Annotated in this window: 59 protein-coding genes and 3 pseudogenes (1 of these 62 only partly in view); 17 read left to right on the top strand and 45 right to left on the bottom strand. The window is 64.5% G+C overall.

Features of this window, described 5'->3' with window-relative positions; genetic code table 11:
* Window positions 1-241 precede the first annotated feature (241 nt).
* Window positions 242-1117, top strand: a complete 876-nt coding sequence (locus FJ956_RS17590; protein WP_140684516.1) for a fumarylacetoacetate hydrolase family protein — start codon at window positions 242-244, stop codon at window positions 1115-1117.
* Window positions 1114-1917 carry a 2-oxo-hept-4-ene-1,7-dioate hydratase gene (hpaH, locus tag FJ956_RS17595; protein ID WP_181170394.1) on the top strand — a complete coding sequence of 268 codons (804 nt, stop codon included), beginning with the start codon at window positions 1114-1116 and terminating at the stop codon, window positions 1915-1917. Before FJ956_RS17590 ends, hpaH begins: the two co-directional genes overlap by 4 nt.
* Before the next feature lie 219 nt (window positions 1918-2136).
* Here hpaH and FJ956_RS17600 read toward each other — a convergent pair whose 3' ends face one another.
* The 8 genes from FJ956_RS17600 to FJ956_RS17635 all read right to left on the bottom strand — a co-directional run bounded on the left by FJ956_RS17600 (window position 2137) and on the right by FJ956_RS17635 (window position 10082).
* Window positions 2137-3156, bottom strand: a complete 1020-nt coding sequence (locus tag FJ956_RS17600) for an isopenicillin N synthase family oxygenase (protein WP_140684514.1) — start codon at window positions 3154-3156, stop codon at window positions 2137-2139.
* A gap of 171 nt (window positions 3157-3327) precedes the next feature.
* Window positions 3328-3984 carry a methionine ABC transporter permease gene (locus FJ956_RS17605; protein ID WP_140684512.1) on the bottom strand — a complete coding sequence of 219 codons (657 nt, stop codon included), beginning with the start codon at window positions 3982-3984 and terminating at the stop codon, window positions 3328-3330.
* The gene (locus FJ956_RS17610) at window positions 3965-5053 is read right to left on the bottom strand and encodes a methionine ABC transporter ATP-binding protein (RefSeq protein WP_140684510.1); all 1089 of its coding nucleotides are present in this window, start codon (window positions 5051-5053) and stop codon (window positions 3965-3967) included. Before FJ956_RS17610 ends, FJ956_RS17605 begins: the two co-directional genes overlap by 20 nt.
* 80 nt (window positions 5054-5133) lie before the next feature.
* The gene (locus tag FJ956_RS17615; protein ID WP_140684508.1) at window positions 5134-5985 is read right to left on the bottom strand and encodes a MetQ/NlpA family lipoprotein; all 852 of its coding nucleotides are present in this window, start codon (window positions 5983-5985) and stop codon (window positions 5134-5136) included.
* 210 nt (window positions 5986-6195) lie between these two features.
* Complete coding sequence (locus tag FJ956_RS17620; RefSeq protein ID WP_140684506.1) at window positions 6196-6993, bottom strand: amino acid racemase; 798 nt, start codon at window positions 6991-6993, stop codon at window positions 6196-6198.
* Window positions 6990-8354, bottom strand: a complete 1365-nt coding sequence (locus tag FJ956_RS17625) for a cation:dicarboxylase symporter family transporter (protein ID WP_140684504.1) — start codon at window positions 8352-8354, stop codon at window positions 6990-6992. The genes FJ956_RS17620 and FJ956_RS17625 overlap by 4 nt, the downstream gene beginning before the upstream one ends.
* Window positions 8355-8356: 2 nt before the next feature.
* On the bottom strand, window positions 8357-9193 hold the full coding sequence (locus FJ956_RS17630; RefSeq protein WP_181170393.1) for a transporter substrate-binding domain-containing protein: 837 nt from the start codon (window positions 9191-9193) through the stop codon (window positions 8357-8359).
* A 199-nt stretch (window positions 9194-9392) separates the two neighbouring features.
* Window positions 9393-10082, bottom strand: coding sequence for an SDR family NAD(P)-dependent oxidoreductase (locus FJ956_RS17635; protein WP_140684502.1), 690 nt, complete (start codon window positions 10080-10082; stop codon window positions 9393-9395).
* A gap of 188 nt (window positions 10083-10270) precedes the next feature.
* Between FJ956_RS17635 and FJ956_RS17640 the strand changes: the two genes are divergently transcribed.
* Window positions 10271-11386: an anhydro-N-acetylmuramic acid kinase gene (locus tag FJ956_RS17640; protein WP_140684500.1), complete on the top strand. Its 1116-nt coding sequence runs from the start codon at window positions 10271-10273 to the stop codon at window positions 11384-11386.
* Here the strand turns inward: FJ956_RS17640 and FJ956_RS17645 are convergent, their stop codons facing one another.
* Window positions 11387-11812, bottom strand: coding sequence for a GNAT family N-acetyltransferase (locus FJ956_RS17645; RefSeq protein ID WP_140684498.1), 426 nt, complete (start codon window positions 11810-11812; stop codon window positions 11387-11389).
* A gap of 96 nt (window positions 11813-11908) precedes the next feature.
* The gene (locus tag FJ956_RS17650; protein ID WP_140684496.1) at window positions 11909-13093 is read right to left on the bottom strand and encodes an MFS transporter; all 1185 of its coding nucleotides are present in this window, start codon (window positions 13091-13093) and stop codon (window positions 11909-11911) included.
* A 48-nt stretch (window positions 13094-13141) separates the two neighbouring features.
* Between FJ956_RS17650 and FJ956_RS17655 the strand changes: the two genes are divergently transcribed.
* On the top strand, window positions 13142-13681 hold the full coding sequence (locus FJ956_RS17655) for an Lrp/AsnC family transcriptional regulator (protein ID WP_140684494.1): 540 nt from the start codon (window positions 13142-13144) through the stop codon (window positions 13679-13681).
* Here FJ956_RS17655 and FJ956_RS17660 read toward each other — a convergent pair.
* The gene (locus FJ956_RS17660; protein WP_140684492.1) at window positions 13678-14181 is read right to left on the bottom strand and encodes a hypothetical protein; all 504 of its coding nucleotides are present in this window, start codon (window positions 14179-14181) and stop codon (window positions 13678-13680) included. The two genes, FJ956_RS17655 and FJ956_RS17660, sit on opposite strands and share 4 nt — an antisense overlap.
* A gap of 87 nt (window positions 14182-14268) precedes the next feature.
* Window positions 14269-15096 (bottom strand): class I SAM-dependent methyltransferase, encoded by an 828-nt coding sequence (locus FJ956_RS17665; protein ID WP_140684490.1) that lies wholly within the window; start codon window positions 15094-15096, stop codon window positions 14269-14271.
* A gap of 84 nt (window positions 15097-15180) precedes the next feature.
* On the opposite strand from FJ956_RS17665, the gene FJ956_RS17670 reads away from it, so the two are divergent.
* Complete coding sequence (locus tag FJ956_RS17670) at window positions 15181-16095, top strand: LysR family transcriptional regulator (RefSeq protein ID WP_140684488.1); 915 nt, start codon at window positions 15181-15183, stop codon at window positions 16093-16095.
* A 43-nt stretch (window positions 16096-16138) separates the two neighbouring features.
* On the opposite strand, the gene FJ956_RS17675 is transcribed toward FJ956_RS17670, so the two are convergent.
* A complete protein-coding gene (locus FJ956_RS17675; protein WP_140684486.1) occupies window positions 16139-17287 on the bottom strand; it encodes a DJ-1/PfpI family protein in 1149 nt (382 codons plus the stop codon).
* Between the two features lie 87 nt (window positions 17288-17374).
* Between FJ956_RS17675 and FJ956_RS17680 the strand changes: the two are divergent.
* Window positions 17375-18236, top strand: a pseudogene (locus FJ956_RS17680) (GlxA family transcriptional regulator).
* Between the two features lie 12 nt (window positions 18237-18248).
* Here the strand turns inward: FJ956_RS17680 and FJ956_RS17685 are convergent.
* Together FJ956_RS17685 and FJ956_RS17690 are read right to left on the bottom strand one after the other, a co-directional pair.
* The gene (locus tag FJ956_RS17685; RefSeq protein ID WP_140684484.1) at window positions 18249-18584 is read right to left on the bottom strand and encodes a hypothetical protein; all 336 of its coding nucleotides are present in this window, start codon (window positions 18582-18584) and stop codon (window positions 18249-18251) included.
* A gap of 55 nt (window positions 18585-18639) precedes the next feature.
* A complete protein-coding gene (locus tag FJ956_RS17690) occupies window positions 18640-19476 on the bottom strand; it encodes a helix-turn-helix transcriptional regulator (protein ID WP_140684482.1) in 837 nt (278 codons plus the stop codon).
* A gap of 98 nt (window positions 19477-19574) precedes the next feature.
* Between FJ956_RS17690 and FJ956_RS17695 the strand changes: the two genes are divergently transcribed.
* Complete coding sequence (locus FJ956_RS17695; RefSeq protein ID WP_140684480.1) at window positions 19575-20477, top strand: SDR family oxidoreductase; 903 nt, start codon at window positions 19575-19577, stop codon at window positions 20475-20477.
* Between the two features lie 257 nt (window positions 20478-20734).
* Here the strand turns inward: FJ956_RS17695 and FJ956_RS17700 are convergent, their stop codons facing one another.
* From FJ956_RS17700 to FJ956_RS17735, 8 genes are all read right to left on the bottom strand, one after another.
* Window positions 20735-21460: a GntR family transcriptional regulator gene (locus FJ956_RS17700; protein ID WP_140684478.1), complete on the bottom strand. Its 726-nt coding sequence runs from the start codon at window positions 21458-21460 to the stop codon at window positions 20735-20737.
* A gap of 116 nt (window positions 21461-21576) precedes the next feature.
* On the bottom strand, window positions 21577-22308 hold the full coding sequence (locus FJ956_RS17705; RefSeq protein WP_140684476.1) for an aspartate/glutamate racemase family protein: 732 nt from the start codon (window positions 22306-22308) through the stop codon (window positions 21577-21579).
* A gap of 11 nt (window positions 22309-22319) precedes the next feature.
* Window positions 22320-23042 (bottom strand): ABC transporter ATP-binding protein, encoded by a 723-nt coding sequence (locus FJ956_RS17710; RefSeq protein ID WP_140684474.1) that lies wholly within the window; start codon window positions 23040-23042, stop codon window positions 22320-22322.
* Window positions 23039-23818 (bottom strand): ABC transporter ATP-binding protein, encoded by a 780-nt coding sequence (locus tag FJ956_RS17715; RefSeq protein WP_140684472.1) that lies wholly within the window; start codon window positions 23816-23818, stop codon window positions 23039-23041. Before FJ956_RS17715 ends, FJ956_RS17710 begins: the two co-directional genes overlap by 4 nt.
* 3 nt (window positions 23819-23821) lie before the next feature.
* Window positions 23822-24802 carry a branched-chain amino acid ABC transporter permease gene (locus FJ956_RS17720; protein ID WP_140684470.1) on the bottom strand — a complete coding sequence of 327 codons (981 nt, stop codon included), beginning with the start codon at window positions 24800-24802 and terminating at the stop codon, window positions 23822-23824.
* A gap of 7 nt (window positions 24803-24809) precedes the next feature.
* Window positions 24810-25676 carry a branched-chain amino acid ABC transporter permease gene (locus FJ956_RS17725; RefSeq protein WP_140684468.1) on the bottom strand — a complete coding sequence of 289 codons (867 nt, stop codon included), beginning with the start codon at window positions 25674-25676 and terminating at the stop codon, window positions 24810-24812.
* A gap of 82 nt (window positions 25677-25758) precedes the next feature.
* Window positions 25759-26961, bottom strand: coding sequence for an ABC transporter substrate-binding protein (locus FJ956_RS17730; RefSeq protein WP_140684466.1), 1203 nt, complete (start codon window positions 26959-26961; stop codon window positions 25759-25761).
* 168 nt (window positions 26962-27129) lie between these two features.
* The gene (locus tag FJ956_RS17735) at window positions 27130-27399 is read right to left on the bottom strand and encodes a hypothetical protein (RefSeq protein WP_226891947.1); all 270 of its coding nucleotides are present in this window, start codon (window positions 27397-27399) and stop codon (window positions 27130-27132) included.
* Here FJ956_RS17735 and FJ956_RS30525 point away from each other — a divergent pair.
* Window positions 27398-27559: a hypothetical protein gene (locus FJ956_RS30525; RefSeq protein ID WP_181170392.1), complete on the top strand. Its 162-nt coding sequence runs from the start codon at window positions 27398-27400 to the stop codon at window positions 27557-27559. The two genes, FJ956_RS17735 and FJ956_RS30525, sit on opposite strands and share 2 nt — an antisense overlap.
* Window positions 27560-27859: 300 nt before the next feature.
* Here the strand turns inward: FJ956_RS30525 and FJ956_RS17740 are convergent, their stop codons facing one another.
* Together FJ956_RS17740 and FJ956_RS17745 are read right to left on the bottom strand one after the other, a co-directional pair.
* On the bottom strand, window positions 27860-28714 hold the full coding sequence (locus FJ956_RS17740; protein WP_140679344.1) for a sigma-70 family RNA polymerase sigma factor: 855 nt from the start codon (window positions 28712-28714) through the stop codon (window positions 27860-27862).
* A gap of 2 nt (window positions 28715-28716) precedes the next feature.
* Window positions 28717-29217, bottom strand: coding sequence for a carboxymuconolactone decarboxylase family protein (locus FJ956_RS17745; protein WP_140679188.1), 501 nt, complete (start codon window positions 29215-29217; stop codon window positions 28717-28719).
* Window positions 29218-29468: 251 nt separating this feature from the next.
* Between FJ956_RS17745 and hutH the strand changes: the two genes are divergently transcribed.
* A complete protein-coding gene (hutH, locus tag FJ956_RS17750; RefSeq protein WP_140679190.1) occupies window positions 29469-30965 on the top strand; it encodes a histidine ammonia-lyase in 1497 nt (498 codons plus the stop codon).
* 150 nt (window positions 30966-31115) lie between these two features.
* Here the strand turns inward: hutH and FJ956_RS17755 are convergent, their stop codons facing one another.
* The gene (locus FJ956_RS17755) at window positions 31116-32012 is read right to left on the bottom strand and encodes a LysR family transcriptional regulator (RefSeq protein ID WP_140679193.1); all 897 of its coding nucleotides are present in this window, start codon (window positions 32010-32012) and stop codon (window positions 31116-31118) included.
* Window positions 32013-32238: 226 nt separating this feature from the next.
* On the opposite strand from FJ956_RS17755, the gene FJ956_RS17760 reads away from it, so the two are divergent.
* From FJ956_RS17760 to FJ956_RS17780, 5 genes are all read left to right on the top strand, one after another.
* Entirely contained in the window at window positions 32239-32973 is a 735-nt protein-coding gene (locus tag FJ956_RS17760) for an SDR family oxidoreductase (protein ID WP_140679195.1), read from the top strand.
* A 64-nt stretch (window positions 32974-33037) separates the two neighbouring features.
* Window positions 33038-33805: an SDR family oxidoreductase gene (locus tag FJ956_RS17765; protein WP_140679197.1), complete on the top strand. Its 768-nt coding sequence runs from the start codon at window positions 33038-33040 to the stop codon at window positions 33803-33805.
* Window positions 33806-33831: 26 nt separating this feature from the next.
* The gene (locus FJ956_RS17770; protein ID WP_281405621.1) at window positions 33832-34434 is read left to right on the top strand and encodes an NADPH-dependent F420 reductase; all 603 of its coding nucleotides are present in this window, start codon (window positions 33832-33834) and stop codon (window positions 34432-34434) included.
* A gap of 3 nt (window positions 34435-34437) precedes the next feature.
* On the top strand, window positions 34438-34935 hold the full coding sequence (locus FJ956_RS17775) for an SRPBCC domain-containing protein (RefSeq protein WP_140679201.1): 498 nt from the start codon (window positions 34438-34440) through the stop codon (window positions 34933-34935).
* A gap of 99 nt (window positions 34936-35034) precedes the next feature.
* Window positions 35035-35847 carry an SDR family oxidoreductase gene (locus FJ956_RS17780; protein WP_140679203.1) on the top strand — a complete coding sequence of 271 codons (813 nt, stop codon included), beginning with the start codon at window positions 35035-35037 and terminating at the stop codon, window positions 35845-35847.
* A 172-nt stretch (window positions 35848-36019) separates the two neighbouring features.
* On the opposite strand, the pseudogene FJ956_RS31115 reads toward FJ956_RS17780, so the two are convergent.
* From FJ956_RS31115 to FJ956_RS17840, 12 genes and pseudogenes are all read right to left on the bottom strand, one after another.
* Window positions 36020-36397: pseudogene (locus FJ956_RS31115) on the bottom strand (thiamine pyrophosphate-binding protein).
* Between the two features lie 181 nt (window positions 36398-36578).
* Window positions 36579-37415: an endonuclease/exonuclease/phosphatase family protein gene (locus FJ956_RS17795; RefSeq protein WP_140679210.1), complete on the bottom strand. Its 837-nt coding sequence runs from the start codon at window positions 37413-37415 to the stop codon at window positions 36579-36581.
* A gap of 98 nt (window positions 37416-37513) precedes the next feature.
* Window positions 37514-37930, bottom strand: a pseudogene (locus tag FJ956_RS30870) (VOC family protein); the annotation flags it as partial.
* Window positions 37931-37967: 37 nt separating this feature from the next.
* Complete coding sequence (locus FJ956_RS17805) at window positions 37968-38864, bottom strand: alpha/beta hydrolase (protein WP_246672110.1); 897 nt, start codon at window positions 38862-38864, stop codon at window positions 37968-37970.
* A 24-nt stretch (window positions 38865-38888) separates the two neighbouring features.
* Window positions 38889-39764, bottom strand: coding sequence for a glucose 1-dehydrogenase (locus FJ956_RS17810; RefSeq protein WP_140679216.1), 876 nt, complete (start codon window positions 39762-39764; stop codon window positions 38889-38891).
* Window positions 39765-39782: 18 nt separating this feature from the next.
* A complete protein-coding gene (locus tag FJ956_RS17815) occupies window positions 39783-40805 on the bottom strand; it encodes an NADP-dependent oxidoreductase (protein ID WP_140781978.1) in 1023 nt (340 codons plus the stop codon).
* Between the two features lie 324 nt (window positions 40806-41129).
* Complete coding sequence (locus tag FJ956_RS30530; protein WP_181170247.1) at window positions 41130-41300, bottom strand: hypothetical protein; 171 nt, start codon at window positions 41298-41300, stop codon at window positions 41130-41132.
* A 105-nt stretch (window positions 41301-41405) separates the two neighbouring features.
* The gene (locus tag FJ956_RS17820) at window positions 41406-41870 is read right to left on the bottom strand and encodes a DUF302 domain-containing protein (RefSeq protein WP_140679221.1); all 465 of its coding nucleotides are present in this window, start codon (window positions 41868-41870) and stop codon (window positions 41406-41408) included.
* A 2-nt stretch (window positions 41871-41872) separates the two neighbouring features.
* On the bottom strand, window positions 41873-42229 hold the full coding sequence (locus FJ956_RS17825; RefSeq protein ID WP_140679346.1) for a carboxymuconolactone decarboxylase family protein: 357 nt from the start codon (window positions 42227-42229) through the stop codon (window positions 41873-41875).
* A 92-nt stretch (window positions 42230-42321) separates the two neighbouring features.
* On the bottom strand, window positions 42322-43227 hold the full coding sequence (locus FJ956_RS17830) for a LysR family transcriptional regulator (RefSeq protein ID WP_181170248.1): 906 nt from the start codon (window positions 43225-43227) through the stop codon (window positions 42322-42324).
* A gap of 198 nt (window positions 43228-43425) precedes the next feature.
* Window positions 43426-45003 (bottom strand): glutamine-hydrolyzing GMP synthase, encoded by a 1578-nt coding sequence (gene guaA, locus FJ956_RS17835; RefSeq protein WP_140679225.1) that lies wholly within the window; start codon window positions 45001-45003, stop codon window positions 43426-43428.
* 58 nt (window positions 45004-45061) lie between these two features.
* Window positions 45062-45544, bottom strand: a complete 483-nt coding sequence (locus tag FJ956_RS17840) for a MarR family winged helix-turn-helix transcriptional regulator (protein WP_140679227.1) — start codon at window positions 45542-45544, stop codon at window positions 45062-45064.
* 87 nt (window positions 45545-45631) lie between these two features.
* Here FJ956_RS17840 and FJ956_RS17845 point away from each other — a divergent pair, with 87 nt between their 5' ends.
* Entirely contained in the window at window positions 45632-45949 is a 318-nt protein-coding gene (locus FJ956_RS17845) for a hypothetical protein (RefSeq protein ID WP_140679228.1), read from the top strand.
* Between the two features lie 12 nt (window positions 45950-45961).
* Here FJ956_RS17845 and FJ956_RS17850 read toward each other — a convergent pair whose 3' ends face one another.
* From FJ956_RS17850 to FJ956_RS17860, 3 genes are all read right to left on the bottom strand, one after another.
* Window positions 45962-46600, bottom strand: a complete 639-nt coding sequence (locus tag FJ956_RS17850) for a 5'-methylthioadenosine/S-adenosylhomocysteine nucleosidase (RefSeq protein ID WP_140679229.1) — start codon at window positions 46598-46600, stop codon at window positions 45962-45964.
* A 139-nt stretch (window positions 46601-46739) separates the two neighbouring features.
* Window positions 46740-47201 (bottom strand): PaaI family thioesterase, encoded by a 462-nt coding sequence (locus tag FJ956_RS17855; RefSeq protein ID WP_140635058.1) that lies wholly within the window; start codon window positions 47199-47201, stop codon window positions 46740-46742.
* A 93-nt stretch (window positions 47202-47294) separates the two neighbouring features.
* Window positions 47295-48587 carry an RsmB/NOP family class I SAM-dependent RNA methyltransferase gene (locus FJ956_RS17860; RefSeq protein WP_140679230.1) on the bottom strand — a complete coding sequence of 431 codons (1293 nt, stop codon included), beginning with the start codon at window positions 48585-48587 and terminating at the stop codon, window positions 47295-47297.
* Between the two features lie 330 nt (window positions 48588-48917).
* Here FJ956_RS17860 and FJ956_RS17865 point away from each other — a divergent pair, with 330 nt between their 5' ends.
* Window positions 48918-49595: an MIP family channel protein gene (locus tag FJ956_RS17865; protein WP_140679231.1), complete on the top strand. Its 678-nt coding sequence runs from the start codon at window positions 48918-48920 to the stop codon at window positions 49593-49595.
* 67 nt (window positions 49596-49662) lie between these two features.
* Here FJ956_RS17865 and katG read toward each other — a convergent pair whose 3' ends face one another.
* Window positions 49663-51876 (bottom strand): catalase/peroxidase HPI, encoded by a 2214-nt coding sequence (katG, locus tag FJ956_RS17870; protein ID WP_140679232.1) that lies wholly within the window; start codon window positions 51874-51876, stop codon window positions 49663-49665.
* 172 nt (window positions 51877-52048) lie between these two features.
* On the opposite strand from katG, the gene FJ956_RS17875 reads away from it, so the two are divergent.
* Entirely contained in the window at window positions 52049-52957 is a 909-nt protein-coding gene (locus tag FJ956_RS17875; RefSeq protein WP_140679233.1) for a hydrogen peroxide-inducible genes activator, read from the top strand.
* A 64-nt stretch (window positions 52958-53021) separates the two neighbouring features.
* Here the strand turns inward: FJ956_RS17875 and FJ956_RS17880 are convergent, their stop codons facing one another.
* The 3 genes from FJ956_RS17880 to FJ956_RS17890 form a co-directional block, all read right to left on the bottom strand.
* Window positions 53022-54125 (bottom strand): calcium:proton antiporter, encoded by a 1104-nt coding sequence (locus FJ956_RS17880; protein ID WP_140679234.1) that lies wholly within the window; start codon window positions 54123-54125, stop codon window positions 53022-53024.
* 94 nt (window positions 54126-54219) lie between these two features.
* Window positions 54220-54843: a poly-gamma-glutamate hydrolase family protein gene (locus tag FJ956_RS17885; RefSeq protein WP_140679235.1), complete on the bottom strand. Its 624-nt coding sequence runs from the start codon at window positions 54841-54843 to the stop codon at window positions 54220-54222.
* 10 nt (window positions 54844-54853) lie between these two features.
* Window positions 54854-54993, bottom strand: the 3' end of a protein-coding gene (locus FJ956_RS17890; RefSeq protein ID WP_140679236.1) for an AMP-binding protein. It continues 1627 nt past the right edge of the window; 140 of the gene's 1767 nt are visible here — the last part of the coding sequence; the start codon falls outside the window, past its right edge; it ends in the stop codon at window positions 54854-54856.

Raw genomic sequence — 54993 nt, forward strand, 5'->3', positions numbered from 1 at the left:
GCTAGCATGGGAAACTGTTCGCGATGTCTTCGCACACCTGTTCGCGATGTCCCCAGTCCATACAGGGGGGAGATTGGGTGTCATCTCTGCCTTCGCCAATTTTCAACGCTGCAAGAAAGGCGCCAGCGGCGCGGCTGGCTGATCTCCCCCCGTGTGGGGGAGATGTCCGGCAGGACAGAGGGGGGCGCCGTAGAACTCGACGCTTCCGGCTAGCCATCAGCGACGACCACGGAGCATCAGCATGAGCATCGCGCGCCTCGCCACCTTCACCGCCGGCGGCAAGACACGCTACGGCGCGATTGCCGATAAGGGCGTCGTCGACCTCTCGGCGCGTCATCCCGAATGGCCGACGCTGCGCGAGGTGATCGAGGCCGGCGCGCTCGGCAAACTCGCCGAAGAGGCCGAGGGTCTAGCAGCCGATTTCAGCGTCAAGGACATCGCGTACGAAATCCCGGTCCCCTCGCCTGAAAAGATCATCTGCGTCGGCGTCAACTATCCGGACCGCAACGAGGAGTACAAGGACGGGCAGGCCGCGCCTTCGAGCCCGTCGCTGTTCATTCGCTTCCCGCGCTCCTTCGTCGGCCATGGCGCGCCACTGGTGCGGCCGCCGGAATCACCGCAGCTCGATTATGAGGGCGAGGTCGTCATCGTCATCGGCAAGGGCGGGCGACGGATCGCCGAGGCCGATGCGCTCGGCCATATCGCGGCGCTGTCGCTGTGCAACGAAGGCACGATCCGCGACTGGGTGCGTCACGCCAAGTTCAACGTCACCCAAGGCAAGAATTTCGACCGGACCGGCTCGATCGGCCCCTGGCTGGTGCCGTTTGCCGATGAGGCGCAGATCGCCGACATTTCGCTGACCACCCGCGTCAACGGCGAGCTGCGCCAGCAGGACCGCACCGGGCGCATGATCTTTTCGTTCGCCAAGATCATCAACTACATCTCGACCTTCACCACGCTGGTGCCGGGCGATGTCATCGTCACCGGCACGCCAACGGGCGCCGGCGCCCGCTTCGACCCACCGGTCTGGCTGAAGCCGGGCGATGTGGTCGAGGTCGAGGCTGACGGCATCGGCCTGCTTCGCAACGGCGTCGTCGACGAAGGAGCCGGCCGATGATGACGGGAATGGAAGTCGAGGACGCCGCACAGCGGCTGTTCGAAGCCGAGCGCGAGCGCCGGCAGATCAGGCTGCTCAGCCTCGATTTTCCTCAGGCGACGATGGACGACGCCTATCGCGTGCAGGCGGCGCTGATGAAGCGGAAGGCCGCATCGGGACTGACCATCAAGGGCTGGAAGATCGGCCTGACCTCGAAGGCGATGCAGTCGGCGCTCAGCATCGACATTCCCGATTCCGGGATCCTGTTCGACGACATGTTCTTCGAGGACGGCGGCATAGTGCCGGCCGATCGTTTCATCCAGCCTCGCATCGAGGCCGAGATCGCCTTCGTCATGAAGGCGCCTTTGGCCGGTCCGGACATTTCCGTCGACGATGTGCTCGACGCCACCGATCACATCACGCCTGCGCTTGAAATCCTCGACACCCGCATCGAGCGGGTGAACAAGGAGACCGGCAAGATCAGGACCTTCTTCGACACGATCTCGGACAATGCGGCCAATGCCGGCATCGTCGTCGGCGGCCGCAAGGCCGGTCCGCGCGAGGCGGATCTGCGCTGGATCGGCGCCATCGTGTCGCGCAACGGCGAGGTGGAGGAGACGGGGCTCGGCGCCGGCGTGCTCGATCATCCGGCCAAGGGCATCGTCTGGCTCGCCAACCGGCTGCATCAATACGGCATGCGCATCGAAGCCGGTCAGGTCGTGCTGTCGGGCTCCTTCATCCGACCGGTCGAATGCCGGCATGGCGACGAGATCGTCTCGGATTTCGGGCCATACGGAACCATCCGCATAGGCTTCGCCTGATCGGCCTATTCCCAGCACGGATAAGAAAAAGGCCGGGCGCGAAAGCGGCCCGGCCAAGTATGAAGGTCATAACCTTCAGAGGGGAACACCGCCCGGCGCAATGGGAGGAAAACACCGAGCGATGGTGCTTATTTGGGGCCTGAACGGTGTATTTTCCACGAACGGAATTCCAAAAAAGATCGAAATTGCGAAAAAATCTCGCTCGACTGCGCGAAATCTTCAGCCAGCGGCCGATGCTTTTTCCAACAGATCGGCATAGTGACGCCGCGCCACGTCGGGGTGCGACCTCAGCCGGCTTTTCAGCACATTGGTCCCGACGTTGCGGAAGAGCGGATTGTCAGGGTCGCTGGCCGGGCCGCGCGCTTCGGCCGCCAATTCCTCGGGCAGATCGAGCAGCGGGATCGTCGCGTCGAGCCGGGCGCTGAAGAAGAACGGAACCGAAATGCGCTCGACGCCGGCCGGCGGCGTGACGACGCGATGCACGGTAGCCCTGAGATAGCCGTTCGAGGCGAGCTCGAGCAGCTCGCCGATGTTGACGACGAGCGTCTGCGGGATCGGGTCGACAACGACCCAGCTGCCGTCATATTCGACCTGCAGGCCCTTGTTCTCGTCCTGCAGCAGGAGGGTCAGGAAACCGCCATCCTTGTGCGCGCCGACGCCCTGGTCGTCGCCGGTGGCGTCGCGGCCGGGATAGCGCACGATCTTCATGCGATGGTTCGGTTCGCCGCGATAGATCGGATCGAAAACGTCCTCCGGCTGATCGAGCGACGCCGCGAAAGCCTTGAGCAGCCGGATCGCCACGTCGGTCGCCTTTGCCTGCCAGGCAAGCAGCGCCGGCTTGAGATCGGGAAATGCGGCCGGCCACTGGTTCGGACCCTGCAGCCGCGTCCAGGCCGGCACTCCCGGACCCTGCGCAATGGTCGTACGCTCGACGCCAATGTCGAGCTGCTCGCGCCAGTCGGCCTTGCCTCTGGTCAGCTCACCGCCGGCGCGCGTATAGCCACGGAACTGCGGCGACTTCACCATCTCGATGCCGAGCTTGTCGGCCTCCGGCAGCGCGAAGAAGCGGCGGGCGGCGCCCAGCACCGCATCGATCTCCGGCTGGGTGATGCCGTGGCCACTGAGATAGAAGAAGCCGACGTCGCGGGCGGCTGTGCGCAAGTCAAACAGAAAAGTTCGAAGCTCCGACGGACCCTGCTCCAAGCGATCGAGATCGAGCACCGGAATTATTCTGGGCATGGACAGGCTCCTCTTGGCGGTAACTCTTTGTTTTAGCTCCCCACCTGCACGATGACATGCACGCCATTGCGGGTGAAGAAACACACCGACCAATCTCACTGCAAACGGCGCAAGCCGGCGCTCAATTCCTGGCTTTTGCGGCAAATTGCGTTCGCATCCCGGTGCCCGCCCCTACTCGCGGCGGTCCAGCCGCGCGACCAGCCGGTCGCCGATCCACTGGATGCCGCAGACCAGCACGATGAGCACGACGACCACGGCGACCATGACGCTGGTCTCGAAACGCTGGTAGCCGTAGCGGATGGCGAGATCGCCGAGCCCGCCGGCGCCGATGGCGCCGGCCATGGCCGAGGCGCCGACCAGCGTCACCAGCGTGACCGTGAATCCGGCGACGATGCCTGGCAGCGCTTCCGGCACCAGCACCTCGCGGACGATCGTCCAGCGGTTGCCACCCATGGCGCGCGCCGCCTCGATCAGGCCGTGATCGACCTCGCGCAGCGAAACCTCGGCGATGCGGGCGTAGTAGGGCGTCGCCGCGATCGACAGCGGCACGATGGCCGCCCAGGTGCCGATCGAGGTGCCGACGATCAGGCGCGTCACGGGGATCAATGCCACCAGCAGGATGATAAAAGGAACCGAGCGGAAGCCGTTGATGATCGCGCCGAGACTACGGTTGACCCAAAGGCTCTCGGCGATGCCGCCGTGATCGGAGGCCACCAAGGCAAGGCCGAGCGGCAGGCCGAAGACCAGCGAGATGAGACCGGATGCACCGGTCATCAGCACCGTCTCCCAGATCGAGCGGAGCAGGAGTTCAAACAGGACCGGCGACATGGCCAAGCACCTCCACCCGCGCGCCGCGGTCTCTCAGGAACGTCGTTACTTGCGCGAGATGCGCGCCGACGCCGAGGACGGCGATGAACAGCGTGCCGACGGGCTGCCCCTGGACATGCTCGATACCGCCATGCACGAGGCGGAACGGACCAGGCACCGTCACGGCGAGGTCCGAAAGCAAGGCTCCGCGCGCGGCCTCGCCGGCCACATCGACCTTGAGGATCGTTTCCACGCCTTCACCTGCGACGAGCCGGCTTGCAATCCCGGGCGGCAATTGCGGCCGGATGCCGCCGAGCAGGCTGCGGGTGATCTCGGATTTCGGATCGGCGAAGACCTGCCATACGGCGCCTTCCTCGACGATCCGGCCGGCGTCGATCACCGCGACGCGATCGGCGATCGAACGGATCACCTCCATCTCATGCGTGATGAGCAGAATGGTGAGGCCGAGTCTCGAATTGATGTCTTTCAGCAAAGCGAGGATCGAGCGCGTCGTCTCCGGGTCGAGCGCCGACGTTGCCTCGTCGGACAAAAGCAGCGCCGGTCGCGCGGCCAAAGCCCTGGCGATGCCGACGCGCTGTTTCTGGCCGCCCGACAGCGAGGCCGGATAGGCCTTGGCCTTCTCCGACAGGCCGACAAGCTGCAGCAATTCCGCCGCGCGCGCCATGCGGTCGGCGCGCGGCCGCCCTTCGATCTTGAGCGGCAGCGCGACATTCTCCTCGACGGTCTTGGCCGACAGAAGATTGAAGTGCTGGAACACCATGCCGATACGACGGCGCAGCGGCTGCAGCTCGCGCTCGCTTAGACGGCCGATCTCGCGGCCCTCGATGAAGACCTCGCCGGAATCGGGCCGCTCCAGGCCGTTCAGGCAGCGGATCAGCGTCGACTTGCCGGCGCCGCTGCGGCCGATGATGCCGAGGATCTCGCCCTTCTTCACAGTAAGCGAAACACCGTCGAGGGCAGCCGTCGCGCCGAAGCGGCGCTTCAGGCCAACGAGGCGGACAACGTCTTCAAGCTCGGTCGGCTGGACGTGGACCGGATCGGCGAGTCCGGCCGAGACATGCTGGTTCATCTCTATTTCCGTTTCAGTGCGAAAATACAACGACGGCCCGCTCAGAAGCGGACCGCCCGTTCCTGCCAGCCAGGCGCCGATCAATAGGCGCTGATCCCGGTGCCCTTGTAGACCTTGTCGAATTCGGCCTTCACCGTTTCGTTCTGATAGGAAGCGACCAGCGTCTTCACCCAAGACTCGCTCTCAGCTCCGGCCTTCACCGCGATGAAGTTGCGGTAGGGATTATCGGCCACCGGTTCCTGCGCGACGCGGTTTTCGGGGCCGAGCCCGCTTTTCAGCGCCCAGTCGGTGTTGACGACGGCCGCGTCGAGATCGTCGACAGAGCGGCCGACAATGCCGGCGTCGAGCTCCTTGATCTCAAGCTTCTTCGGATTGTCGGCAATGTCGGCGGTCGTGGCCAGGATGCCGGTGCCATCCTTGAGCTTGATCAGGCCTTCATGCTCCAGGACATGCAGCGCGCGGCCCTCATTGGACGGGTCGTTGGGCAGGCCGATCACCGCGCCTTCCGGCAGGTCGGCGACCTTCGTGTGCTTCTTCGAATAGAGCCCGATCGGCCAGACGCCGGTATAGCCGACCGGCACGATGTGGTAGCCTTGCGTCTTGATCTGGTTGTCGAGATAGGGCTTGTGCTGGAAGGCGTTGGCGTCGATCTCGCCGCGCTCCAGCGCCTCGTTGGGCTGGGTGTAGTCGTTGAAGACGACGGTTTCGATGGTCAGCCCTTTCTTGGCCGCCTCGGCGGTCACGACGCGCCAGACATCCTCATCCTCGCCGCTGATGATCCCGACCTTGATCGCCTTCTTGTCCTCGGCGAAGGACGGCGACGGTCCGGCGAGGCCGACAACGGCCAGTGTCGTGGCGAAAAGCGCGGCAAGTCCGGCGCGCCTGGTGATTGACGTAACGAGAGGATTTGAAGCGTTGCCGCGTTCGGACATGATGTGTTCCTTGCGATCCTGAAATCATTTCGGCCCGGTGGGATGCGAAGCCTTGATCTCAGGATCGTCAATGCTGCCTCATTGGGCAAAGAAGCGCTTTTCCTCTCAGACGGACTGCGGAAAATATTCTCTCAAAGATTTTGTGACTTGGAGAACGTCGGCCGCCGGAGAGCGCATATCGGCGGGGTGAGAGGATGGACGCGTGCGCGCCTATGAAGCCCGTCGGGCGACGCGCCCGAGCAGTCGGCCGTCTCCCGGCAGCGATGAGACGGTCGGCAGGCCTCGTGCTTCCTGCACAGGATAGCCCAAGCGTTGCAGGCTGGCCCGCGCCAGCGCCGCATTGCTGTCGACGACCAGCAGCCCGTTCGGATCGGTCAGGCTGGCGGCCACGACAGACAGTTCCGTGCAGCCGAGCAAAGCGGCATCGGCGCCGGCCAGTTGCGCGAGGTGAAGCGCCCGCTCGGTCTCGGCCGCGGCCTGCGCGATCGAGCCGGCCTTGACGAGGCCGATGGCGCTGTCGACGCGCTCCTGGAATTCCGCGTCCGCCGGAACGCAGACCTCGAACCCCGCCGCCGAAATCCTGTGCTGATAAAAGCCGGAGACAAGCGTGCCCCGGGTTGCGAGATTCGCAACCCTGCCGCGATCCAGGGCGCGACGGATCTCCGCCACCACCGCGTCGCCAATGTGGATGATCTCGGCTGGCGAGTTCGCCGCCAGCTTTTCGTACCAATGGTGGGCGGTGTTGCAGGGCATGGCGATGCAGGCAACGCCGAGCGCGTTGAGCGTCGAGACCGCGGCCTGCAGCGGCGCCAGCGGTCCGTCATGGTTGCCGAGGATCGCTTCGGTCCTGTCGGGCAGTTGCGGCACGCTGAGGATGACGGAAGGCACATGCTCGTTGTCGCGGAGCGCTTCGGTCATCCGGGTCAGCTTGAAATAGAAGTCCGCCGATGCCAGCGGCCCCAGACCGCCGATAATGCCAAGCTGAGGACGAATGCTGTCGTCGATCATCGGGCGGGCTCGGCTTCGAGTTCTTGCGCGACGATTTCGTCAGACTGCGTCGCCTCCCTGTGGCTGGGCGCGATCATCGCCGTGCTCGCCGCGACGGTGCAGACGCTGGACAGCGTCATGAACGTATCGACAGCCGCATCCACCGCGACAAACAGGGCGAACGCCGCCTCGAAGGGTAGCTTCAGATAGCCGCAGACGATGGACATCTGGGACAGGATGAGCAGGCTGCCCATGCCGCCTGTGGTGAGCGCCAGAAGCGCCGAGACGATGCCCACAAGCAAGAGATCCGGGATCGCCAGCGGATGGCCGTAGAGCTGGGCGATGAACAGGGCGCCGGAGGTGTAGACCAGCGCCGGGCCCGTTCGCAGCAGCGCCGCCTGCAGCGGCACGAGCAGCTCGACGACCACCAGGTTGAAGCGCAGCCGCTCGCTCAACAGATTGATGACCCAGGGCAGCGAGGCGACCGAGGAGCGCGTGGTGATGGCCACCATCAGGAGCGGTTGGCAGGTCTTGATCGTGGCCCAGTAGCTCCGCCGCGAGCGTATGGCGATAATTGCAAACGCGCCGGCGAGAAATGTCAGGCAGGAAAGACCCATCACCAGCAGATAGCCGCCCATCAGCATCAGCGGCTTGGTACCGGTCGACGCGGTCTGGTCGGCGATCAGGATGAAGGTGGCGAAGGGCAATCCCCAGACGAACCAGTTGGTGAGAACCGTGCAGGCCCGGTACACCGCGTTGAGCGCCTGGGACAGGCTGAGCGACGAGGGCTGCGGAATCTTGCCCATCGCCAGCCCGAAAAGCAGGCAGAACAACAGGACCTGGATGGTCTGGCCCGAGGCCAGCGCGTTGAAGACGTTGTTTGGCACCAGATCCATGAAGATCGAATGACCGCCGTTCGGGTCCCCGGTCGGCGGCGGCGGCTGGAACGGGAATGCGAGATCGGTGGAGACGCTGCCTTGGGAATTGATGAACTCGCCGAGCTCGATGCGCGACTGTGGGTTCTCGATCTGGCCGGGCTTGAGGATCAGCGAATAGGTGCCGCTCACCAGCACGGCGAGGAACGACACGACCAGCACGGCAACGCCCACCTTGCCGAGGTAGCGGACCGATTTCGGATCCTGGACCATCGCGGTGATGGAGAAGATGACGGACGAGACCAGATAGGGCAGGACGACCATCTTGAGGAAATTCAGGTAGACCTGCGCGACAGGGCTGATCGCATGGGCGAAGGCCGGGTAATAGAGGCCGCACAGGATTCCGGCCAGGATCATGATGATCGTCGTCGCCGGGGAGCGCAGGATGCGCTTCGCCGCCGGGCGCCAATCGAAGGGCATGGGTGCGGCTACATCCGAGACGGCCATTGTCAGGCTCTGCTCCCCTGGCGATAGCGCGCGATGATCTCGTCGGTGTTGAGGACCTGCTGGCCCCTTGCCAGGTCGAGATAGAGATCGACAAAGGCCGCGAGATGCGGATTGTCCGGACTGATGCCGACCGCGATCGTATCGACCTTGTCGGTCAGCGTGATCGAGCGCGCGACGACCGTCATCGACGGATCGTCGACCATCAGCTTCTTGATCTCGAAATCGTCGCGATAGGCCAGGTCGATCGTGCCGTTGCGGATCGCATCGACAACCGTATTCCAGCCCGCGAAGCGCTGGATGGTGGCATGCGGGAAAGTGGTCGCCGCATAGGTGGCGAAGGACGAGCCTTCGATGACGCCGAGATCGCCGGAGAAATCGCGGATGATCTGCTCAGGCGGCTCGCCCTGCGCGATGCGTGCCAGGTTCACGCGGTTGGCGAGCAACCCCTGGTGCAGCATCGCGTAGGGCCGGGAATAGAGGATCGAGCGACCGCGCTGAAGGGTGCGGCTCAACTTGCCAATCGCCAGGTCCGCCTCACCGGAAGTCAGCTTTTGCACCATGGCGTCGAAGGTCACGGCAGACCGGTCGAACACCGGTTCGACGCCGAGCTCCGCGGCTATGCCGCGCGCTAGGTCCATATCGATGCCGCTGTTCCCAGAGCCGTCAGCCGGAAAGAACGGATCGGACGCGAAGGCCGGCATGGCGATGCGCAGCTTGTTGTCGCTGACGATGAGTTTTGGAGCGTCTTGCGCCTGGGCCGGCGTGGCCGCGGCTTGCGCCTGCGCAACGAGCAGCCCTCCGCCTCCGGCTGCAAACAGCGTGCGACGTGTAAGCGGCATGCCCATTCTCAATTCGTGCAGGAGAGCCGGACAACAGATCTGACAATGCGCAGTATGCATGCCGAAGTTAAGTAAAGGTATATTTTATTTTGCCTTTTTTACATTGCAGATCGCTAAAACGGCATCAGGAAATATGCATACTTTCTAAAATAGCAAGCCGCGGCAGGGCGTGTTATTGCACGTTTCGCGCAGTGGGTCGTCAGAACGTCTCGACCCACGGCCTCAACTCGACCTCGAAGCTCCAGGCGCTGCGATGCTGGCGATGGACGGCGAGATAGGTCTCGGCGATCGCGTCGGGCGACAGGCGGCGGTCCGGACGGTCCGCGTCCGCGGCCTGCCCGGCCGGCTCGATCTGGCCGTCGATGATGAAATGCGCGACGTGGATGTTCTTCGGGCCGAGCTCGCGCGCCATCGATTGCGCCAGCCCGCGCAGGCCGAATTTCGGCATGGCGAAACCGGCCGAGCCGGAAAAGCCCTTGAGGCTTGCGCTGGCGCCGGTGAACAGGATCGAGCCGGAGCCGCGCGCTATAAGCCGGCGCGCCGCCTGCTGGCCGACCAGGAAGCCGCCATAGGCGCCGACGAGCAGGGCTTGCTTGACAGCTTCGGGATCGAGCTCGGCGATCGGCCCGCGCGTGCGGCCGCTGGCGTTGAAGACGGCAATTTTGAGCGGGCCTGCCTTGTCGGCCGCCTCGAACAGCCGCTCGACGGAAGCGGCGTCCGACACGTCGGTTTCCACCGCCTGCGCGCCGGTTTCCTTGACCAGCGCGGCCAGTTTGTCGACGTTGCGGGCGGCAAGGACGACACGGAAACCCTCCTTGGCGAGAAGCCGCGCCAGCGAGGCGCTTAGCCCGGAGCCGGCGCCTGCGATCACCGCAACATTGGCTGCCATGACGTTTCCTCCTTGAGGTACCTCGATGTCGAACCCGCAGGCTCGCGCCTTTGGCGACAAGAGGCAAGAACGTGGTTGCTCGATTTTCGCCATTTGGCGCAAAAGGCAGCCGCATGGGCGCAGTGGAAGACTTGCCTGCGGGGCCGAACCGTCCGACACGTGGATGAAGGGCGATTCGAGGAACGACCATGGAACCAATCTGGGCCGTCGGCCTGATGACCGGCACGGTACTCGACGGCAATATCGACGTGGCGCTGATCAAGACCGATGGCGAGCGCGTCGCCGACACCGGCACCTACACGCTGGCCCCCTACCCGCAGTCGATCCGCGCCTTGCTCGAAGAGACGCTGCGCCAGGCGCGCGCCTGGAGTTTCGAGGGACCGGAGCCGGCGATTTTTCGCGAAGCCGAGGAGGCGCTGACGCGCGCGCAATCGGCGGCGGTCAGGGTTCTGGTCGAGAGCCAGGGCATGCGAATGACCGATATCGGCGTCGTCGGCTTCCACGGCCAGACCGTGCTGCATCGCGCGCCGCAGCCTGGCAAGATCGGGAAGACTCGCCAGCTCGGCGACGGCGAGCTGATGGCTTCGCTGCTCGGCACCAGGGTCGCCTATGATTTCCGCTCGGCCGATGTCGCGGCCGGCGGGCAAGGCGCGCCATTGGCCGCCGCCTATCATGCGGCGCTGCTTAAAGAGGCGGACGCCAGCGGCGACACCGCCGTGCTCAATCTCGGCGGCGTCGGCAACATCACCTGGTGGGACGGCAAGGACAATATCGTCGCCTTCGACACCGGCCCGGCCAATGCGCCGGTCAACGATTTCATCAAGTCGAAAAGCCTCGGCGAGATGGACCGCGACGGCAAGCTGGCTGCAGCCGGCAAGGTCGACGAGGAGCGGCTCGCCCAGCTGCTCAAGCATCCGTATCTCACCAAACCCTATCCAAAATCGCTCGACCGCTTCGACTTCACCGCGGCGATGGCCGAGGGGCTCGGCGCGGAGGACGGCGCGGCGACACTGACGGCCTTCACCGTGTCGGCCGTCGGCAAGGCGCTCGACCTGTTGCCGCGCCGGCCGAAGCGGCTGGCGGTCAGCGGCGGCGGCCGGCACAACCCGACGATGATGGCGATGCTCGAGAGCCGCGCCGGCGTCGAGGTCGTGCAGGCCGAGACATTGGGATGGAAGGGCGACGCGGTGGAGGCGGAGTGTTTTGCTTTCCTCGCCGTGCGCGTGCTGCGCGGCCTGCCGATCAGCTTTCCAAGCACCACCGGCGCGCCCGCGCCGATGCACGGCGGAAAGCTGGCTGGCTGATCAGGACGGCAGCTTCTTCTGCAGGAAGATGCGGCTGCGGCCGTTGGGGAAGTCAGGCAGTTCGCCGAACGGTTTGTAGCCCTGGCGTCGATAGACCTTTTCGGCGATTGGATTGAAGGTGTCTATCAAGGCGCCGTGGCAGCCACGCGCGATCGCTTCCTGTTCGGCGGCGTCGAGCATGCCGGCGGCAACGCCCTTCCCGCGCAGCTTTTCGTCGACCCACAGCCACTGCACGTAGAGCCACCCCCAGGCGGTGTAGCCGGAAATACCGGCAACGAGGGCGCCGGTTTCGCCGCGCACGAAAACCGCCAGCGACTTTCGGTCCGACGCGCCGACATCGGCATCGTTGAAGGCGGTGAGACTTCCGCTCAGGAAAGCGAGGTCCTGCGGCGAGGGCTCGGCGGTGATCTCGAGGCTCGTCTTCATCGGCTGCGACTCCGGTTCGCAAGCCAGGCTTTTAGAGCAATTCCAGGGACAGTGCGAAACGGTTTCCGGCCGCAAGCGAAGAGTAAGGCAGGCCTGTTACCGGTGACCGACTGACCGCCATGCCGCGGCGGCCGCCGCCAGCAGCATCAGTCCCGCGGCGATCAAGGCGCAGTTGGCGAAGCCGAGGGTCGTGTAGAGCGGGCCGAAGCCTGCGGTGCCGACGGTGACGGCAAGATAGGTGACCGCGCTGTTCAGACCCATGATGGTGCCGCGCCGCGCCGGATCGAGCGCGGTGAGGCGCATGACCAGCACGTTCAGCCCGAAATGGTTGGCAAGGCCCCAGACGGCGATCGTCGCGATCAGCAGGCCGAAGCCGCCGCTGGCCAGGGCAATCGCGACATAGACGGCGGCGACCAGCAGATAGGCGAAGGGCATGACGCGGCGCGCGCCGAGGCGATCGATGACGCCATCGAGCAAGGCGGCCGCGCCGAAACCGAGACCATAGGCGACCGCCGCCAGGCCGTTGGCGCTGACCGGCTCGCCGAGAGCTTCATGGAGATGATCGCCGAGATAGCCATAGACGCCATAGAAGGCGGTCATGAAGGCGCCGCAGGCAATGAGCAGCGACACGATACCGGGAACGGCGAGCGCGCCGAGCGGCGACGGCGCGGGGCCGCTTTTCCTGACGTCGTGCAGCGAACTCATCGCCAGGCCGGCAACGGCCGCTCCCGCGAGCAGCGCAACGGCCGCGAAGACGGCGCGCCAATGGATGAGATCGGCAATCACGGCCGACAGCGAGACACCGGCGACCATGGAAAGCGTCCAGCCGGTCAGCACCACCCCGATGGTGCCGCTCTCGCGGCCGGGCGGCGCGATGGCGGCCGAGCTGGCATAGATCGCCGGCATGGCGATACCGGCGGCGATGCCGGCAACGAGCTGAGCGGCCACAAGCATCGACACCGTCGGCGCCAAGGCACTGGCGACCAGCGCGATGGCCAGCAACAGCAATGCGCCCTGCAGCATGCGGCGCGCGCCGATCCGGTCGATGTAGCGGGCAAGGAAGAGCGCGCTAGCCGACGTGCCGAGGCCGAAGGCGGCGGCCGCCGTCATCACCGCCGGCACGCTGGCGCCGAACGATGCCGCGACGGCGGGCGCAATCGGGCCGAGAACCAGCGAATTGGAGCCGATGACGGCGATGCAGCCCGTCAGCAGATAGGCGGCGGCCGGGATCGGCGCGCGGGGCGCCTCGGTCATAATTGCTGATTGATTGCCGTTCGACATATCATCATAATGGCCGAATTAAATTCCGCATCAATGGAGAATTTCCATATGGACGCAGAAACAGATGACATTCAGCGGAACAAGAAACCGACCCGCGAGGTCGACCCGATCGACCGAAAGATATTAGGCGTCCTGGTCGAGGACGCGACCATCAGCTATGCCGAGCTCGGCGAGCGCGTCGGCCTGTCGCCGCCGGCGGCGCATGAGCGGGTCAAGCGGCTGAAGCGCAGCGGCGCCATCCGCGCCACGTCAGCGATCATCGATCCAAGGGCGGTGAAGAAGCCGCTGCTTGCCTTCGTGCATATCGACACCAGGGGCTGGGGCAAGACGCCGGAGCTGATGGCGGTCTCGAAATATCCGGAGGTCGAGGAGATCCACACGGTCGCCGGCGACACCTGCATGCTGCTCAAGGTGCGCACCGAGGACACACGCGCGCTCGAAGGCCTGCTGGCCCGCCTCTACGACACGCCCGGCGTCACCTCGACGCGCAGCTATGTCGTGCTCTCGACCTATCTCGAGCGTCCAGTGCAGCCGGAGATCACGAGCGAATGGCCGGCGCCTAAGCATATGGCGACACCGGTTTATTAAGTCGCTGCGCGCTGGCGGCGCCTGGAACGCGCCAGCAGGTAGAAAGCCGCGACATGCGTGATCATCAACAGCGGCACGTAGAGGATCGGGATGGCGTAGGTAGCGCCCAACTGCCCGGCATGGTCAGCAAGGTCGAGCACCGTGCCGTGATAGTAGTCGCCGACAAGGTCCGCCACGCCCACGAGGTTGAAGGCGACGACCAACGGCCAGAAGATCGCGGGCCTCGCCACCGCGGCCAGCGCGAGCATGGCGAGCAGGCCGGTCGCGAGGTCGCCATAGGCGGCAAAACCGGTAAAGCTGGCGGGCAGGTCCGGTCCCGTGACGCCTGGGACGAGGAAGACGAGCCCGAAGAAGCGGAAGCTGTGCAGCATGGCGATGGCGCGCTGCGCCTCTATCGGCTCCATCGATCTCAGCCTTGGCCAGATATAGGCGGCGAAACAAAGCAGCCACGGCACGTAGCCAAGCGCAAGATGGATGTTGAAGATCATCGCAGGTGACATCCTTGCCTCCTTAGTTTCGCGCAATTGCGGACGGAAGGCTACGGCGAAGCCGCCGAGCCTGACCGCCGAACGCTTTCCTGGAATTGCTCAGTTGACCGGAACGGCCTCGAACACCGCGGTCAGGATGCCCAGCCGTCCCTCCATGAGGTTGCGTCCGAGATTGGTGGCGAATTCGGCGAAACCCTGGCCCATGACGACCCCGAGATTGAGCGACGCCGGCGGACCGGAGGCGCGGAGCTCGGCGAACCAGGCCTTGGCTATGGCCGTGTCGTCACGGCGGACGAGCGTGCCGAAGCCGGCGGCTTCGATCGCCTCGCAGGTCGCTTCGGCCTCCAGCAGGAAGCTTTCGCCAGGCGTCCTCGCCCACGGAACCGGATAGCGCGGATCGCCGCCGTTGAGCACGACGTCGAAGGTGGCGAATTTTCCGCCCGGTTTCAGCACGCGCCTGATCTCGCGGTAGAGCGTGGGCCGGTCGGCGATGTTCATCGCCACATGCTGCAAAAGCGCGGCGTCGAAGCGGCCATCCTCGAAGGGAAGCGACAAAGCGCTGCCGGCTTCGAACGACACTTTGCCGGCCTGCCCGGTTCGCGCCGTGAGATAACGCGCGGCCTCGACGAAGGGTTCGCTGAGATCAATGCCGGTCACCGCGCAGCCATATGTCGCCTCCAGGAAGCGAGCCGGCCCGCCGACGCCAGATCCGACGTCGAGCACGGACATGCCGGCGGTGATGACGGCAAGATCGGCGAGCTCCGCTGTCGCGGCCAGCCCGCGGGTGTGGAACTGGTCGAGCGTGGCCAGTTGCTCGGGCTTCAGCCGCTGTTGTTCGGGTCCAAACACCGCCAGCGCGGTCTTCAACCGATCGGTCAGGCCGGTCGCGCGGTAGTGATCGCGCACGCTATCGAGTTCATCGGTCATTGCCACTTCCTTTCAGGCTTCGAGGTCACGCAAGAAATACGGCCGCTTTCTGCCGGCAACTATCCGCGATAATGTCGATGGGTCATGAAGCAGAACTTCACAGTCAGGCACGGCGCGCTCGATGGTATCGAGGCGTTCCTGAGCGTGGCCAAGCACCGCAATTTCCGCAAAGCGGCGGCCGAGCTTGCCGTCACCCCGTCGGCGATCAGCCAGGCGATACGAACGCTCGAGGCGCGCATCGGCGCCGCGCTCTTTATCCGCACCACGCGAAGCGTCGGCCTGACGGAAGCCGGCGAGCGCTTCTTCGCCCGTGCCCGGCCCGCCTTCGAGGAACTGATCGCGGCAAGCGAGATCGCGCGCGGGATGGGCCAGCGGCCGGCGGGGCTGTTGCGCCTTTCGGTGCCGCCGGCCGTGGTGCCGATGCTGCTGGAGCCGATGATCGCCTCCTTTGCCCAAGCCTATCCCGAGATCGAGCTGGAGATCGTCGCCAGCGGCGAGTTCGCCGATCTCGCCGCCGAAGGGTTCGATGCCGGCATCCGCATGGGCGATCTGATCGCCCCCGACATGATCGCGGTCCGGCTGACGCCATCCTTCCCCATGGCGGTCGTCGGCAGTCCGGATTATCTGCGCCGGCGCGCGATGCCGGAGCGCATCGAGGACCTGCGCGACCATGCCTGCCTGCGCCTGCGCCGGTCGAACGGTTCGGTCGCGCCCTGGTCCTTCGTCGACGGCAACAAGACCGTCGAGGCTATCGTCTCGGGACCACTGATTGCACACGACTATCCTTCGCTTCTCGGCGCGGCGATCCAGGGTGTCGGGCTGGCGCAGGTGCCGGGCCCGATCGCCGAAGCGCCGATCGCCGACGGGCGTCTCCAGGCGCTGCTTAGCCGCTTCGCGGCGACCACGCCGGGCGTTTTTCTCTATTATCCGGAAAGGCATCAGGTTCTGCCCAAACTGCGCGCCTTCATCGACCACATCAGGCAAACCGAGCGGCGTTGACGCCTCGCCGAAGCGATCAGGCCGGCGACGGAAAGCCGGCGCTTCACTGGGCGGGCCGTGAGCGCGGATATTCGAGCTGCATGGCGACGAAATCGGTGGTGCGCGCGCCGTAGCGCGCCGTGATGTCCTCGAGCGTCCGGTCTAAGGCTTTCGCCGGTGGCGTGTCCGCCATGGCCGGAACCGTCCGGTCCGCAGGCCAGCCGGCGGCGACCCGATCGGGCAGGATGCGGATGCCGTCGCGGCTGACGACGGCGCCATCCTTCGCGGCAAAGGTAATCGCGGCGGAACGGAAAGTGCGCGACCAGGCGTCGGCCGCCAGCGCCAGCGACACCTCGTCCATGCCCGGCGTCAGCGGAATGCCGAGCTGCTCATGGTTGAAGAAGGCGAGCGTGTTGCCGATCGCCGTCAACGCGAAAGGCCGCGTGAACTTGAAAGCGCCACTGTCGTGCCGCGCGTCCCAGCGATCGAGCCCAAGATCGCGGGCGACGGCCTCGGCTTTTTCTCGGCCCGCAATCGCCTCGATCAGGGTCAGCATCATCGGCATCGACGCGGTGACGCCGGTGGTGGTCGCGACATTCCCGTCGACGACGTAGCGGCGATCGGCGACATAACGGATCGTTGGATGTTTTTGGCGCAATTCCTTCAGCGAATACCAGTGCGTCGTCGCGCGCCTGCCGTCGAGCAAGCCGCTGGCGCCAACCACCGTGGCACCGACGCAGACGCTGATCACCATGGCCCCCTTGGCCGACTGGTCCCTGATCCATTTCAACACGTCCGGATCGTCGTCGCGCATCATGGCGGGAACGATGACATAGTCGGCGCCTTCCGGATGCTGGGTATCGAAAGCATCCGTCGTCGCATCCGGTTCGACGCGCAAGGCCGGGTGCAGTTGCACCGGTCCGGGCTGGGTCGCCAGCGCCACGACATCGGCGACATCGGCGCGGCGCAGGATGCCGTAGGGCATCAGATAGTCGGTGGTCTCGGCGCCGTCATTGACGCCGATGATCGCGATCAGCGGGCGCTGACGCTTGGGCTTCAGTGCGGCGAGCGTGGCCTCGGCCTCCTTGGGGTCGATCGCCAGTCGCACTGCGGCAACGGATGTCGAGGGCAGAGAAAAGAGCCAAGCGCCTGCCACCACCGCAAACAGCGCGACAATGCCAAGCGTGCTCCACAAAAGCATTCGGAAACTCATATCCTGCCCTTTCACCCTAAACACTTGACCGGCAGGCTAGCTCGGATAGGTTTTGGCTGAAATGACATATATCGGGCAAAAACTGCCATGCGCCGGACAATAGGCATCGTCATTCATCCGGGCTTCCAGCTTCTGGACGTCGCCGGCCCCGCGGCTGCCTTCGAGTTGGCCGAGCACTATCAGCCCGGCAGCTACAGCCTCGATATGCTGGCGCCAAGCGGCGGCGAGGTCGAGAGCTCGTCGGGCATGCGGCTTTCGGCAGGTCCTCTGTCCGACACCGAGCCGCTCGACACGGCGATCGTTTCCGGCGGCGAGATCATCCGCTCGATGACGGCAGCCCAGGACATCGTCGCCTGGCTGCGGGGCGCAAAGCCCCGCCGGACGGCAAGCGTATGCACCGGGGCCTATCTGCTTGCGGAAGCAGGGCTGCTCGACGGGCGGTCCGCCACAACGCATTGGTGGAGCACCGACGATTTTGCCCGCCGCTATCCGAAGGTGAAGCTCGACGCCGAGCGCATCTTCATCCAGGACGGCAGCGTGTGGACGTCGGCCGGCATCTCCGCCGGCATCGATCTCGCGCTGGCGCTGATCGAGGACGATCTCGGCCCGGCGATCGCGCGCCGCACGGCGCAGCAGCTCGTCGTCCACCAGCGCCATGCGCGGCAAGCTCGCCGAGACGCTGACCGTCGAGCGTCTCGCCGACCGCGCCGCCATGAGCCCGCGCAACTTTGCCCGCGCCTTCGCAGCGGAGACCGGCGCCACGCCGGCAAAGGCCGTGGAGCGGCTGCGCCTCGAAGCCGCGCGGATGGCGGTGGAAACCAGCAACGCGCCGCTCGACCGCATCGCCGAACAGAGCGGCTTCGGCGATGCCGGGCGCATGCGGCGCGCCTTCATGAGGAGCTTCGGCCAACCGCCCCAGGCATTGAGGCGTGTGCCGACACCGAGGTGAACTGCCAGGGCCTCACTCCCTCGCGTGCCAGGCAAGGAATCTGCGGATCTCCCCCCGCTTGTCCTCGGACAAACCGGCAAGCATGGTCTCGTCCAAGTACCCTTCCCGTATGAGAACGGCGAAAACGAGGATGAGTTGCGAATAGCGATAGTCGAACATCCGGTCGATCTCTCGCCGCTGCTGCCGCAGATAGTCCTCGACCTCCCACATGTCGGCAGGCGTCGTCGCATCGCTGGCCTTCTTTTTGAATTCGGCCATTGTCTTGCCAAGCGCCGCCTCCAGCGCTGCATCGAAGGCGGCGCGAGCGACTTTCTTCTCGGACGGAGACCATTTTAGACCGAAGCTCATGAAATACCTCCTTGCGGCCTCAGACGCTTGGCACGTTGCGACACGAATGGTCGCTTCATTGGCCAGCGCGGGATTCGATCAAGGATCGGATACGTTCCGCATCCGACTGCGTGACCGGATTGTAGACGATCATGCCGAGCTCGGGTCGACCGTCAACAGCAAAGACCGAGAACTCCAGCTCGATAAGCCCGATCTCGGGATGCCGCAGACGCTTCACGCCTTCGCCATGCGCCGGCACGACGTCATTGTCGCGCCACAGCGCGGCGAACTCCGGGCTCACCCGGGAAAGCTCCTCGACGAGTTCCGTGACCTCCGCGCCTGCGCCTGCCCTCGTGGCATCCGCCCTGAAGGATCCGACCACGAAACGCGCGACGCTCTGCCAGTCGTCCTGCGCGTCGCGCACACGGGAATTGCCGAACATCAGGCGCAGGATGTTGCGCTGCTCGCGCGGCAGCTTGGAATAGTCGGTCAGCATCGCGGCCGCGGCACGGTTCCAGGCAACCACGTCCCAGGTCGCGGTCTTGATGATTGCCGGGCTGGGGTCCAAGGCGTCGAGGACACGCTGGAGGCGCGGCGTCACGCTGTCCACGCTTTTGTAGCGAACTTCCGGAGGCCGCCCGAGACCCAGCATGAACAAATGCTCGCGTTCGGGCTCGGTCAGCATCAGCCCGGTCGCGATGCGGTTGAGCACGTCCGGGGACGGCGCGCCGCCCCGCCCCTGCTCCAGCCAGGTGTACCAGGTCGGGCTGATATTGGCGCGCTGCGCCACCTCTTCGCGGCGCAGCCCTTGCGTGCGCCGCCGCCCGGCGGCGAAACCGAAAGCGGCGGGATCGAGGCGCATGCGGCGATCGCGAAGAAAGGTGCCAAGCTTGTTGGTCGTTTCGAGCGGCATCGCGATCCTGTTGGCGATTATACCATGATAAAGTCACTACTTTAACAGAATGATTTATAGCGCAAATAAGACCTCCGAACAACAAGCGGAGATCTCCCATGCGTGTATTCCTCACCGGCGCGACCGGCTTCATCGGTTCCAGGATAGTGCCTGAGCTTCTTGCCGCCGGCCATCAGGTGCTCGGCCTGACCCGCTCCGATGCCGGCGCGCGGTCGCTTGTCGCCGCCGGCGCCGAGGCGCATCGCGGCGACCTCGAAGACCTCGACAGCTTGCGCGACGGCGCGGCGAAATCGGATGCGGTGATCCACACCGCCTTCGATCACAATTTCTCGAACTTCGTAGCCAACTGCGAGAAGGACAAGCGCGTCATCGAAGCGCTGGGCGGCGCGCTGGCCGGCTCAGACCGGCTGTTGCTCATCACGTCCGGTGTCGGCATGGGCTCCGCCGAACACGGAAAGCCGGCGAGAGAAGACGTGTTCAACACCGACCATCCCAATCCGCGCATCCTGTCGGAGCTCACCGGCGCGGCGATGGCCGAGAAGGGCGTCAAGGTGTCGGTGGTGCGGCTGCCCCAGGTGCATGACACGCTGAAGCAGGGCCTGATCACACCGTTGATCGCGCAGACGCGCGCCAAGGGCGTGTCGGCCTATCTTGGCGAGGGTCGCAACCGGTGGTCGGCGGCGCATGTTCTCGACGTCGCCAAGCTCTACCAGTTGGCGCTGGACAAGCAGGAAGCCGGCGTGCGCTACAACGCCGTCGCCGAGGAAGGCATCCCGGTGCGCGAGATCGCGGAAGTGATCGGCGCCGGCCTCAACGTGCCGGTGGTCTCGCTGTCACAGGAAGAAGCGGCCGACCACTTCGGATGGCTTTCCATCTTCGCCGGCCTCGACATGCCGGCGTCGAGCGAATGGACGCGCGCGCATCTCGGCTGGCAGCCGACCGGACCCGGGCTGATCGCCGATCTCGAACGGATGGATTATTCGCAGGCGGCAGCGGCCTAGTTACCCGACACAGGGATTTTGAAAGGTTGCCGTTGGTCTTGGTGCAAGATTTTCCAGTCATGTCCGTGAAATCAGCGCAAACGCCGGGGATTGGTTGAAGCCACCGCAACCTCGTCATTCTATGGCGGAGCAAGGAGCGCTCCGCCCTAGAATGACGATCGCGATGGGCGTTTCGGCCAATCTCCAACGCATGCCACCTGCCAATGCAAACAAAGCCGACCGGTCAAAACTGCCATTAGCCACGTCCTCCGGCGGGTTCAGCGACCCTGCTGGACCGCCGTCTGCAGCAGGTCCGCCAGGCTGTCAGACTTTTCGACCTTGTCGGTGAGGTCGAGCCCGGACAAAAGGTCGACCAGATGGCTGTTCATTAGTGCGGCCGCGTCCGCGCTGTTGCCGGCCTCGATCGCGTCGACCAGGGCGTGGTGGGCGTGCTTCTCGCAGGTCGCGTCGCGACGCTTCCAGTAGAGCGCGATGATCAGCGAGGAGTGCGAGACGAGATCGCGGACGAAGTTGGTGAACACCGAATGCGCGGCGATCTCGGCGATGCCGACATGGAAGCGCGCCGACAGCATGATGGCGTCGCTGTCGCGGCCGTCATGCAGCGCCTCGTGCTCCTTTTCGAGATGTTGCCTCAGTTGCGCGATGTCGGACGGAACCGCGGCTCTGGCGGCAAGGGCTGCCACCTTGGGCTCGATCAGCGCCCTTGCCTCGAACACTTCCCGCGCCTCGATCTTCGAGGGCTGCGCGACGAAGGCGCCGCGATTGGGCTCGAGCCGGGCCAGCCGGTCATGCGCGAGTGCCTGCAAGGCGGCGCGGACGACGGTGCGGCTCACCGAATAGATCGAGGCCAGCTCGTCCTCCGGCAGCTTGGTGCCTGGCGCGAGACGATGGCTGACGATGGCGTCCCTCAGCCCATAATAGATCGGCGACCAGCGCGCCGCGGGCTTTTCCTCTCGATCTTCTTCCCTGAGGACTGTCAGCATGCTCTTCAACGCGCAGGCGCAACACGCCTGATTTGCCTCCACCGGCAGAGGTGAGTTCAATCTAATATGGCTTGCGCGAGGGTCAATCCCGGCAGCCGATCGTACAGGATCGCCTCTCAGCCGCTTGGCGACAGCGAGGCGAAAACGCCCGAAAAGCGCTTGCCACGGGGCGCGGCGTAGCCACCGATCTTCGATGTCCTCAAGCCTACCTTGAACAGGCTCTCGGCCAGCGTGACGGCACAGACGACGCCGTCGAGCACCGGAACGCCGTGCTCCTCGGACAGGCTGTGCGCGAGGTCGGCCATGCCGGCGCAGCCGAGCACGATCGCCTCGGCACGATCCTCGCGGATGGCGCGCGCGATCTCCTGGGAAATCCTGTGTCTTGCGTTCGAGCCTGAACGTTCAAGCTCGAGCACGGCGACCTCCGACGAGCGTACCTTGGCACAGCGCGAGGCGAGGCCGTATTTCGCCAGATTGTGCTCGATCGCCGGAACCGAGCGGGCAAGCGTGGTGACGACGCTGAATTTGCCGGCGACAAGGCTCGCCATATGGAACGCCGCCTCGCCGATGCCGATGACGGGAGCCTCGGTGGCGCAGCGCGCCGCGTCCAGCCCGGTGTCGTCGAAGCAGGCGATAACGTAAGCATCCGCGGCCGGCGCCTTGCCCATCTCGGCGATGATGCCCGGAATGGCGAAAACCTCGTCGAAGTAACCCTCGATGCTCGGCGGGCCATCGGCCGGGTTGACGGCGACGATCTCTGTCGCGCCGGAAGCGACGCTTGCCGCCGCCTCGCCGATCTTGGCGGTCATCGAGGCGGTGGTGTTGGGGTTGATGACGAGTATGCGCATTGAAATCAGCCTCAGATCTCGCCGCCGAGATAAAGACGCTTGACGCGGTCGTCGGTCAGCAATTCGGCGGAGTTGCCGCTCAGCGCGACACTGCCGGTGGTCAGCGCATAGGCGCGCTGCGAGATGCGCAGCGCCATGCGCGAATTCTGCTCGACCAGGAGAACGCTGACCTTCTCGTCGCGGTTGATGGCGACGATCGAGCGGGCGATGTCCTGGACGAGTTTTGGCGCGACGCCGAGCGAAGGCTCATCAAGCAGGAGGAGCTTCGGCTTGGCCATCAGCGCACGGCCGATGACCAGCATCTGCTGCTCGCCGCCGCTCATCGTGCCGGCAGCCTGCGAGAAGCGTTCCTTCAGCCGGGGAAACCGCCCCAGCACCATTTCCATCGACGCCGATATCTCGGCCTTGCTGGTGCGGGTGAAGGCGCCCATCAGGAGGTTGTCCCTGACCGACATGAACGGGAAGACGCGGCGCCCTTCCGGCACCATGGCGATGCCCATCTTGACGATCTCGTCCGGGGCAGCGCCGTCGATGCGCTTGCCGCCATAGTGGATCTCGCCGGACCTGATCTTGCGCAGGCCGGTGATGGCGCGAAGGATCGACGATTTTCCGGCGCCGTTGGCGCCGATCAGCGCGACGGTCTCGCCCTCGTTGACCTCGAGCGAGACGCCTTTCAGCGCATAGACATGATCGTAGTAGAGCTCGACATTGGCGAAGTTCAGGATCTGGTTCATAGGCCGATCGCCTCGTCTTCGCTGCCGAGATAGGCTTCGATCACCTTCTCATTGGCCTGGATTTCCGACGGCGTTCCCTCGGCGATCTTCTGCCCGAAATTGAGCACGACGAGCCGATCCGAAATCTTCATCACCGCCGGCATGTCGTGCTCGACCAGAAGGATGGTCAGGCCGCGCTCGCGCAGGCGGCGCACCATTTCCACCATGCGCATCGTCTCGTCGTGGTTCATGCCGGCGAAGGGCTCGTCGAGCAACAGGATGGAAGGGTTGGTGGCCAGGCCGATGGCGATGCCCAGCGCCCGCAAATGACCGTGCGGCAAGTTGCGGGCGGTCTCATTGGCGAGCGAGGTGAGGCCGAGCAGCGCCAGTATCTCGTCGGCCGATTGGCCGAAGGCCGCTTCGTCCATCTTCGCCGCGCCGGTGCCGAGGAAGAAACCGAATAGGCTCGCCGTCGAGCGCAGATGGTGCGCGATGATGACGTTGTCGCGCACGCTCATGTTCTTGAAGATCGTCGTCTCCTGGAAGGTGCGCACCACGCCCCTGCGGGCGGCGATGTGGGGGGCGAGACCGGAGATGCGTTCGCCCTTCAGGCGCACCTCGCCCGTTGTGGGCTTGAGGAACGACGAGATCAGCTTGAACAAAGTCGATTTGCCGGCGCCGTTGGGGCCAATGACCGACAGGATCTCCTTCTCGCGCACCGAAAAGGAAACGTTGTTGACCGCGACGAGACCGCCGAAGCGCTTGGTGATGCCGGAGACTTCGAGCATTTCGGCCATGGCTCAACCCTTCTTCCGGGTCATTTCGGCAAGGCTGAGCAGACCGTTGGGCAGCACCAGCATCAGCACGATCATCAGGCCGGAATAGATGAGCAACTGGAACCGCCCGGTCTGGAACAGAAGGTCCCAGCCGAAATAGAGGACGAGCGTGCCGAGCATCGGACCGAACACGTAACCCAGGCCGCCGAGGAAGCAGTTCAGCATGAAGTTAACGGAATCGGTGACGGTGAAGCTCGACGGATAGATCGATTGCGAGATGGCCGCGAAGATGGCGCCGGAAACGCCGCCGAAGAAAGACGAGACGGCATAGGCGATGACGCGCAGATAGGCGATGTTGACGCCGATCGAGGAAGCGAGCTCCTCGTTCTGCTGCAGCGACTGGCAAAGCTTGCCGATGCGCGAGTTCACCAGCCGGTACATGACCGCGAAGCAGACCACCATCAGCGTAACCGCCAGCAGATAGAAGGCGAGCCGCGAATTCTGCAGCGTGGCGAAGTCCGGAATGATGGTCAGGCCGAAGATCGACAGCGCGCCGGGCAGCGGGATGCTGACGATGCCCTTGGCGCCATTGGTGATCGGCAGCGCCAGGGCGAGCAGCCGTGCCACCTCGGTGAGCACCAGCGTGACCATGGCGAAATAAACGCCGCGCAGGCGCAGGATCGGCAGGCCGATAAGCACGCTGGCGGCGGCGCAGAACAAACCCGCGACGGGCAGCGTCAGCCAGAACGACCAGCCATGGTTCATCACCAATATGGCCGAGACGTAGCCGCCCATCAGCGCGTAGGCGCCCTGGCCGATGTTGATGCGACCGATGTAGAAGGTGAGCCAGACGCCGGCGCTGGCGATGCTGAGCAATGCCACCGAGGTCAGCGTGTAATAGAGGTCGAAGCGGCCGCTCGACGAGATCGCGGCCGGCACGACGACAAAGACGATCGCGAGAAAGGCGACGACCGCGGCGATCTTCATGGTGCGGTTGAGGGTCATTTCGCGATCAACCCCACGGCTTGCCCATCAGCCCGTTGGGGCGGACCGACAGGAACACCATCAGGGCGGCGAAGATGACGAGGTAGGTCACGTCGCCATATTCGCGCAGCACGGTGAGGCCGACCGACTCCATCATGCCGAGGATGAAGCCGCCGGCGATCGCCCCGCCGACGACGCCGGCGCCGCCGATCATCACCATCAGGAAGGCCTTGATGGAGATCGGCCCACCGATGCCGGAATTGACGCCGGTGATGGTGACCAGCAGCCCGCCGACAACGCCCGCGAGCATGGCGCCCATGGCGAAGCCGATCATCGAATAACGGTCGACGCGGACGCCCATCAGTTGGGCCGCGACGCGGTCCTGGGCGAGCGCGCGCATGGCGCGCCCGACCCGGCTGTACTGCATGTAGAGGACGAAGGCCGCGATGAAGGCGATCGCCAGCACCCCGACGACCATACGATCGTAAGGCATGATGATGCCGGCGTCGTTGAAGACGCCCTTGACGATCTTGGGAACGCCGCGCTGCTTCTCGCCGAACAGAAGCAAGATGACGGCGTCGAAGAAGAAGGCGGTCGCGGCGGCGAGCAGCATCGTGCTTTCCTCGCGATGGCTGCGCCTGATGACGGTGCGAAAGAGGAATTTCTCCATCAGCGCGCCGATGATAGCGAGCGTCACGCCGGAGGCGAGCAGCGCCACCACGAAAGGCAGGCCGAGCTGGCCGTAGAGGGTATAGGTGATGAACCCGCCCAGCACATACATCTGGCCGTGGGCGAAATTGAGCACGTTCATCAGGGCGAAGATCAGGGTGAGGCCCAGCGCGATCAGCGCGTATTGGGCACCGAGATACAATCCGTTGGCGATGACCTGTTCCATGGACACCTTCGATCTTCCGCGGGGTCCGGCCTATCATCCGGACCCCGCGGCAAGCTGGAGGAAGTGACGCTCGAAGGTAATGCTAGTCGACGGAGCCGACGAACAGGGTCTGGAAAGCGCCGTCCTTGTATTCGTTGACCACCATCGGCACCGAAAGCTGGCGCTTCTGGCCGAAGGACGTCGAACCGACATAGCTGAGCTTGGCGTCACCCTTCAGGAAGGGATTGGGCGCCGAGAAGGTGTCCATGGTCTTCTTGAATTCGGCGACATCGTTGATGGCCGCCGGATTGGCCTTCAGCGTGTCGAGGATATATTCGAGCGCGTAGACCTTGGTGTTCGACTCGTCGTTGTATTCCCCGAACATCTTGGTGTAGCGGGTGACGAATTCCTTCATCGCGTCCGAGGCGATCTCCGGCGTCGAGGCGCCGCCGACGGAGATGAAGCCGTTGGCGTATTCGCCGGCGCCCTCTTCCAGAACCTTGGCGTCCTGCGCGGTTTCAGTCGAGATCAGGCCCTCATAGCCGAGCTCGCGGGCGGCGCGGATGAGCAGCGGCGCGTTGGCCGGCGCTACGCCGGACAAGACGAGCAGGTCGGGCTTCAACGCGACGATCGGCGTCAGCACCGGCGTGAAGTCGCGGGTGTCGTTCTGGTAGGTGTCGTTCTGGGCGACGATGTCGAGGCCGAGCGCTTTGGCCGCCTCGACGCCGCCGTCACGCTGGCTGAGCGGATCGGATTCATTCGCCGCGACAAAGGCGATCTTCTTCACGCCTTTGTTTTCCTTGAGGTATTTGTAGATCGCCGGACCGGACTGATAGTTGGCGATCATGCCGAGCACGGCATTCGAGGCCGGCTTCTGGTAAAGCGCCTTGGGGAAGGCGTAGGGGAAATAAATGATGCCGTTGGCCTCGGCGACCGGGCGCACCGCGGCAGCGCCGTCATCGACATTCGGGCCCACGACATAGTGGACGCCTTCCTGCGCCATTTTCTCCATGCCGGCGATGGCACGCTTGGGATCCTTCTGGTCGTCGAAGGTGACGATGTTGATGTTGTAGGTGTCGTTGCCGATCTTGACGCCGCCGGTCTCGTTGATCCAGGCGGCGCGGGTCTGCATAGAGCGCACGTTCGAGGTGCCCCAGGCGGCGGCCGGACCGCTGGTGACGCCCACAAAACCGATCTTCAGTTCCTTGTTTTCAGCCTGCGCGGACGAAATGCCGACAGCGGCAATGGCCAGGGTCGAGACGGCGCCGAGCGCCATCGATTTCAGAGTCGAGCGACGGTTGATCATATCGGTAGTTCCCCTTGGTTATCGCGCTTTGTGTTTTGCTCGTAGGCTGCGCGTATAGCGTAAGGGAAACCGGCCGCGTCAGATTGTCAACATATTTCTTCTAGATTGTATACAATATTTGAGCTGAATGTGTGCGATGGCCCACCGGTGGAATGCCATCGGGGAACCCTACTTCCCGCAATAGTGGTCGTTGATATCGTTGACCGCATTCGCGTCCGGTCCGACGCGGTGATACGCGCAGGCGCCCGCCGCCGTGTTGGTCATCTGCTGGTCGTAGTAGCGCGGCCCGCCGAACAGCGTCTCGATGATATCGTCGCTGGCCGGGACATAACGTTCCTGTTCGGTGACGCGGTGGCGATGTTCGCCGGCGGCAACCGGGCCGGCCATCGCGGCTGCCGCGGCAAGCGTGAGCGCGGCGATTGCAAAATGTTTCGTCATGGCAGCGACCTTCTGGCATTTGGATCTGCAGCATATCCAAAATCGCCAGCAGAGCAAAAGTTCCCGCTTCCCGCTCTCGGCCGGCGAGTTCCTCGACGCAGAAATTTGTGTTGTGGGCTATGTTTGCGTTGGCGGTTGGCATGTCTTGGAGATTGGCTGAAACGCCCATCGCGATCGTCATCCACGGGCGGAGCAAGGAGCGAAGCGACGCGCGCAGACCCGAGGATCCATTCCGTGACTTCGGAGCGCTGCCGCGGTGCAGAATTCTGCTCCGCTGCGCTCCACGGCTCAGGTCACGGAATGGATTCCAGGGTCTGCGCGACGCCGCTTCGCTCCTTGCTCCGCCCTGGAATGACGAGGTTGAGAGGCCTCAGCCAATCCCCGGCGTTTCGCCGGAAATGAATGGTGAAAATCTTGCTCGCCGGCGAACGGCGACCTTTCGAAACCCGGTCTTCAGGAACTAGTGCAGATGCCGCAGCTTGTCGGGGTTGCGCATGACATAGATCGCCGCGATCTTGCCGTCCTCGATGTCGAGGGCCGTGGTCTGGAGCTCGCCATCGACCTCCAGCGTGACGAAGCCGGGCAGGCCGTTGATGAAGCCGTAGCGGACAAGCTTCGAGCGATGGTCCTTGAGCCATGCCGCCACGACCGCGTATTGCGTCATGACCGCCTCGAACCCAAAGGCCGGCTCGGTCGCCGCCGGGCGCTTGCCGCCGCCGTCGGCGTGGGCGGTGACATCGGCGCTCAGCATCGCGCCGAGCGCCTTCATGTCGCCGCTGCGCGAGGCGTTGAAGAAGGCCTCGGCGATCTCCAATCCGCGCTGCTTCTCGACCTTGAAGCGTGGCCGCGCCTCGCGGACATGCTCGCGCGCTCTGGCCGCAAGCTGGCGGCAGGCAGCCGGATCGCGCTCGATCTCGGCCGCGACCTCCTCGAATTGCAGGCCGAACACGTCATGCAGCAGGAAGGCGGCGCGCTCGAGCGGCGACAGGCGCTCCAGCGCCAGCATCAGCGGCAAGGTAACGTCCTCCGCCTCGTCTTCCTCCACCAGCGGCTCGGGCAGCCAGGGGCCGACATAGGTCTCGCGCTGGCGGCGCGCGAATTTGAGCTGGTCGAGGCAGAGCCGCGTGACCGTGCGGCGCAGGAACGCCTCGGGCTGGCGCACCTCGGCGCGCTCGGTCCTCATCCAGCGGATAAAGGCCTCCTGCACCACGTCCTCGGCGTCGGCGACCGAGCCCAGCATGCGGTAGGCGACCCGCATCAGCTTCGGGCGCAGCGGCTCGAATTCCGCCGCCGCGCCCGTGAATGCCGGCTCCATCGTCAAGCCGCGGCCGCCTTATCGGCAGCCTTGGCGACAGCCGCCTTGTTGGCAGCCTTGACGGCCGCTGGATCGACAAAGCCGCCGAAGCCGACGGCGATGCGGTTCCAGCCATTGATTATGTTGATCATCAATGTGAGCTTCACGCGCTCCTCCTCGGAGAAATGCGGCTTCAGCGCCTCATAAGCCGCCTCATGCGTATGGCCTTCGCAGATTCTGGTCAGCGCCTCGGTCCAGCCGAGCGCCGCGCGCTCGCGGTCGGTATAGCACGGCGCCTCGCGCCAGGCCGACAACAGATAGATGCGCTGCTCGGTCTCGCCGCGCTCGCGGGCATAGGTCGAATGCATGTTGATGCAGTTGGCGCAGCCATTGATCTGCGACGATCGTATCTCGATGAGCTCAGCGAGCTTCGGATCGAGGCTGCCGGCGATGGCTAAAGAGGCGCGGTGCCACTCCTTCATCAGCGAAGGGGCGGCGGCAAGGGGGTCAAGTCTGACAGTCATGGTCGGTTCCTTTCGTTGCTTCCGTTCTCAAGACGATCAAGGCTTGGCCTGGTGTGACATGGTGGCGAAATTTTTGCGCCGGCGCATCGAGCGGTAGCGCCGCCCTTTGATTCAAACAGCCCGCAGGGGGCGAAAAATAACGGCCGCCGCAACGACGGATTTTCGACAATGGCCGGCGCCCATGGCGGCTATCCTGTGTCCGGTCAAATCCCGAGGCCGGCCCCGGGATGCATAGGGAATGGACGCCAGACATGACAGCCAGAGTGATCGTCCTCGAGGCCAAGCCGCTGGGTACGGAAGACGTCGCCGAGATCGCACGACGCAATGCCCGGCTCGTGCTCGGCGAAGAAGCCATGCGCCGCATCCGCGCAAGCCGCGCCCTCATCGAGCATCTCACCCAGCTCGGCAAGCCGCTCTATGGCGTCACCACCGGGCTCGGCGCCTGTGTCGACACGCCACTCGCCGAGGCCGACCTGATCGCCTTCCAGCACAGCGTGCCGCTGAGCCACTCGATGGGCGCCGGGCCGTCGCTGCCGACCGAGGCCGTGCGGGCGCTGATGGTCGCGCGCATCTGCGGCATGGCCGCGGGCGGCACGGGCACGTCGGAGGGCGTCGTCATGGGCCTGGTCGCGGCGCTCAACGCAGGCGTTCATCCGGTCATTCCGAGCTGGGGATCGGTGGGCGCAGCGGACCTTGCGCCGCTCGGTCATCTGGCCAGGGCGCTGCGCGGCGACGGCGAGAGTGAATATCAGGGCAGGATCATGCCATCGACCGAGGCGCTCAAGCTCGCCGGGCTCGAACCGCTCGACCTGCGCGAGAAGGACGGCCACGCCATCATCGTCGCCAACAGCCTTTCGACCGGAACGGCGTGCCTTGCGCTCGAGGAGGTCGCATGCCTGATCGACTGGTCGCTGGCGGCGGTGGCGCTGAATTACGAGGCATTCCGCTCGTCCCTCAAGGCCATCGACGAGGATGCGCTGGCAGCGCGGCCGGCCTTCGGCCAAGTCGAGATCGGCACGCGGCTGCGGACCGAGCTTTCGGGCAGTGGGCTGTGGCAGGAGAATGCCGCGCGACGCCTGCAGGATCCACTCAGCTTCCGCTGCGTGCCGCAGGTGTGGGGCGGCCTGCTGCACGCCTATGAGCAGGCGAAGCTGGCGACGGAGATCGAGCTTGGTCATTCCGGCGACAATCCGGTCATCCTGCCCGAGGCCGAGCGGATCGTCTCCAACGGCAATTTCGACCTCACCGCTTTCACGCTGACCTGGGAAAGCCTCGGCCAGGCGCTGGCGCATTGCGCCGTCGGCACCGCCAACCGCTCGATGAAGCTGATGTCGCCGACGGTGGCGGAGCTGCCCCGGTTCCTGTCGGTCAGAGGCGGCAGCCGCCAGGGATATGCGGAACTGCAGAAGCCGGTCGCGGCGCTCGAAGCCGAGATCCGCCACCTCGCCAATCCGATGTCGCTCAGCCCTTTGGCCATCTCGGATGGCGTCGAGGACCAGTCGTCGATGGCGCCACGCGTGGTAGCCAAGACCGCCGCTATCATGGAACGCCTGCGCTATCTGGTGGCGATGGAGCTGATCTTCGCGGCGACCGGCGTCGAGCTGCGCGGTGTGCTGGACTCGATGGGCGAAGGCCCTCGGCGCAGCTATGAAGCCGTGCGGGCGCTTGTCGCCCCGCTCGACGACGACCGCGAAATGAGCGCCGACATGGCGCGGGTGGCGCGCATGGTGGCGGGGCCTCGGCTGTAGAACGGACCAAGAGGTACGCCACAAGCGTTGCATCGGTCGACCCTGGCGTTTCGTCGGGATGCCTGGACGTCAGTGGTCGTAGACACCCTCGTCGACGCAGCTCGGCTTCCGGCCGGATTGCGGCAAGCGCCATCGGCTACCTGCCGCGCGTCAGTCCGGCGATAAGGACAGTCCCGCGAGAAGCGGCGCATACGCGGCGAGCCTGCGGGATACGAACTCGGTGAAGAGCCGCACGCGCTTCGTCTTGCGGGACTCCCCCTGGGTGAGAAGCCAGAGCGTGCCGTACATGTGCAGGTCGGTACCCGGCACCCTCGCCAGCAGAGGGTCGGCATCTCCCACGAAGCACGGCAGCGTCGTCATCCCGAGCCCCTGTCGCACCGCGACGACCTGCGCCTCGGCATCCGTGACCCTGAACGGAACCTCGGCGGTGCGAACCTCACCCGAGTGGGCCCAGTCCGGGATTCCATGAATGCTTATGACGATCCACCGGATGGGATCAGGCGCGCCCGCATGCCACGCCGCCAGTCGATCGCGGGACATGTAGATACCGCCGAATACATCCGGTCCCTTCAGGCCGTGAAGATTGAGCGGTAGGGTTTTGCGGTCGTAGACGACGCGGATCGCGACGTCGGCCTCCCGGTTGGTCAGATTTGCCAGCTCGCCGGACGACAAAATGTCCATCTCGATGTCCGGATGCAGACGCGCGAAATCGGCGAAGTCCGGCATGAGCAGGTGTGTCGCCAGGGGCGGTGCCAGTGTCACCCGCAGCAACCCGCGCACGCTCTGGTCGCGGCCAAGGACGCGCGTCTCCAGCTGGTGCGACGACACTTCCATCTGGTCCGCAAACTCGAGGACCTCCTCGCCCGCAGCCGTCAGGCGGTAGCCCGAAGGCAGCTTTTCGAACATGTGCACCCCGAGGCGTTCCTCGAGCTGGGCGATGCGTCGCAGCACGGTCGAGTGGTTCACACCGAGGCGCTCAGCGGCGGCCCGCACCGAACCTCCGCGCGCGACGGCAAGAAAGTGGCGAACGTCATCCCAGTCGATCATGGTGCATTCCTGCCGCGGAGTGCGGTTTGCAAAGCCCATTCTAACACGCTCAGCCGTGGTTCGCGCGGTCGTTGCGGCGTTCGATCATCTGACTGGATCGTTTTCGCACCACCGATGTGCGCGATTGCGCACTCACCGCCCGACTTCGGCGAACCCATCTCAAGGCTCTCGCGGGACTTCCCCGTACAGCCAAGGACACGAGACGGCGAAACGAAGGATGCATGACATGAACAGACTGAATGGAAAGACCGCCGTCATCACCGGCGGCGCCACCGGCATCGGCCGCGCCGCGGCAAGGCGCTTCATCGAGGAGGGCGCCTTCGTCTTCATCTTTGGCCGCCGGCAGGAAGCGCTCGACGCCGCCGTGGCCGACCTCGGACCCAGTGCCCGCGCGGTGAAGGGCTCGGTCTCGAATGGGGCCGACCTCGACCGGCTCTACGCGGCGGTGAAGGCCGAGCGCGGAAGCCTCGACATCGTCTTCGCCAATGCCGGGGCCGGCGGCCCGCTTCCGCTCGGCCAGATCACCGCCGCGCACATCGACGAAACCTTCGACACCAATGTGAAGGGTACGATCTTCACGGTCCAGAGGGCGTTGCCGCTGATGGGCCAGGGCGGTTCGATCATCCTGACCGGATCGAGCGCTGGCACCACGGGCGCTCCGGGGTTCACCGCCTACAGCGCGAGCAAGGCGGCAGTGCGCAACCTCGCGCGGACTTGGGCGGAAGACCTGAAGGGCACCGGCATCCGGGTCAACGTGCTGTCGCCCGGAGCGACGGCGACCGAACTCGCCAAGGAGGCGCTAGGCGAGGAAGGCCAGAAGGCCTACGGCGCGATGACTCCGCTCCAGCGCATGGCCGATCCGGCGGAGATCGGGGCAGTGGCTGCGTTTCTCGCGTCATCGGACAGCAGCTTCATGACCGCCAGCGAGGTCGCCGTCGACGGTGGCCTGGCGCAACTCTGACCCGCCTCGTCCGGCCGATCACTCCACTGATCCCATTATTCGCACACCCACGGAAGAAAATAAAATGGAACAATCCCTTAAAGGCAAAACTGCTCTCGTTACCGGGGCATCGCGGGGCATTGGCCGCGCCATCGCCGAACGTCTCGCAAAAGATGGTGCGACGGTCGCGCTGACCTACAACGCCAGCAAATCCGGCGCAGACGAGACGGTCGCGGCCATCGAGAAAGCTGGAGGTACTGCGTTCGCAATCCACGCGGACCTCGTTGACCCGGCGACCGTCCCGACCTTGTTCGAGAAACTCGACGCCGAGTTCACCAAGCGGAAGGGAAGCAAAGCCCTCGATATTCTGGTCAACAACGCTGGCAATATCGGCTGGATTGGCTTCAAAGACGCGACGCCGGACAGTTGGGACACGCTGATCGCCGTCTATGCCCGCGCGCCCTTCTTCATCGTTCAGGCCGCCATGGGTCGTCTCGCCGATGGCGCGCGCATCATCAACATCTCTTCCGCTGCCGCGACGAAGCCCGTGACAGCCGCGCCCATTTACTCGATGGCCAAAGCGGCCATCAACAATCTTACCCAAGCACTCGCGTCAGAGCTGGGGCCACGCGGAATTACCGCGAACGCCGTAGCGCCGGGCTACACGCGAACCGACGCGAACGCCGCCTTCCGAGAGAATTCCGAGCTCGTAAAGACGGTCGAGGCCCAAATCGCGCTGGGCCGCTTTGGCGAGCCTTCGGAAATCGCCGCCGTTGTGGCGTTCCTCGCCTCCGATGACGGCCATTGGGTGACGGGCCAGACGATTGAAGCAAGCGGCGGCTACAAGCTCTGACCGCGTCGAAAAACCGAAGGAGAAATATTATGAGCTATGCAATCGTAGGATTCGGCAAGGTAGGCCAGGCCCTCGCCCACGCCTTCGCCCGCAAGAACATCGACGTGACCGTCGCGAGCCGCCGGCCGCCCGAGGCGTTGGCGCCGCAGGCTCGAGCGATCGGACCCACGGTCGTCGCCAAGTCGCTGCGGGAAGCACTCGAGGCCGACACAATCATCCTGGCGGTCCCGTTCGGGGAGCATCGCGAGGTTGCGAAAGCCCTGCCGAGCTGGAAAGGCAAGACGGTCATCGACGCGATGAACGCGTTTCCTGTCCCTGAAGAGCTGGACGGCCTCCCGTCCTCCGCCTTCGTCGCGAAATCGTTCACCGGCGCCAAGCTCGTGAAAGGCTTCAATCACCTGATTGCGGCCACACTGGCTGCCGATCCGGTCGTCGAGGGCGGCCACCGGGTCGTCTTTCTGTCGAGCGACGACGAGGAAGCGACCGCTCCCGTGGCGGCCTTGGCCAAACAACTCGGGTTCGCACCCGTCAAGCTGGGAAAGCTCAGCGAGGGTGGCGCGCTGGTGCACGCACGCGGCCGCACTTGGGGCCAGCTCATCTTCCAGGATTTGTTCAAGAAGGAGCAGTAGTCGGTGTACGATCGTGTGATTTGGCCCGAGAAGTACGACCCCAAAACGTCGGCGATCTACGCGCTCAACGATATTGACGTGAAGGCGCCCCCTGAAGTGGTGTGGAGGCTGCTCGTCGACGCCGAGAATTGGTCGAGCTACTTCCCTCCCGAAGATCAGGTCAAGATCCTGAGCGGCGAAAGGGAGCTGGCGCGCGGGACCAAATACAGCCGGGTGACGGTCGGATTCCCGATGAGCCTGGTCGTTACCGAGTGCGAGCCCTTTCGCCGGCTCGCATGGGCGACGACTGTCGACGGCGATGAGTCCGGCTCAAGCGCGTACCATGGGTGGGTCATTACCCCCACCGACGATGGCTGCCACGTGCTGACCGAGGAAACGCAACAGGGGCCTTGGTTCCTTGAAGAACTCGGGCGCAAGCATCCCGGAGCGCTCTACCGCTATCACCAGGAATGGGTTGAACGCCTTGCGCGTGCGGCGGAAGCAACCGTCAGGATAGGCTGATCCCCGGGTTCTGAAGCTCGGGCGCCCCTTTCCCCCGCCTAGGCATCAACACATTGAGCGAAGAGACGGCCTTGCTGGCCAATATTGGAGACGAATGACGTGAACATTGATCTCAAAGGAAAGAAGGCGATCGTCACCGGGTCAACGGCCGGCATCGGCCGCGCCACCGCAGAGGGTTTGGCCCGTGCCGGCGCGTCTGTCGTCATCAGTGGCCGTGGGAATGCCCGAGTCGATGAGGCCGTACGGCAAATTCAGAAGGATTTCCCTGAAATCGAAGTCACAGGCGTTGCCGCAGACCTGGCGACCGCAGATGGTGTCGAGGCCTTCATAGCGCAGGTGCCGGACGCCGATATCCTCGTCAACAACGTCGGCACGGCATATATCCGGGACTACAACGGCATCGAGGACATCGCGAATATCCCCGATGAGGACTGGCTTGGCTTGTTCCAACTGAACGTCATGAGCGGCGTGCGCATGACGCGCCACTACCTGCCGCGCATGGTCAAGAAGAGCTGGGGGCGCGTCGTGTTCGTCAGCAGCGAGTCCGCGGTAAACATCCCCAAGGAGATGCTCGACTACGGCATGACCAAGACCGCGCAACTCGCCGTCTCGCGCGGGCTTGCCGAGGCGGTCGCCGGAACGGGCGTCACCGTCAACGCCGTCCTGCCGGGGCCTACGCGATCCGAGATCCTGGGCGACTTCATGGCGAAGCAGGCCGCGGCGAACGGAATCACGCAGGAGGAGGCCGAACAGGGCTTTCTGAAGGCAATGCGTCCGACCTCACTTATTCGACGTTTCGCGACCACCGATGAGGTGGCCAGCATGATCGTCTACACCTGCTCGGAGCAGGCTTCGGCAACAACCGGCGCGGCTCTACGCGTGGATGGTGGCGTGGTTCGTTTCGTTGCCTGATCGTCTAGGGCGTCAGCACGAGATCGCGTGTGACGTCCTTCCTTGCATGGAAGCTAAGATCGCATGTCACAGGCCACATGGTTTCGACCGCCTATGTGTGAAGCTTGGATCGTAGCTGAGCTACAATAGCACATAATTCTATGATCCCGACCGACCATTCTCTCGTTCTCGATCACCACCCCAGCGCCTGCCGTCGCGGTCGTGAAAGCGCCCTGATCCAGTCGCTGCGGATTTGTGCATGTCGCCGAGTGAGGTCTGCCCCGCGAGCAGCAGAACGGGCGAGCGGTGATGGCGCGCGACCGTCAGCGACGTCGCGGTGTTGGTCAAGCCGGGCCCTGCGTCACAGAACTGAGCCCGGCCGGCCGGAGAAACGGGCATAGCCATCGGCCATCGCCACGGCGTTCTGCTCGTGCCGCTCATGCACAAGCGTGCGGCTATGGCGTTCCGCGAACTCCACTATTAGGTCCATATTGCCATCGCCCATGAAGCCGAAGATCGGACTGTCGGTTGCGTCCGATATCGCCCGCGCGACAGCTTCGTAGACTTTCATGGGAAAATCTCCATGGAAACGTTTGAATGCCGCTTTCCGTCGAACGGCACCGTACGAGGCAGTTCCTCATCGCGGCCGCGCTCGACAAAGTAACTCGTTGGCCGGCGGGGCGTTGCAAACTCGTACCATTGATTTCAAACAGAATTTCGCCTATTCGGCCTCATGCAGGTTGATGGCCGCTTCAGTCGTTCATACCGACATCGAGATCGACGACAACGCCAAAATGATCGCTGGCCCAGACACCATCGATGGGCTTGTCGAAGGCGAGCGCGGCCGAGCGGATATGTGCATGCGCCTTGGGATGGGCATCCCATGAGCCGACCAGGATATAATCAAAGCGCTTGCGATAGCCGGGCTGACCGATGATCTGCTCAGCACCTGCTTTGCCATTGGGATTGTCTTCGCCCCAAGTGCAGCCCGGCCCTGTGCCCGCCACCTCCCAAGCGTCGTGATAGAGCATGCTACAGTCATCGAGCGACTGGCGTCCGGTCAGGAAACGCATGCTCGCGGTCTCAGGACCGGCATTGAAATCCCCCGCGATGATCGTTGGCAGGTCGCGGCGGTGGCGCGCATCGAGATCGGCGATAGCAAGGACCTGGCGCTCGCGCGCAGCTTCCGCAGCCGGCCGCCACGCTGTAGTCGCGCCGACAAACAGCATCTCTCCGACTTGCGGGATCTCCACCACCGCGGCCAGCGTGGCCCAAGGCACATCAGTGGCGCCTGCAACACGCATGTCGAGCGCCTCGACGGCACGATGCGGCCAGCGCGTGGCCAGCGCGCTGCCGCCATAGCGATCGGCAAAGGGCGGAGTGTAACGCTGCATGTCAGCTTGGTGGGTCGCGTGGTAGCCGAGGCCCGCGAGCAGACGGTCGAGCATGTTGCTTTGCGACGTCTGCATCACCTCCTGGAACGCGATGAGATCGGGTTCGAGCGTGGAGAGCGCGCGGTTGATGATCTCCGGGCGTCTTTGATCGCCCTCGCTGTTCCATACATTGAGCGTGAGAACTCTGACGCGCATCGTGAGCCTTTAAAAGCTGGATCCAGCTCTTCCTTGCCGCGCCGCTCCATCTCGCTCGGAGACAGATCGTCCTTCCATGTGAGGAGCACCCAAACATGGCCGAACGGATCGCGTACACTTGCCGAGCTCGCGCCGTAGAACATGTCGGTCGGCGCTTGAATCTCTTCGCAGCCAGCTTTTACAGCTCGTCGCACCGTGGCAGCGTTGTCATCGACAAAGAGATGTAACCCGGCAGTGCAGCGACCAACCCGTCGCGGTTCGGCATAGAGCCGGTCATCGGGATCGCCGAGCATGATGGTCGCGCCACAAAACGAAAGCTCGGCATGAATGATCCTGCCGTCGGGACCAGCTATGCGAAACAGCTCCTCAGCGCCGAACGCATCTTTGTAGAATCTCACCGCGGCGTCAGCGCCATCGATGTAGATATGCGGGACGACGGCATCTCGATAACGTTCCGGTCGCATCGCCATGAGGGATCTCCGATTGTGGTGCCACAGCGAGGCAATAACGCCCATTTGCGCAGCCGCGGCTGCCGGCCGAAGCGCGACGCATTCATGCGCGTTGCTCGCCAGGTCTCTGATGCGGTCGAAGCATGCGCTCGCCGCCTTCAATCAAGCGACGGAAACGCCGCAGGGCCGCGATGAGATCTTCAGGGGCTTCCTCCGGCGCGTATTCGCCGGAAAGGGGCAGCGATCCCGTCTCGAGCCGCTCGGCGCCTGCTTGGCGCAACCCGCGCGCATAATCGTCAAGCGTGGTGGAAGTGGGCCCTGCGTCGCCGCGGAGATAGAGGAGAGGCGTCGCTATCGGAATGCGTTCGGCGTTGTGCTCCGCATCCTTCGCCATGGAGCGATACCAGTCCAAACCTGCCTTCAGCGCCTCCGGCCGCGCGTAGCCGGAGACGTAAGCGGCACGGGCCTCTTCGCCGAGATGTTTGGGATCGGCCGCCATCACGTCATAGAAGAAGTCGAAGTACGGCCGCTCACGCCCAGCAATGAGCGTCTCGGGAAGCTTCGGCACATTGTGCAGGGCGAAGTGAAAAATGCGCGGATCGGCGAGCACTTTGGCCCAGGGATCAAGACCTGGGATCACTGTGTTCATCACCACCGCGCCTTTGACACGCGCCCCATGATCGCGCGCCGCCGCGAAGGCGATCATGCCGCCAACGTCATAGCCCGCGATGATCGTCTCTTCTGCGCCGGCTTGCTCGGCGGCGGTGAGGATAAGGTCGGCCAGCACCGTCTTCTCTGCCGAGCGCGGCGCTCCGCGCGATGCGCCCACGTCCGGGAGATCGAAGGCTAGCGCATAGTGATCGCGCCCCAGCTCTCCCAAGACGCCTTCCCAAGCAAAGCTTGTCTGCGGCCAGCCGTGCAAGAGAACAAGGCACGGCCGATTCCGCTCCCCGGATGTGCGTGCCGCGAGCGTTAACCCCTCGACCTCTATCTGCTTCAACGCTCGCATCGCCGCGCGCACCCTCTATTGAACCTTCACGATGTCCTTGTTGCGGGTGCCATCCCGTGAGTGCTGGAGATGAAGTGTTGATGGTGGCGGCGTCGCCACTGCGCGCTTGGCCATGGCGCCGACCGCGCCCTTCGCGGGCGTGATGCCGCCATCGACAAGCCAGACAGCGCCTGTAACGAAGCTGGCTTCGTCGGAGGCGAGGAAGGCATAGACATTGGCGACTTCTTCGGGTGTGCCACGGCGGCCGAACGGGACCGCCGTCACCAGCGCCTGCTCGACCTTCTCATCAACAGCGCCGGTTTCCTTGTGCGTCCAAGCCGTGTCGATGGGGCCTGGGCTCACGCAATTGGCGCGAACGCCGTACTGTGCCTGTTCGACCGCTACACCCATCATGAAGGCATGCAAGAAACCCTTGGTCCCGCCATAGGCGGCGTTGCGCGGTTGACCGTTCACCCCGCCTTCCGAACCGGCGCTGAGAATGACTCCGCGCGACTCCTTCAGGTGCGGCAGCGCGTATTTGGTCATCAGGAACGCTGAGCGCACATTACAGCGGATATGCTCATCGAACTTGTCGACCGGAAAATCGTCGGTCTCGGCGTTGACCAGAAGCACGCCCGCATTGTTGACCAGGATGTCGACCCTGCCAAACTCCTTGATCGCTGTCTCCACGCACGCACGCGCCTGCCTCTCGTCGGAAATGTCCGCTTCGAAGGCGATGGCGTCACCGCCGTCGTCGCGAATCGTTTCGACGACATCGCCAATGGGATCGTCCGGCAAGCCATTCACCACCACCTTCGCGCCCTCGCGCGCGAACTTGAGGCAGATCGCCTCGCCAATGCCCGTGCCGCCACCTGTGACGATGGCGACTTTGCCTTCGAGCTTTCCATCCATCGCTTCAATCTCCTGTCTTTAGAATCCGACACGCAGCGCAAGCCGGCCGACGACATGGCCTTCGCCAAGGCGCCGATGCGCAAGCGCGGCCTTGCCGAGCGGATAGGTGGCGGCCACCGGCACGCGAATGTGCTTGGCCATAAGAACGCGACGCAGATGGTCGAAGGCACGGGGCGAGGCCACCGCATCATAACTTTTGATACGAAGCGAAGGCCGTGGCCGCGGCGACGGCTCGATGCCATTTGGATGAACCACACGTCCGCCCGTGCGCACGAAGTCGAGGCAGCGTTCGAGCTCCTTGCCGCCCGCGAGCGCCAGCACGGCATCGATCTCCGCCGGTGCGGCGTGGCGCAGTTGCTCGGCAAATTTGTCGCTGCGTGCATCGATGACCGCATTTGCGCCGAGAGAGCGCATCAGGCGCTCAGCCGGCTTCCTGCTGGCCGTGGCGATCACGCGCACGCCACGTTGCGAGGCGAACTGCACAGCCATCGTCCCGACCGCTCCGGTGGCGCCGAAGATCAGCACGGTTTCGCCGCGCTTGAGCCGGAGCGCTTCGAGCCCCTGCAGCGCCGTCAAACCAGTGGTGGCGACGGCGCCGGCTTCCTCCAGTGACAGCGATTTGGGAACATGCCCGACATGATCGGCGTCGGCCACGGCAAACTCGGCGTAGAACCCGCCTTGCCTGTTGCCGAACTCATAAGCGTAGACCCGGTCACCCAGCTTGAAGCGTCTGACATGTGCGCCTTTGGCGACAATCGTCCCTGCGCCGTCCGTACCCGGCACCAAGGGAAAACGGGGACGCCCTGGCTTCCGCCACGATCCATCGCGGATCGAGACATCCCAGATGCCGATGCCAACCGTGTCGAGTTCGATCAAAACTTCATGCGGGCCAGGCTTCGGCACCGGAAGTCGATGTAGCGTCAGAGCGGATGGCGGGCCAAATCGATCAACAGCCACAGCCTTCATGTGGTCGCGCGCGCTCTCCTTCCACGCGGCCACGCCGGATCCTCGACGCCGGGATTTAGATTTGACGGCGGACATCTGCTGCAAATTCTCTCCAGCTTTCTAAAACCACGTCTTCTGCAACGGAGTGGCCATCGCTTGGGAAACGCGTCGCGAGTTCCGCACTTGCCATAGCTGTAATTGCAGAGTGGCAATGTCTGAGCGCCACTTGGACGCGCTACCCACTAAGGCGCTTTAGGCCTCCCGGGAGAGAATGAAATAACGGCGAGATTGTTCCGGCAGCGGGTTCCGAGCACACCCCCGGTTCTCGTCATCACTTTCGTATCCGGGAGTTTGTCGAGGTTGCGCAGTTGGATGCGGCTGCTCGCTGCAGCCCTGGAACCACCAAATAAGCGAAACCATTTAGACTGGGAGGTTTCTGCCTCGCTTGGCGGTAGCGCTCATCAGCGCGATGAACTGCGGATCCCAGTCGCTGATCGTGCCACGGAAGCGGTGGAGCAGGATCAGCGGCGGCTGGCCGCGCCGCGCGCCGTCGATCGCGTAGCGGCGTTGCGGCAAGTTGCTTGTCGACATGCTGAGCGCCGCGCTTGATTCATGACCCGACTCATTAATTAGGCGCATGGATTGTGGATGAGCACCTAGCTATCGTAACAGGTGGAGGACGTAGCCTTGGGCGCGTCATGGCTCAAGCGGCGCAGGGCAGCTCTGTTGCGTAAGCCGCCGGGCGATCACCTCGTACAGCGCCGCGAACTCCCGCCCCAGCTCCGCCAGTCCGTCGTTTCGGTATTTCTCGAACAGCACGTCCGGCCTGAACCAGCGCACGGTCACGTCCGGCCCTTCCTCCATGACCACCGCCTTCAGCGGCGCCTCGAGCAGCGCCAACGGGTCGGCGCCGAGGAGGCGCACCATGTAGCGGGGGTGGAAGAACAGTATCTGCCGCGTGCGCCCGATCGCATAGCCACCGCGCTTCAGGAGCATCTGCGGATCGATCTCGTGGATGATCCACAGGTCGTTGCCGAGGAGCTCGCCACGCACCGCTTCGATGGTTTGCTCGAACGCCAGGCGGGATCGCACGACGTGCTGAAACGGGTGCTCGGCGCCCGGACGCGCATAGGTAACGGCGAGAAGCTGCTGGTCGCTCATCGTCAGGCCACCGCGGTATTGCTGGACTGCCTGGCTGCGATGGCGTCGAGCGCCCGCGCCGAATAGACCATCGCGGCTCCCGCGTTGAGCGCGACGGCGACGCCGAGCGCTTCCGAGATCTCCTCGGGCGTCGCGCCTTGTTTCAGCGCGGCATCCGTGTGGACGACAATGCAGCCATCGCAGCGCGCGGTGACCGCGACCGCGAGCGCAACCAGCTCCCTGATCTTCGGCGAGAGCCTGTGTGTCGCCTCGCCGGCGGCGCTGAGCGTCTTGTAGCCCTTCAGCGTGTCGGGGCTGAGCCTGCCAAGCTCGCCGATGCGGGCGAGCAGTTCCCTGTGGTAGGCGGTCCAGTCGATCATCATGGGCAAGCTCCCTGAGGTTGGGCGATGCGGATGACGGCGAGATAAGCGCATTGAATCGGCAAAGAGAATTGCCGATCCGCGCATGAAGCTCATGCGTTTGCGTTTGGCCGGTCTGCGGGATCGAGATCCCGCGTCCGCTTGCGCACCTCGGCGGCGAGTATCGTCGACACGGCCTGCACGCGCGGACTGTGGCGCGCATCGCCATGGCTTCCCATCCAGACGTGCCGGCGCGGGACCGACATTTGGACCCGTTCGAGGCAGCCGGTTTCGTCACCGACCAGGCGCGGCAGGCAAGCAAGTCCCGCGCCGGCCGCGGCCGCCTGGGCCTGCACCTCGCGGCTGTCCGTGCGCAGCACGATGTCGGCCGCGTGGGCCATCTCGCCCAGCCAGGCCAGATCCGCCACCCACCCCATCTCGGTCCGCATCGCGATGATCGAATGCCCTGCGAAGCCGTCCCTCGGGTCAGGAACACCGCGGCCTTCGAGATAGGCGGGCGCGGCGTACAGTCCGAAGGCGACCCGGCCTAGCTTTCGCTGCACGACATCCTGCTGCTCGAATTCGACGAGCCGGAAAGCAATGTCGGCCTCGCGACGGGCGAGGTTCGCCTGGCGCGGCTCGCCGATCAGCTCGAGCGTGATGGCCGGATGTTGGCTCGATACGTTCGCCGCTGCTGCCGCGAGGACGCGCACACAGAACCATTCGGCGGCGGTCACGCGAACGACACCTTGCAAGCCGGCGTCGCGGCCGGCCACCGTTCGCTCGATCGCCAGCGCCTCCGTCTCGACGCGCTCCAGCCGGTCGAGGATGGACAAGCCGGCCTCGGTCAAGACGAGCGACCCGCCCTCCCGGCGAAACAGTCTCGCCCCGATCCGTTTCTGAAACGAGGCGATGCGCCGCCCCACGGTCGGCTGTGTCGTCTCCAATTGCCGCGCCGCGGCTGAAAGCGAGCCGCCGCGGGCAACAGCCAGCACGAATTTCAGGTCATCCCATTCCAACGATCCGCCCCTGCTCTGTTCTCCGCGCGCCGGCCTTTCATGCCGAGAACATGGCATCGGGCTTTCCCGCCGCCACTCAGATTGAATTTCGGAAGCTTAAAATCGTCCGCCCCGACTTCGTTTACACGGCCTGGCTATTTTCGATCCTGACGCCGAGTGCCTCCGCCTGTACTGGTCCCCAATCGAACGTGGCCTGAATTATTCCCACTCGATCGTGCCGGGCGGTTTCGACGTCACGTCATACACCACCCGGTTGATACCCTTGACCTCGTTGATGATGCGGGTGGCGGCCGCACCCAGGAAGTTCATGTCGTAGTGGTAGAAGTCGGCCGTCATCCCGTCGACGGAGGTCACGGCACGCAGGGCGCAGACGAATTCATAGGTGCGGCCGTCACCCATGACGCCCACCGTCTGCACCGGGAGCAGCACCGCGAAGGCCTGCCAGATGGCGTCGTAGAGACCGGCCTTGCGGATCTCGTCGAGATAGATGGCGTCGGCCTCGCGCAGGATCTCCAGCTTCTCGCGCGTGATGCCGCCCGGGCAACGGATGGCAAGGCCGGGACCGGGGAACGGATGACGGCCGATGAAGCTTTCGGGCAGGCCGAGCTCCTTGCCAAGCGCCCTCACCTCGTCCTTGAACAGTTCGCGCAGCGGCTCGACCAGCTTCATGTTCATGCGCTCGGGCAGGCCGCCGACATTGTGGTGCGACTTGATCGTCACCGACGGGCCGCCGGAGAAGGAGACGCTTTCGATGACATCGGGATAGAGCGTGCCCTGAGCCAGAAAATCGGCGCCGCCGAGCTTCTTCGCCTCGTCCTCGAACACTTCGATGAACAGGCGGCCGATGGTCTTGCGCTTCTTTTCGGGATCGGCCTCGCCTTCCAGCGCCGAGATGAAGCGGTCGGAGGCATCGACCAGGATCAGCGGCAGGTTGTAGTGCTGGCGGAACATCTCCACCACGCCCTGGGCCTCGTCCTTGCGCATCAGGCCGTGGTCGACGAGAATGCAGGTCAGCTGGTCGCCGACCGCTTCGTGGATCAGAAGCGCGGCGACCGAGGAATCGACGCCGCCCGAGAGCGCGCAGATGACCTTGCCCTTGCCGACCTGCTTGCGGATCGTCTCGACCGCGTGCTCGCGATAGGCGCGCATCGTCCAGTCGCCCTCGATGCCGGCGATGTTGTGGACGAAGTTCCGGAGCAGCCTGGCGCCGTCCGGCGTGTGCACCACTTCCGGGTGGAACATGATGCCGTACATCTTGCGCTCGATATCGCCGAAAATGGCGAAGGGCGAGCTTTCCGACTTGCCGAGCACCTTGAAGCCCGGCGGCAATTCGATGACGCGGTCGCCATGGCTCATCCACACCTGGTGGCGCTGGCCGGGGGCCCACAGGCCTTCGAACAGCGGGCTCTCCTTCTCGATCTCGACGAAGGCGCGGCCGAACTCGCGGTGGTTGGAGCTTTCGGCGACGCCGCCCATCTGCACGCAGAGCGCCATCTGGCCATAGCAGATGCCGAGCACCGGCACGCCGGCGTCGAAGACGATCTGCGGCGCGCGCGGGCTGCCGATGTCGGTGGTCGAGGCTGGACCGCCAGACAGGATAACGGCTTTGGGCTTGATGCGCTTGAAGGCCGCTTCGGCCGATTGGAACGGCACGATCTCGGAAAAGACGCCGGCCTCGCGAATGCGGCGGGCGATGAGCTGCGTGAACTGGCTGCCGAAATCGATGATCAGGACAGTGTCGGGCAGGACGGTGTCGGGATGATTGGTTGTCGTCATGGCGAGCCTTTAGAGAAAGAAACGAGTCGGCGCAATGGGTTGCGCGCGGTCGCGCCGCTCACTTCGATCCTGGTGCTTCTCCCGATGCATCGGCCTGCCCGGCGTCAAGTGAGCGCAAGGCGTCCATCAGCGCCGCGAACCGCTGCTCGCCGATGCGATCGATATAGCCGCGTTCGATCTGAAGCTTGATGCGATCGCCATCGCGCAAGGCATCCAGGCCTTTGCGCGTATAGCGCACGAGCTTGCCGCGCCCGTCCCGCGGATCGGGCAATCGCTCCAGCACGCCTTCCGCCTCCAGCCCGTCGAGCAATTGCTGAACCGCTTGCTTGGAGGTGGCCGCGCGCTCGATCAATGCCGACTGGCGCGTGCCGTTGCGCGGGATGTGTCCAAGCAGCCCGGCGCGCGCCTCGCTGAACCAGACGTGGCCAGCGGCCCGCATGGCAGCGGCGAATTCCGCCTGCCAGGCACGGCTCGCCTGCCACAGCCGCCAACCGACGTGATCGGGCAGCGCGTCGTTTTTTTCGTCAAGCTCCTTGACCATTTAACCCGAACTCCATATGGTCAAGATACTTGACGATATTCATGCCGTCGAGGCCATTCGAGAAACGCAAACCCGCGGACAGGAACAATGACGATACTGAACAGGGACACGCTGGCCATTATCATGGCCGGAACCACGCATGTCATCGACATGGGCGGCAAGAACGCCTTCGTCCACTATGAAACCGACGATCGGGCGCACATGCTCCTGCCGGATGGCACGCGCTTCCACGGGACCTGGATGCTGCTGGACGACGGCTACAAGGTCGAATGGAAAAACGGCCCCACCGGCGCGTGGAAACTCGATCATACAGCGGGGGCAATCGACTATATCGATGCGACAGGCGCCTCTCGTGGACGCATTTCACGCATCGATTTCGGCGATCCGCAACGCCTTGCCGCTTGATCCGAAGAGCAGTTATCCCTCAAGCAGGCCGCCGCCTATCGCCTGCTCCAGCAAGCCGACGGCCGCGGCGAGCTTTTCGTCGATGACGTGCAGATATTCCGTCCAGTCGTTGACGTGCCTGAGATCGGCCGCGCCATCGGAAATGCCGCGGAGCCCAATCAGCGGCAAACCGAACAGCTGGCAGGCACGCAGGCAGGCAAAGGTCTCCATGTCGACCATGTCGGCATCGATGGCGTCGTAAGCGGCGCCGGAGACGATCGCGCCGCCGGTCGAGAGCGTGGCGGTCTTGATGCCTGGAATGACGAAGGGCAGCGGCACCGACACCGGCAGGTCGAGGAAAGGCGTCGCGCCCTTCTCGAAGCCGAGCGGCGAAGCGTCCATGTCGCGATAGCTCACCGACACGACCTGGTAGATCTCGGCCTGTTCCAGCCTGCGGCTGCCGGCCGAACCCAGCGAGACGACCAGGTCCGGAAGCGCTCGTTCAGCCTTCAACGCCGCGAGCTCGGCGCCCAGCCTGACCCCCGCCTCGACCGGCCCGACGCCGGTCATCAGCGGCGTGAACAGGTTTTTCAGGTGCGGGCCGTATTCGGCCTCAGCCGCCATGACGAAGAGAACGGATTTTTGCGACAGGCGTAACACTTCGACAGTCATGAAGCTTTACCCCTATTTGCTACGACGAAACGAAAGGGGCAACGTGCCCTCGCCGCTTGCGGCCCTTCGCTATGGCGCCGGGCGTTCGTCGCTCGAAAAGCCCATTTGGGGGCTTTTCGTTCGCTGCGCGGACCGTTCCTCACCCTTCAATCCCGTCGCGGCCGACCACCGTCATCATGGTGCCGGTCATGGTGGCGATCAGCTTGGCCTCGCCATCCGCGGCGAAGGCGTAGGCCTGGCCGTCGGCGACGATGATGGTGCGGCCGGGCTTCGTCACGGAGCCGCGGAACAGGAACCGCTCGCCCCTGCCCGGCGCCAGCAGGTTCACCTTGAATTCGATGGTCAGCACGCCGGAATTCTCCGGCATCAGCGAAAACGCCGCGTAACCGCAGGCCGAATCCAACGCGGTGGAGATGACGCCGGCATGCAGGAAGCCGTGCTGCTGGGTGAGCGAGGCGGAATAAGGCATCTCGATCTCGATGATGCCGGGCGTCACCAGCGTCAGCTCGGCGCCGATCGTCGCCATTGCCTCCTGCCGGGCAAAGGACGCCCTGACACGTTCCTCGAAATCCGGAGCGGGTACGATCTTGGCTGCTGCCATGGCGCTTTGCCTCACATTGCTGGCGAAGTTTATTGCAGAGCCAGGCAAGACAGGCAATCTTTTATGCTGCAGCGCAGCAAAAGCCGGATGTCTTCAAGAAGCAGTCCTGCGCAAGGCGTGGAGATAGAACCCATCGGTACCGCTCAACGCCGGGGACAGCGAGATGCCACCGCCTTCGCCGATACGCGCGGCCCCTTCATGGCCTGGGAAGCGGCTGTCCCAGAGCTGGCGGTGATCGACCGGCATGAAACCTTCATGGCGCTCGCGGAATGCCGCGACCTGCTCGCCGTTCTCGGCATCGAATACCGAACAGGTGATGTAGACCAGCAAGCCGCCCGGCTTGACGAAGGCCTGCGCCGTGTCGAGGATCGCCTGCTGCTCTCCCTTGCGGGCATCGAGTTGCCTTTCCGTCAATCGCCATTTGGCGTCGGGCCGTCGCCGCCAGGTGCCGCTGCCGGTGCAGGGCGCGTCGATCAGCACGATGTCCATATGGTTGGTGAGCGGCGCAAGCTCCGCAGGCTTGCTGACGACCTGGACGTTGCGATTGTGCGAGCGGCGGATGCGCTCGAAGATCGGCGCCAGCCGCACCTTTTCCGCGTCATGGGCAAAGAGCTGGCCGCGATTGTCCATCTCGGCCGACAGCGCCAGCGTCTTGCCGCCGGCGCCGGCGCAATAATCGAGCACCTGCATGCCGGGCTCGGCACCGGCAAGTGCTGCGGCAAGCTGCGAGCCCTCGTCCTGCACTTCGAACCAGCCTTTCTGGAAGGCCGGTTCGGCCTGCACGTTGGGGTGCCGGCCGTCGCCGTCGATCGGCGGGATTCGGATGCCGTGCGGGGCGATCACCGCCGGCGCGGCACCCGTGCCTTGGAGCTCGGCCAGCACCTTGGCGCGATCGGCCTGGAGCGTGTTGACCCTGAGATCTAGCGGCGGGCGCTGCGCCAGGGCGGCGCCTTCCTCGACCCAGGCCTCGCCATAGGCTTGTTCCAGCAGCGGCGCGCACCAGTCCGGGATATCGGCGCGCACCACGTCGGGCGCGTCGGCCAGCCTGCGGCCGGCGGCTGCCTTCAGCTCGCCGGCGTCGAGCAGCGGCGGCGCGAATTTGTCGCCGTCCAGCGCGTCGTTGAGCGACTGCGCCGTCTGGCCCCATTCCAACAGAAGCGCGCCGAAGCCGATGGCGCGCGGCGTGTCCTCGCCGAACAGCCAGCCGGCCGAGCGTTTGCGGCGCAGCGCGTCATAGACGATGTTGCCGATCGCCGCGCGATCGCCGCCACCGGCGAAGCGATGCGACAGGCCCCAGTCGCGCAGCGCATCGGCCACCGGCCGGTGACGCCGGCCGATGTCTTCCAGAACCTCTATCGCCGCCGCCAGCCTTCCGCCCAGTCGCATCCCGTTTTCCGTCTACACCACAAAATCGGCTCCATCCCGCTCTTAAAGCGTTTCAGGCCTGGATTGAAAGGGTTCTGTTCACGTTGGCTGCGAAACCACGTTTCAAAACGGGGCGATTTCGCCGAACGGTTTTTCAGAACGGGGACGGCGCCAGAAAACAAGAACAATTGGCCAGAATATGAAAGGTCTCTAATGTCTTTGACTGGCGGGCACAAGCAAGCTTTTTGGCTTAACCTCTCAGCTTTCCAAGTGTTGCCCGCAGGAATACTCTTCCGGCGGTGATTCGCGGCGCGGGAAACGCGGTTTGGCGGATCCTATGAGGAGAGGGCAATGAAGACTTATCTGGCAGAAGTTCTCGGCACGTTTTTGTTGGTGTTCATCGGCACGGCCTCCGTGGTCACGGGCGGTTTCGGCGGCGCGCTGCCGCTCGGACAGGAAGGCATCGGCCTGGCGTTCGGCATCGGCCTGATCGCCGCGGCCTATGCGATCGGCCCGATCTCGGGCGCGCATCTCAATCCGGCGGTAACGCTCGGCGTGTTCCTGGCGGGGCGAATGCCGGCCAAGGATGTCGTCCCCTACTGGATCGCGCAGATCATTGGCGCCATCATCGCCTCGCTGGCGCTGTGGATCATCGTTTCCGGCCAGGCCGGCGGCCACACCGGCGGCTTCGGCGCCAATGGCTGGGACGAGGCCAAATGGGGGATGAGCTCGGCCTTCCTGTGGGAACTGATCGGCACCTTCACCTTCGTCACCGTGATCCTCGGCGTCACCAACGCCAAGCACACCACCGCCTTTGCCGGCCTGGTCATCGGCCTGACGCTGGCGGGGATCCACTTCGCCATGATCCCGGTGACCGGCACCTCGGTCAACCCGGCGCGCTCGATCGGCCCGGCGCTGTTTTCGGGAAGTGCCGCGCTCAGCCAGCTATGGCTGTTCATCGTCGCGCCGCTGGTCGGCGGCGCGATCGCCGGCGTCGTCGCCAAGGCCGGCATCTTCGAAAAAGACTGACAGCTCTGGATAAATGCAAAAAAGGCGCGGGCATGACCCGCGCCTTTTTCGTTGGGAGGATACGATCTTACTTCGTGGCGATGTCGAAGCGGTCGGCGTTCATCACCTTGGTCCACGCCTTGACGAAATCCTTGACGAACTTCGCCTTGGCATCGCCCGAGCCATAGACCTCGGAGAGCGCGCGCAGTTGCGCGTGCGAGCCGAAGATCAGGTCGGCACGGGTGCCGGTCCACTTGACCTCTTTGGTCTTGCGGTCTCGCGCTTCGTAGACCTCGTCCGAGCCCGGCTCTGAGCCGGCCGCCGGATCCCAGACGGTCGCCATCGAGAGCAGGTTGACGAAGAAGTCGTTGGTGAGCTGGCCCGGCCTGTCGGTGAAAACACCATGCTTGGAGCCGCCGGCATTTGCGCCGAGCACCCGCAAGCCGCCGACCAGCACCGTCATTTCCGGCGCTGTCAGCGTCAACAGCTGGGCGCGGTCGACCAGCATCGCTTCGACCGACATCGGCAACCTGCCTCTGCTGTAGTTGCGGAAGCCGTCGACTTTCGGCTCCAGCGCGGCGAAGGAGGCGACATCCGTCTGCTCCTGCGAAGCGTCCATGCGGCCCGGCGTGAAGGGCACCTTCACGTCATTGCCTCCGTCCTTCGCCGCCTTCTCGACCGCGGCGACGCCGCCAAGGACGATGAGATCGGCGAGCGAGACCTTCTTGCCGCCGGCCTGCGCGGCGTTGAACTCCTTCTGGATGGCTTCCAGCTTGGCCAGCACCTTGGCGAGCTGGGCCGGCTGGTTGACCTCCCAATCCTTCTGGGGCTCAAGCCGGATGCGGCCGCCATTGGCGCCGCCGCGCTTGTCCGAGCCGCGGAAGGTCGAGGCCGAAGCCCAGGCGGTCGAGACCAGCTCGGAGACCGAGAGGCCGGAAGCCAGGATCTTGGCCTTGAGCGAAGCGATGTCGGCCTCGCTGACCAGCTCATGGTCGATCGCCGGGATCGGGTCCTGCCAGATCAGCTCTTCCTTCGGCACGAGCGGGCCGAGATAGCGCACCACCGGGCCCATGTCGCGGTGGGTAAGCTTGAACCAGGCGCGGGCGAAGGCGTCGGCAAACTGGTCCGGATGCTGGTGGAAGCGGCGCGAGATCTTCTCGTAGGCCGGGTCGAAACGCAGCGCGAGGTCGGTGGTGAGCATAGCCGGCGCGTGGCGCTTCGAAGCGTTGTGCGCGTCCGGGACGGTGCCGGCACCGGCGCCGGCCTTCGGCGTCCATTGATGGGCGCCTGCCGGGCTCTTCGTCAGCTCCCATTCGTAATTGAACAGGTTGTCGAAGAAATTGTTGCTCCATTTGGTCGGCGTCGTCGTCCAGGTGACCTCGAGGCCCGAGGTGATGGCGTCGCCGGCAATGCCGGAGGCATGTTTGCTCGACCAGCCGAGGCCCTGCGCCTCAATGCCCGCGCCTTCGGGCTCGGCGCCCACCAGCGAGGCGTCACCGGCGCCATGGGTCTTGCCGAAGGTATGGCCACCGGCGATCAGCGCCACGGTCTCCTCGTCGTTCATCGCCATGCGGCCGAACGTCTCGCGGATGTCGCGCGCGGCGGCGATCGGATCCGGCTTGCCGTTCGGGCCTTCCGGGTTGACGTAGATGAGGCCCATCTGCACTGCGCCGAGATGGCCGCTCAGCTCGCGATCGCCCGAATAACGCTCGTCGCCGAGCCACTTGGTCTCGGAGCCCCAGTCCACGTCCTGCTCCGGCTCCCACACATCGGCGCGGCCGCCGGCGAAGCCGAAGGTCTTGAAGCCCATCGATTCCAGCGCGACGTTGCCGGTGAGGATCAGAAGATCGGCCCAGGAGATCTTGCGGCCGTATTTCTGCTTGACCGGCCAAAGCAGCCGGCGCGCCTTGTCGAGATTGGCGTTGTCCGGCCAGCTGTTCAGCGGCGCGAAGCGCTGCTGACCGGCACCGGCGCCGCCGCGGCCGTCGCCGATGCGATAGGTGCCGGCGCTGTGCCAGGCCATGCGGATGAAGAGCGGCCCATAATGGCCGAAGTCGGCCGGCCACCAATCCTGCGAATCCGTCATGACCTTGTGCAGGTCCTTGACCACCGCATCGAGGTCGAGGCTTGCGAACTCCTTGGCATAGTCGAAATCCTCGCCCATCGGGTCCGAGAGATTCGACTGCTGGTGAAGAACGGCAAGGTCGAGCTGGTTCGGCCACCAGTCACGGTTGGTCCGGCCGGCGGATCCATGCGCCACGGGGCATTTGCCAGCGCTGTTGTCGTCGGTTTTCGCGTCCATCTTAGTCTCCCGATTCTGCCGAGGTTTGCCGTGGTTGAATTTTGCCGAGGTTGATTTTTCCCGAAATTTCGGGGGCAGCCACTGGCCGCGCCAACCTGGAATGATTCCAGACTAGGCCGGCCGGCCGATAAAGACAAATTGCCTTTCCTGTTTTGTTTGATAGGATTTCCTTATGATCGGCCTCACCGTTCGGCAGATGCAGTATTTCGACGCGCTGGCGCAGACGCTGCATTTCGGCCGCGCGGCGAAGCTTGCCGGCGTCAGCCAGCCGGCCCTTTCCACGCAGATCGCCGAGATGGAAGAGCGGCTGAACTGCCTGTTGTTCGAGCGCGGCGGCAAGACAGTGCGCATGACCGACGAGGCGCTTGCCCTGCAGCCGCGTATCGAGCGCATTCTGGCCGACATACGTGACGTCGAGACGACTGCCCGACGCGGCCGCCCGGCGATGGAAGGGCGCTTCCGGCTGGGCATCATCCCGACGGTCGCGCCCTACCTCCTGCCGCATGTTCTGCCGGAGCTGAAAAAGCACTACCCTTCCCTCCAGCTCGAACTGCGCGAGGCGGTGACCGCATCGCTGGTCGAGGATGCGACGTCCGGCCGGCTCGACGCCTTCATCGCGGCCTTGCCGCTCGATCAGCCGGCGATCGTCACCGAAGGGCTTTTTCCCGACCGCTTCTTCCTCGCCGTTCCCGCCGGCGATCCGGCCTTCGCCTCGCCGCCGGTGCCGCCCGAGAGCCCGGCGCTGGAGCGGCTGATGCTTCTGGAGGAAGGCCACTGCCTGCGCGAGCAGGCGCTGGCCGTCTGCGGCAATGTGCGGCCGGTGGCGATGGCAAGCTACGGCGCGACCAGCCTGACGACGCTGTTGCAGATGGTGGCGCATGGGCTCGGCGTCACGCTGGTGCCGGAAATGGCGGCAAGTGCTGCCGGCGTCATGCCGGATCTGAGGATCGTGCCGTTCCAGGAACCGATGCCGCAGCGCATGATCTGCATGGCCTGGCGGAAGAACAAGGTAAGGCAGGACGAGTGCGTGGAGTTGGCGCGGATCATACGTGGGCTGGACCGGGCGGTGCTGGGGGTGTGAGCGCCTTTCCAGGCGCCTCTATACCTGCATACATGCGCCTGATGGCCGGCCGGCCTGCAACATTTCACGGCACGAAGATCAGAAACACATAGGTGAAAAACACCACGACATGGACCATGCCGGTCAGGAAGGTCGTCCTTTCGGTGCTGAAGCTCACGCTGCATATGAAAAGCGCCAGCACCAGAAGCACGGCATCGGAGGCTGGAAGCCCCAGGGTCAGCCCCCTGCCCGTCAGCAGGCTGGCCGCCGCGACCGCCGGTATCGTCAAACCGATCGTGGCGCAGGCCGAGCCCATCGCGACATTCAGGCTGCGCTGCAGCTCATTCTTGAACGAGGCGCGGATCGCCGAAATGCCTTCCGGCATCAAAACCAGCGCCGCGATCAATGCCCCCACGATGCTGTCGGCCTGGGTCACCTGGTAGGCAGCGAGCGCATCCTCGACACTTGCGGCGACCTGCTCGGCGAGCAGGACTATGCCGATGAGCCCGCTCAGCAGCAACAGGGCGCTGACGGAAATGCTTTCGTGGGTGGCAGTTCGCGTCGGAGCGTCGTGCGCCTGTCCCTGGACGAAGTCCTCCCGGTGCCTGACGGTCTGGGCGAACACGAAGCTCGCATAGAGCAGCACCGAAAGGACGCTTACGAAACCAAGCTGAGCCGCCGAAAACGTGCCGGGATCCGTGGCTTGGGTGTAGGTCGGAAGAATGAGCGTCATTACGGTCAGCGCGATCAGAACCGACAGGTAGGCGTTGGTGCCTTGCCGGAGGATCGCCTGCTTGCGATAGCGCCAACCGCCAAGGGTGAGACATATGCCGACGACGCCGGTGGAGGTGATCATCACCGTCGAGAAGACGGACTCGCGCGCCAGCGTCGGGTTGTTTTCTCCGTGCAGCATCATGGAGACGATGATCGACACCTCGATCGCCGTGACCGCAAAAGTCAGCACCAAGGTTCCGTAGGGCTCCCCTATGCGCCGGGCCACTGCCTCGGCGTGGTCGAGCACCACGAAAATGGTGGTGAACATGATGGCGCTCGACAGCGCTCCAACGAGTATCCTGGCGTTCAGCGACCCCTCGTCGACCGAGAGGCCGCTCGCCCTGACCGCGAGAGCCATCGCCAGCGCGGCCAACGGCATCGTGTAGGAAGTCACCGACCGCCCGTAACCAGTCATTCAAGCCCCCGAAGGCCACGCGTTTGCGCGAACTTAGCGGAAAAGCGCCTGGGGAGCACCTCTCATGGGCATCTTTGCCCGCCAAGCGCACCGTTCAAAACACGATTGAGGACCGGGCATCATTTCTGGCGTCGAATGCCTCGATGGCCTTGCGAACCGCCCCACAGAATCTTTCCAGAAGCTCCGGCTCGTTCCCCAGTCGACGGCGCAGCGAGAAGGGCACTTCCAGCTGTGCGCCTTTGCCCGTCAGCCCTCGGTTGACGATGTTCGAATCCTGGATACCCGGAAACGGATGGTTGTCCTTCTTTGTCGGGAAGCCGGCCTCCTGCAGACGCCAGGCTGTCTCTGAAACCAACGCAGCGTCCTTGCCGCCCATGTAGACTGTCGCGAGATCATCCCGATCCTGGCGACCGTGGATGGCGACGACAGTGGACTTCGTCCGCAACAGTTCCAGCGCGGTTGCCTCGTCGAAGTTCCTCGACGTTATGTGGAGCTCCCGGTTGCTTTCCGGCATGAGGCCTTCAAAGCAATACATATCGAGATCGCCTCCTGCTATCGTCTCGGTGATCAGGGAGGTGCGGGGCTCGATCTTGCCGCCATGCGGAGCCATGACGATCGCGCTGCCGGTTCGCGCGCCGCGCCGGACGACTATGCGATAATCCACGTTTTCGATTTTGGCGGCTTTCAGCGCCGCGAAATTTGGAAACTCGTTGTCCATAAATGCCGTTTCAAGCCGTCTTCTGCGCCACCAGCCCGAGCTCCTCCACCATCGCCGCGCGCATCAGGAACTTCTGCGGCTTGCCAGTCACCGTCATCGGCAGCTCGGTGCGGAAGCGGATGTAGCGCGGCACCTTGTAATGCGCGATCT

Origin of the sequence: Mesorhizobium sp. B2-4-3 (genome assembly GCF_006442815.1) — a bacterium.
Lineage (GTDB): Bacteria > Pseudomonadota > Alphaproteobacteria > Rhizobiales > Rhizobiaceae > Mesorhizobium.

Coding starts and splice junctions, on each gene's coding strand:
- FJ956_RS17590 (WP_140684516.1), top strand. CDS start 242: ATGAGCATCGCGCGCCTCGCCACCTTCACCGCCGGCGGCAAGACACGC.
- hpaH (WP_181170394.1), top strand. CDS start 1,114: ATGATGACGGGAATGGAAGTCGAGGACGCCGCACAGCGGCTGTTCGAA.
- FJ956_RS17600 (WP_140684514.1), bottom strand. CDS start 3,156: ATGCCCAGAATAATTCCGGTGCTCGATCTCGATCGCTTGGAGCAGGGT.
- FJ956_RS17605 (WP_140684512.1), bottom strand. CDS start 3,984: ATGTCGCCGGTCCTGTTTGAACTCCTGCTCCGCTCGATCTGGGAGACG.
- FJ956_RS17610 (WP_140684510.1), bottom strand. CDS start 5,053: ATGAACCAGCATGTCTCGGCCGGACTCGCCGATCCGGTCCACGTCCAG.
- FJ956_RS17615 (WP_140684508.1), bottom strand. CDS start 5,985: ATGTCCGAACGCGGCAACGCTTCAAATCCTCTCGTTACGTCAATCACC.
- FJ956_RS17620 (WP_140684506.1), bottom strand. CDS start 6,993: ATGATCGACGACAGCATTCGTCCTCAGCTTGGCATTATCGGCGGTCTG.
- FJ956_RS17625 (WP_140684504.1), bottom strand. CDS start 8,354: ATGGCCGTCTCGGATGTAGCCGCACCCATGCCCTTCGATTGGCGCCCG.
- FJ956_RS17630 (WP_181170393.1), bottom strand. CDS start 9,193: ATGCCGCTTACACGTCGCACGCTGTTTGCAGCCGGAGGCGGAGGGCTG.
- FJ956_RS17635 (WP_140684502.1), bottom strand. CDS start 10,082: ATGGCAGCCAATGTTGCGGTGATCGCAGGCGCCGGCTCCGGGCTAAGC.
- FJ956_RS17640 (WP_140684500.1), top strand. CDS start 10,271: ATGGAACCAATCTGGGCCGTCGGCCTGATGACCGGCACGGTACTCGAC.
- FJ956_RS17645 (WP_140684498.1), bottom strand. CDS start 11,812: ATGAAGACGAGCCTCGAGATCACCGCCGAGCCCTCGCCGCAGGACCTC.
- FJ956_RS17650 (WP_140684496.1), bottom strand. CDS start 13,093: ATGTCGAACGGCAATCAATCAGCAATTATGACCGAGGCGCCCCGCGCG.
- FJ956_RS17655 (WP_140684494.1), top strand. CDS start 13,142: ATGGACGCAGAAACAGATGACATTCAGCGGAACAAGAAACCGACCCGC.
- FJ956_RS17660 (WP_140684492.1), bottom strand. CDS start 14,181: ATGTCACCTGCGATGATCTTCAACATCCATCTTGCGCTTGGCTACGTG.
- FJ956_RS17665 (WP_140684490.1), bottom strand. CDS start 15,096: ATGACCGATGAACTCGATAGCGTGCGCGATCACTACCGCGCGACCGGC.
- FJ956_RS17670 (WP_140684488.1), top strand. CDS start 15,181: ATGAAGCAGAACTTCACAGTCAGGCACGGCGCGCTCGATGGTATCGAG.
- FJ956_RS17675 (WP_140684486.1), bottom strand. CDS start 17,287: ATGAGTTTCCGAATGCTTTTGTGGAGCACGCTTGGCATTGTCGCGCTG.
- FJ956_RS17685 (WP_140684484.1), bottom strand. CDS start 18,584: ATGAGCTTCGGTCTAAAATGGTCTCCGTCCGAGAAGAAAGTCGCTCGC.
- FJ956_RS17690 (WP_140684482.1), bottom strand. CDS start 19,476: ATGCCGCTCGAAACGACCAACAAGCTTGGCACCTTTCTTCGCGATCGC.
- FJ956_RS17695 (WP_140684480.1), top strand. CDS start 19,575: ATGCGTGTATTCCTCACCGGCGCGACCGGCTTCATCGGTTCCAGGATA.
- FJ956_RS17700 (WP_140684478.1), bottom strand. CDS start 21,460: ATGCTGACAGTCCTCAGGGAAGAAGATCGAGAGGAAAAGCCCGCGGCG.
- FJ956_RS17705 (WP_140684476.1), bottom strand. CDS start 22,308: ATGCGCATACTCGTCATCAACCCCAACACCACCGCCTCGATGACCGCC.
- FJ956_RS17710 (WP_140684474.1), bottom strand. CDS start 23,042: ATGAACCAGATCCTGAACTTCGCCAATGTCGAGCTCTACTACGATCAT.
- FJ956_RS17715 (WP_140684472.1), bottom strand. CDS start 23,818: ATGGCCGAAATGCTCGAAGTCTCCGGCATCACCAAGCGCTTCGGCGGT.
- FJ956_RS17720 (WP_140684470.1), bottom strand. CDS start 24,802: ATGACCCTCAACCGCACCATGAAGATCGCCGCGGTCGTCGCCTTTCTC.
- FJ956_RS17725 (WP_140684468.1), bottom strand. CDS start 25,676: ATGGAACAGGTCATCGCCAACGGATTGTATCTCGGTGCCCAATACGCG.
- FJ956_RS17730 (WP_140684466.1), bottom strand. CDS start 26,961: ATGATCAACCGTCGCTCGACTCTGAAATCGATGGCGCTCGGCGCCGTC.
- FJ956_RS30525 (WP_181170392.1), top strand. CDS start 27,398: ATGGCAGCGACCTTCTGGCATTTGGATCTGCAGCATATCCAAAATCGC.
- FJ956_RS17735 (WP_226891947.1), bottom strand. CDS start 27,399: ATGACGAAACATTTTGCAATCGCCGCGCTCACGCTTGCCGCGGCAGCC.
- FJ956_RS17740 (WP_140679344.1), bottom strand. CDS start 28,714: ATGGAGCCGGCATTCACGGGCGCGGCGGCGGAATTCGAGCCGCTGCGC.
- FJ956_RS17745 (WP_140679188.1), bottom strand. CDS start 29,217: ATGACTGTCAGACTTGACCCCCTTGCCGCCGCCCCTTCGCTGATGAAG.
- hutH (WP_140679190.1), top strand. CDS start 29,469: ATGACAGCCAGAGTGATCGTCCTCGAGGCCAAGCCGCTGGGTACGGAA.
- FJ956_RS17755 (WP_140679193.1), bottom strand. CDS start 32,012: ATGATCGACTGGGATGACGTTCGCCACTTTCTTGCCGTCGCGCGCGGA.
- FJ956_RS17760 (WP_140679195.1), top strand. CDS start 32,239: ATGAACAGACTGAATGGAAAGACCGCCGTCATCACCGGCGGCGCCACC.
- FJ956_RS17765 (WP_140679197.1), top strand. CDS start 33,038: ATGGAACAATCCCTTAAAGGCAAAACTGCTCTCGTTACCGGGGCATCG.
- FJ956_RS17795 (WP_140679210.1), bottom strand. CDS start 37,415: ATGCGCGTCAGAGTTCTCACGCTCAATGTATGGAACAGCGAGGGCGAT.
- FJ956_RS17810 (WP_140679216.1), bottom strand. CDS start 39,764: ATGGATGGAAAGCTCGAAGGCAAAGTCGCCATCGTCACAGGTGGCGGC.
- FJ956_RS17815 (WP_140781978.1), bottom strand. CDS start 40,805: ATGTCCGCCGTCAAATCTAAATCCCGGCGTCGAGGATCCGGCGTGGCC.
- FJ956_RS30530 (WP_181170247.1), bottom strand. CDS start 41,300: ATGTCGACAAGCAACTTGCCGCAACGCCGCTACGCGATCGACGGCGCG.
- FJ956_RS17820 (WP_140679221.1), bottom strand. CDS start 41,870: ATGAGCGACCAGCAGCTTCTCGCCGTTACCTATGCGCGTCCGGGCGCC.
- FJ956_RS17825 (WP_140679346.1), bottom strand. CDS start 42,229: ATGATCGACTGGACCGCCTACCACAGGGAACTGCTCGCCCGCATCGGC.
- guaA (WP_140679225.1), bottom strand. CDS start 45,003: ATGACGACAACCAATCATCCCGACACCGTCCTGCCCGACACTGTCCTG.
- FJ956_RS17840 (WP_140679227.1), bottom strand. CDS start 45,544: ATGGTCAAGGAGCTTGACGAAAAAAACGACGCGCTGCCCGATCACGTC.
- FJ956_RS17845 (WP_140679228.1), top strand. CDS start 45,632: ATGACGATACTGAACAGGGACACGCTGGCCATTATCATGGCCGGAACC.
- FJ956_RS17850 (WP_140679229.1), bottom strand. CDS start 46,600: ATGACTGTCGAAGTGTTACGCCTGTCGCAAAAATCCGTTCTCTTCGTC.
- FJ956_RS17855 (WP_140635058.1), bottom strand. CDS start 47,201: ATGGCAGCAGCCAAGATCGTACCCGCTCCGGATTTCGAGGAACGTGTC.
- FJ956_RS17860 (WP_140679230.1), bottom strand. CDS start 48,587: ATGCGACTGGGCGGAAGGCTGGCGGCGGCGATAGAGGTTCTGGAAGAC.
- FJ956_RS17865 (WP_140679231.1), top strand. CDS start 48,918: ATGAAGACTTATCTGGCAGAAGTTCTCGGCACGTTTTTGTTGGTGTTC.
- katG (WP_140679232.1), bottom strand. CDS start 51,876: ATGGACGCGAAAACCGACGACAACAGCGCTGGCAAATGCCCCGTGGCG.
- FJ956_RS17875 (WP_140679233.1), top strand. CDS start 52,049: ATGATCGGCCTCACCGTTCGGCAGATGCAGTATTTCGACGCGCTGGCG.
- FJ956_RS17880 (WP_140679234.1), bottom strand. CDS start 54,125: ATGACTGGTTACGGGCGGTCGGTGACTTCCTACACGATGCCGTTGGCC.
- FJ956_RS17885 (WP_140679235.1), bottom strand. CDS start 54,843: ATGGACAACGAGTTTCCAAATTTCGCGGCGCTGAAAGCCGCCAAAATC.